Origin of the sequence: Catenuloplanes atrovinosus (assembly GCF_031458235.1) — a bacterium.
Classification (GTDB): Bacteria; Actinomycetota; Actinomycetes; order Mycobacteriales; family Micromonosporaceae; genus Catenuloplanes; species Catenuloplanes atrovinosus.
Window position 1 is genome coordinate 8205549 of sequence record NZ_JAVDYB010000001.1, and the last position, 55277, is coordinate 8260825.

Annotated in this window: 59 protein-coding genes and 2 pseudogenes (2 of these 61 cut by a window edge); 37 read left to right on the forward strand and 24 right to left on the reverse strand. The window is 73.0% G+C overall.

The genetic code is table 11. The annotated features are described in order from the left end of the window. Positions 1–130, reverse strand: partial view of a lytic transglycosylase domain-containing protein gene (locus J2S41_RS36655; protein WP_310375108.1) — the beginning only. 1040 nt of this gene lie to the left of the window's left edge; only the first 130 of its 1170 coding nucleotides appear in the window; it begins with the start codon at positions 128–130; its stop codon lies beyond the left edge, outside the window. Between the two features lie 1042 nt (positions 131–1172). Between J2S41_RS36655 and J2S41_RS36660 the strand changes: the two genes are divergently transcribed. The 3 genes from J2S41_RS36660 (at position 1173) to J2S41_RS36670 (ending at position 5448) form a co-directional block, all read left to right on the forward strand. After that, positions 1173–1385: an FmdB family zinc ribbon protein gene (locus J2S41_RS36660; RefSeq protein ID WP_310376798.1), complete on the forward strand. Its 213-nt coding sequence runs from the start codon at positions 1173–1175 to the stop codon at positions 1383–1385. A gap of 300 nt (positions 1386–1685) precedes the next feature. Next, the gene (locus J2S41_RS36665) at positions 1686–4436 is read left to right on the forward strand and encodes an ATP-binding protein (protein WP_310375110.1); all 2751 of its coding nucleotides are present in this window, start codon (positions 1686–1688) and stop codon (positions 4434–4436) included. A 448-nt stretch (positions 4437–4884) separates the two neighbouring features. Beyond that, the gene (locus J2S41_RS36670) at positions 4885–5448 is read left to right on the forward strand and encodes a phospholipase (RefSeq protein ID WP_310375111.1); all 564 of its coding nucleotides are present in this window, start codon (positions 4885–4887) and stop codon (positions 5446–5448) included. A gap of 42 nt (positions 5449–5490) precedes the next feature. Here J2S41_RS36670 and J2S41_RS36675 read toward each other — a convergent pair whose 3' ends face one another. After that, positions 5491–6507, reverse strand: a complete 1017-nt coding sequence (locus tag J2S41_RS36675) for a 2-oxoacid:ferredoxin oxidoreductase subunit beta (RefSeq protein WP_310375113.1) — start codon at positions 6505–6507, stop codon at positions 5491–5493. Further along, positions 6500–8344: a 2-oxoacid:acceptor oxidoreductase subunit alpha gene (locus J2S41_RS36680; protein ID WP_310375116.1), complete on the reverse strand. Its 1845-nt coding sequence runs from the start codon at positions 8342–8344 to the stop codon at positions 6500–6502. The genes J2S41_RS36675 and J2S41_RS36680 overlap by 8 nt, the downstream gene beginning before the upstream one ends. Positions 8345–8486: 142 nt before the next feature. Here J2S41_RS36680 and ndhC point away from each other — a divergent pair, with 142 nt between their 5' ends. The 5 genes and pseudogenes from ndhC (at position 8487) to J2S41_RS36705 (ending at position 11124) form a co-directional block, all read left to right on the forward strand. Continuing rightward, positions 8487–8864: an NADH-quinone oxidoreductase subunit A gene (gene ndhC, locus J2S41_RS36685; RefSeq protein ID WP_310375118.1), complete on the forward strand. Its 378-nt coding sequence runs from the start codon at positions 8487–8489 to the stop codon at positions 8862–8864. A gap of 54 nt (positions 8865–8918) precedes the next feature. After that, a pseudogene (locus J2S41_RS36690) lies at positions 8919–9275 on the forward strand (DivIVA domain-containing protein); the annotation flags it as partial. A 125-nt stretch (positions 9276–9400) separates the two neighbouring features. Further along, positions 9401–9898, forward strand: a complete 498-nt coding sequence (locus tag J2S41_RS36695) for an SRPBCC family protein (protein ID WP_310375119.1) — start codon at positions 9401–9403, stop codon at positions 9896–9898. Between the two features lie 33 nt (positions 9899–9931). Further along, positions 9932–10501 carry a DNA-3-methyladenine glycosylase I gene (locus tag J2S41_RS36700; RefSeq protein ID WP_310375120.1) on the forward strand — a complete coding sequence of 190 codons (570 nt, stop codon included), beginning with the start codon at positions 9932–9934 and terminating at the stop codon, positions 10499–10501. Between the two features lie 62 nt (positions 10502–10563). Further along, positions 10564–11124 carry a hypothetical protein gene (locus J2S41_RS36705; protein WP_310375122.1) on the forward strand — a complete coding sequence of 187 codons (561 nt, stop codon included), beginning with the start codon at positions 10564–10566 and terminating at the stop codon, positions 11122–11124. A gap of 726 nt (positions 11125–11850) precedes the next feature. On the opposite strand, the gene J2S41_RS36710 is transcribed toward J2S41_RS36705, so the two are convergent. Beyond that, the gene (locus tag J2S41_RS36710) at positions 11851–12642 is read right to left on the reverse strand and encodes an enoyl-CoA hydratase-related protein (RefSeq protein WP_310375123.1); all 792 of its coding nucleotides are present in this window, start codon (positions 12640–12642) and stop codon (positions 11851–11853) included. Positions 12643–12690: 48 nt separating this feature from the next. Further along, the gene (locus tag J2S41_RS36715) at positions 12691–13497 is read right to left on the reverse strand and encodes a PaaX family transcriptional regulator (RefSeq protein WP_310375125.1); all 807 of its coding nucleotides are present in this window, start codon (positions 13495–13497) and stop codon (positions 12691–12693) included. Positions 13498–13790: 293 nt separating this feature from the next. Between J2S41_RS36715 and J2S41_RS36720 the strand changes: the two genes are divergently transcribed. Both J2S41_RS36720 and J2S41_RS36725 read left to right on the forward strand, forming a co-directional pair. After that, a complete protein-coding gene (locus J2S41_RS36720) occupies positions 13791–13958 on the forward strand; it encodes a DUF3117 domain-containing protein (RefSeq protein WP_007455245.1) in 168 nt (55 codons plus the stop codon). A gap of 85 nt (positions 13959–14043) precedes the next feature. Further along, on the forward strand, positions 14044–15525 hold the full coding sequence (locus tag J2S41_RS36725; protein ID WP_310375206.1) for a leucyl aminopeptidase family protein: 1482 nt from the start codon (positions 14044–14046) through the stop codon (positions 15523–15525). Here J2S41_RS36725 and J2S41_RS36730 read toward each other — a convergent pair. Further along, positions 15522–16136 carry an O-methyltransferase gene (locus J2S41_RS36730; RefSeq protein ID WP_310375208.1) on the reverse strand — a complete coding sequence of 205 codons (615 nt, stop codon included), beginning with the start codon at positions 16134–16136 and terminating at the stop codon, positions 15522–15524. The two genes, J2S41_RS36725 and J2S41_RS36730, sit on opposite strands and share 4 nt — an antisense overlap. A 233-nt stretch (positions 16137–16369) precedes the next feature. Between J2S41_RS36730 and J2S41_RS36735 the strand changes: the two genes are divergently transcribed. From J2S41_RS36735 to J2S41_RS36745, 3 genes are all read left to right on the forward strand, one after another. Beyond that, positions 16370–17728 (forward strand): cellulase family glycosylhydrolase, encoded by a 1359-nt coding sequence (locus J2S41_RS36735; RefSeq protein ID WP_310375210.1) that lies wholly within the window; start codon positions 16370–16372, stop codon positions 17726–17728. Positions 17729–17904: 176 nt separating this feature from the next. Then, positions 17905–19161: a S1C family serine protease gene (locus tag J2S41_RS36740; RefSeq protein ID WP_310375212.1), complete on the forward strand. Its 1257-nt coding sequence runs from the start codon at positions 17905–17907 to the stop codon at positions 19159–19161. A gap of 75 nt (positions 19162–19236) precedes the next feature. Further along, positions 19237–19665 carry a twin-arginine translocase TatA/TatE family subunit gene (locus J2S41_RS36745; protein WP_310375214.1) on the forward strand — a complete coding sequence of 143 codons (429 nt, stop codon included), beginning with the start codon at positions 19237–19239 and terminating at the stop codon, positions 19663–19665. A 76-nt stretch (positions 19666–19741) separates the two neighbouring features. Here the strand turns inward: J2S41_RS36745 and J2S41_RS36750 are convergent, their stop codons facing one another. The 3 genes from J2S41_RS36750 to J2S41_RS36760 form a co-directional block, all read right to left on the reverse strand. Continuing rightward, positions 19742–20890, reverse strand: a complete 1149-nt coding sequence (locus J2S41_RS36750; protein WP_310375216.1) for a P-loop NTPase — start codon at positions 20888–20890, stop codon at positions 19742–19744. 234 nt (positions 20891–21124) lie between these two features. Then, complete coding sequence (locus J2S41_RS36755; RefSeq protein ID WP_310375218.1) at positions 21125–21757, reverse strand: DUF1003 domain-containing protein; 633 nt, start codon at positions 21755–21757, stop codon at positions 21125–21127. Beyond that, positions 21750–23024: a magnesium transporter MgtE N-terminal domain-containing protein gene (locus J2S41_RS36760; RefSeq protein WP_310375220.1), complete on the reverse strand. Its 1275-nt coding sequence runs from the start codon at positions 23022–23024 to the stop codon at positions 21750–21752. The genes J2S41_RS36755 and J2S41_RS36760 overlap by 8 nt, the downstream gene beginning before the upstream one ends. Before the next feature lie 80 nt (positions 23025–23104). On the opposite strand from J2S41_RS36760, the gene J2S41_RS36765 reads away from it, so the two are divergent. Continuing rightward, positions 23105–23983 (forward strand): PhzF family protein, encoded by an 879-nt coding sequence (locus tag J2S41_RS36765; RefSeq protein ID WP_310375222.1) that lies wholly within the window; start codon positions 23105–23107, stop codon positions 23981–23983. Positions 23984–24465: 482 nt separating this feature from the next. Here the strand turns inward: J2S41_RS36765 and J2S41_RS36770 are convergent, their stop codons facing one another. After that, entirely contained in the window at positions 24466–24972 is a 507-nt protein-coding gene (locus J2S41_RS36770; RefSeq protein ID WP_310375224.1) for a hypothetical protein, read from the reverse strand. 123 nt (positions 24973–25095) lie between these two features. Between J2S41_RS36770 and J2S41_RS36775 the strand changes: the two genes are divergently transcribed. Then, a complete protein-coding gene (locus J2S41_RS36775) occupies positions 25096–26049 on the forward strand; it encodes an IS481 family transposase (protein WP_310375226.1) in 954 nt (317 codons plus the stop codon). Here the strand turns inward: J2S41_RS36775 and J2S41_RS36780 are convergent. Beyond that, entirely contained in the window at positions 26046–26744 is a 699-nt protein-coding gene (locus J2S41_RS36780) for an HAD family hydrolase (RefSeq protein ID WP_310375228.1), read from the reverse strand. The genes J2S41_RS36775 and J2S41_RS36780 overlap by 4 nt on opposite strands. 141 nt (positions 26745–26885) lie before the next feature. On the opposite strand from J2S41_RS36780, the gene J2S41_RS36785 reads away from it, so the two are divergent. Genes J2S41_RS36785 through J2S41_RS36795 form a run of 3 tightly spaced genes read left to right on the forward strand, consistent with a single transcriptional unit; the run spans position 26886 to position 29374 of the window. Further along, positions 26886–27842 (forward strand): DMT family transporter, encoded by a 957-nt coding sequence (locus J2S41_RS36785; RefSeq protein ID WP_310375230.1) that lies wholly within the window; start codon positions 26886–26888, stop codon positions 27840–27842. Between the two features lie 22 nt (positions 27843–27864). Beyond that, positions 27865–28374 carry a hypothetical protein gene (locus J2S41_RS36790; RefSeq protein ID WP_310375232.1) on the forward strand — a complete coding sequence of 170 codons (510 nt, stop codon included), beginning with the start codon at positions 27865–27867 and terminating at the stop codon, positions 28372–28374. Between the two features lie 43 nt (positions 28375–28417). Further along, on the forward strand, positions 28418–29374 hold the full coding sequence (locus tag J2S41_RS36795) for an HpcH/HpaI aldolase/citrate lyase family protein (RefSeq protein WP_310375234.1): 957 nt from the start codon (positions 28418–28420) through the stop codon (positions 29372–29374). Here the strand turns inward: J2S41_RS36795 and J2S41_RS36800 are convergent, their stop codons facing one another. Together J2S41_RS36800 and J2S41_RS36805 are read right to left on the reverse strand one after the other, a co-directional pair. Further along, on the reverse strand, positions 29375–29692 hold the full coding sequence (locus J2S41_RS36800; protein ID WP_310375235.1) for a DUF4190 domain-containing protein: 318 nt from the start codon (positions 29690–29692) through the stop codon (positions 29375–29377). Between the two features lie 9 nt (positions 29693–29701). Continuing rightward, entirely contained in the window at positions 29702–30238 is a 537-nt protein-coding gene (locus J2S41_RS36805; RefSeq protein WP_310375237.1) for a DUF4190 domain-containing protein, read from the reverse strand. Positions 30239–30348: 110 nt separating this feature from the next. On the opposite strand from J2S41_RS36805, the gene J2S41_RS36810 reads away from it, so the two are divergent. Next, complete coding sequence (locus J2S41_RS36810; protein WP_307242840.1) at positions 30349–31164, forward strand: SDR family NAD(P)-dependent oxidoreductase; 816 nt, start codon at positions 30349–30351, stop codon at positions 31162–31164. A gap of 40 nt (positions 31165–31204) precedes the next feature. On the opposite strand, the gene J2S41_RS36815 is transcribed toward J2S41_RS36810, so the two are convergent. Next, on the reverse strand, positions 31205–32305 hold the full coding sequence (locus J2S41_RS36815) for an FAD-dependent monooxygenase (protein ID WP_310375241.1): 1101 nt from the start codon (positions 32303–32305) through the stop codon (positions 31205–31207). 108 nt (positions 32306–32413) lie between these two features. On the opposite strand from J2S41_RS36815, the gene J2S41_RS36820 reads away from it, so the two are divergent. Further along, entirely contained in the window at positions 32414–33412 is a 999-nt protein-coding gene (locus J2S41_RS36820; RefSeq protein ID WP_310375242.1) for a TetR/AcrR family transcriptional regulator C-terminal domain-containing protein, read from the forward strand. Here J2S41_RS36820 and J2S41_RS36825 read toward each other — a convergent pair. From J2S41_RS36825 to J2S41_RS36840, 4 genes are all read right to left on the reverse strand, one after another. Further along, positions 33314–34060, reverse strand: coding sequence for a hypothetical protein (locus J2S41_RS36825; protein WP_310375245.1), 747 nt, complete (start codon positions 34058–34060; stop codon positions 33314–33316). The two genes, J2S41_RS36820 and J2S41_RS36825, sit on opposite strands and share 99 nt — an antisense overlap. A 198-nt stretch (positions 34061–34258) precedes the next feature. Continuing rightward, positions 34259–34669 carry a CoA-binding protein gene (locus J2S41_RS36830; protein WP_310375247.1) on the reverse strand — a complete coding sequence of 137 codons (411 nt, stop codon included), beginning with the start codon at positions 34667–34669 and terminating at the stop codon, positions 34259–34261. 14 nt (positions 34670–34683) lie between these two features. Continuing rightward, the gene (locus J2S41_RS36835) at positions 34684–35766 is read right to left on the reverse strand and encodes an Rv2578c family radical SAM protein (protein WP_310375249.1); all 1083 of its coding nucleotides are present in this window, start codon (positions 35764–35766) and stop codon (positions 34684–34686) included. 48 nt (positions 35767–35814) lie between these two features. After that, positions 35815–36834 (reverse strand): LacI family DNA-binding transcriptional regulator, encoded by a 1020-nt coding sequence (locus J2S41_RS36840; RefSeq protein WP_310375250.1) that lies wholly within the window; start codon positions 36832–36834, stop codon positions 35815–35817. A 159-nt stretch (positions 36835–36993) separates the two neighbouring features. On the opposite strand from J2S41_RS36840, the gene J2S41_RS36845 reads away from it, so the two are divergent. Further along, a complete protein-coding gene (locus J2S41_RS36845) occupies positions 36994–38142 on the forward strand; it encodes a Gfo/Idh/MocA family protein (protein ID WP_310375251.1) in 1149 nt (382 codons plus the stop codon). After that, positions 38139–38948: a sugar phosphate isomerase/epimerase family protein gene (locus J2S41_RS36850; protein WP_310375253.1), complete on the forward strand. Its 810-nt coding sequence runs from the start codon at positions 38139–38141 to the stop codon at positions 38946–38948. The genes J2S41_RS36845 and J2S41_RS36850 overlap by 4 nt, the downstream gene beginning before the upstream one ends. A 72-nt stretch (positions 38949–39020) precedes the next feature. Here the strand turns inward: J2S41_RS36850 and trxA are convergent, their stop codons facing one another. Further along, positions 39021–39383, reverse strand: coding sequence for a thioredoxin (gene trxA / locus J2S41_RS36855; RefSeq protein WP_310375254.1), 363 nt, complete (start codon positions 39381–39383; stop codon positions 39021–39023). A 626-nt stretch (positions 39384–40009) separates the two neighbouring features. Here trxA and J2S41_RS36860 point away from each other — a divergent pair. The 10 genes and pseudogenes from J2S41_RS36860 to J2S41_RS36905 all read left to right on the forward strand — a co-directional run bounded on the left by J2S41_RS36860 (position 40010) and on the right by J2S41_RS36905 (position 47357). Then, a complete protein-coding gene (locus J2S41_RS36860) occupies positions 40010–40522 on the forward strand; it encodes a hypothetical protein (RefSeq protein ID WP_310375256.1) in 513 nt (170 codons plus the stop codon). A gap of 12 nt (positions 40523–40534) precedes the next feature. After that, positions 40535–41227: a TrmH family RNA methyltransferase gene (locus tag J2S41_RS36865; RefSeq protein WP_310375257.1), complete on the forward strand. Its 693-nt coding sequence runs from the start codon at positions 40535–40537 to the stop codon at positions 41225–41227. 16 nt (positions 41228–41243) lie between these two features. Continuing rightward, positions 41244–41897 (forward strand): DUF6758 family protein, encoded by a 654-nt coding sequence (locus tag J2S41_RS36870; RefSeq protein ID WP_374728308.1) that lies wholly within the window; start codon positions 41244–41246, stop codon positions 41895–41897. Positions 41898–42013: 116 nt separating this feature from the next. Then, the gene (locus tag J2S41_RS36875; RefSeq protein ID WP_198154052.1) at positions 42014–42175 is read left to right on the forward strand and encodes a hypothetical protein; all 162 of its coding nucleotides are present in this window, start codon (positions 42014–42016) and stop codon (positions 42173–42175) included. 73 nt (positions 42176–42248) lie between these two features. Continuing rightward, positions 42249–42863: pseudogene (locus tag J2S41_RS36880) on the forward strand (PH domain-containing protein); the annotation flags it as partial. Positions 42864–42956: 93 nt separating this feature from the next. Then, a complete protein-coding gene (locus J2S41_RS36885) occupies positions 42957–43661 on the forward strand; it encodes a SigE family RNA polymerase sigma factor (RefSeq protein WP_310375262.1) in 705 nt (234 codons plus the stop codon). Continuing rightward, positions 43658–44878: a hypothetical protein gene (locus J2S41_RS36890; RefSeq protein ID WP_310375264.1), complete on the forward strand. Its 1221-nt coding sequence runs from the start codon at positions 43658–43660 to the stop codon at positions 44876–44878. The genes J2S41_RS36885 and J2S41_RS36890 overlap by 4 nt, the downstream gene beginning before the upstream one ends. Before the next feature lie 22 nt (positions 44879–44900). Further along, the gene (locus tag J2S41_RS36895) at positions 44901–45755 is read left to right on the forward strand and encodes a PHP domain-containing protein (protein ID WP_310375266.1); all 855 of its coding nucleotides are present in this window, start codon (positions 44901–44903) and stop codon (positions 45753–45755) included. Between the two features lie 28 nt (positions 45756–45783). Further along, a complete protein-coding gene (locus tag J2S41_RS36900; protein WP_310375267.1) occupies positions 45784–46404 on the forward strand; it encodes a MarC family protein in 621 nt (206 codons plus the stop codon). A gap of 89 nt (positions 46405–46493) precedes the next feature. Next, the gene (locus J2S41_RS36905) at positions 46494–47357 is read left to right on the forward strand and encodes a RecB family exonuclease (RefSeq protein ID WP_310376799.1); all 864 of its coding nucleotides are present in this window, start codon (positions 46494–46496) and stop codon (positions 47355–47357) included. Between the two features lie 484 nt (positions 47358–47841). Here the strand turns inward: J2S41_RS36905 and J2S41_RS36910 are convergent, their stop codons facing one another. Continuing rightward, a complete protein-coding gene (locus J2S41_RS36910; RefSeq protein WP_310375268.1) occupies positions 47842–48720 on the reverse strand; it encodes an oxygenase MpaB family protein in 879 nt (292 codons plus the stop codon). A gap of 25 nt (positions 48721–48745) precedes the next feature. Then, positions 48746–49174: a Fur family transcriptional regulator gene (locus J2S41_RS36915; RefSeq protein WP_310375270.1), complete on the reverse strand. Its 429-nt coding sequence runs from the start codon at positions 49172–49174 to the stop codon at positions 48746–48748. A 159-nt stretch (positions 49175–49333) separates the two neighbouring features. Here J2S41_RS36915 and J2S41_RS36920 point away from each other — a divergent pair, with 159 nt between their 5' ends. Beyond that, on the forward strand, positions 49334–49801 hold the full coding sequence (locus J2S41_RS36920) for a DUF2231 domain-containing protein (protein WP_310375271.1): 468 nt from the start codon (positions 49334–49336) through the stop codon (positions 49799–49801). Here J2S41_RS36920 and J2S41_RS36925 read toward each other — a convergent pair. Next, positions 49798–50097: a translation initiation factor 2 gene (locus J2S41_RS36925; protein ID WP_310375273.1), complete on the reverse strand. Its 300-nt coding sequence runs from the start codon at positions 50095–50097 to the stop codon at positions 49798–49800. The genes J2S41_RS36920 and J2S41_RS36925 overlap by 4 nt on opposite strands. An 83-nt stretch (positions 50098–50180) precedes the next feature. Between J2S41_RS36925 and J2S41_RS36930 the strand changes: the two genes are divergently transcribed. Next, the gene (locus J2S41_RS36930; RefSeq protein ID WP_310375275.1) at positions 50181–50363 is read left to right on the forward strand and encodes a hypothetical protein; all 183 of its coding nucleotides are present in this window, start codon (positions 50181–50183) and stop codon (positions 50361–50363) included. A gap of 83 nt (positions 50364–50446) precedes the next feature. Here J2S41_RS36930 and J2S41_RS36935 read toward each other — a convergent pair whose 3' ends face one another. Continuing rightward, positions 50447–50791, reverse strand: a complete 345-nt coding sequence (locus J2S41_RS36935) for an FmdB family zinc ribbon protein (RefSeq protein ID WP_310375277.1) — start codon at positions 50789–50791, stop codon at positions 50447–50449. Between the two features lie 118 nt (positions 50792–50909). Continuing rightward, positions 50910–51536 carry a 5-formyltetrahydrofolate cyclo-ligase gene (locus J2S41_RS36940; protein ID WP_310375278.1) on the reverse strand — a complete coding sequence of 209 codons (627 nt, stop codon included), beginning with the start codon at positions 51534–51536 and terminating at the stop codon, positions 50910–50912. Positions 51537–51622: 86 nt separating this feature from the next. Here J2S41_RS36940 and J2S41_RS36945 point away from each other — a divergent pair, with 86 nt between their 5' ends. The 3 genes in view from J2S41_RS36945 to J2S41_RS36955 are tightly spaced (at most 51 nt apart) and all read left to right on the forward strand, a layout consistent with a single transcriptional unit that may run on beyond the window. Further along, complete coding sequence (locus tag J2S41_RS36945) at positions 51623–53818, forward strand: GGDEF domain-containing protein (RefSeq protein WP_310375279.1); 2196 nt, start codon at positions 51623–51625, stop codon at positions 53816–53818. Positions 53819–53869: 51 nt separating this feature from the next. Further along, positions 53870–54799 (forward strand): UTP--glucose-1-phosphate uridylyltransferase, encoded by a 930-nt coding sequence (locus J2S41_RS36950; protein ID WP_310375281.1) that lies wholly within the window; start codon positions 53870–53872, stop codon positions 54797–54799. Further along, positions 54796–55277, forward strand: partial view of a molybdopterin molybdotransferase MoeA gene (locus J2S41_RS36955; RefSeq protein WP_310375282.1) — the 5' portion only. It continues 841 nt past the right edge of the window; the window shows 482 of its 1323 coding nt (coding positions 1–482); its start codon is at positions 54796–54798; its stop codon lies off the right edge, out of view. The genes J2S41_RS36950 and J2S41_RS36955 overlap by 4 nt, the downstream gene beginning before the upstream one ends.

The following is a 55277-nucleotide window of genomic DNA, read 5'->3' on the forward strand; positions in this document are numbered from 1 at the left end:
TAGCGCCGAGGTCACCGGCCTTGCCCGGATCGCCGGTCTGCCCGGTCGCACCCGCCTTGCCGGGATCGCCGGCCTTGCCGAGGTCGCCGGCCTTGCCGAGGTCGCCGGGTTTGGCGGGGGCGCTGGTCACGCCCGGGGCGCGGGTCTGGCCGCGGTCGCTGGGCTTGCCGGCGTCGCTGGGCTTGCCGCCGGACTTGTCGCTGGCCGGGGCAGTGCTCGAGTCGTCGACAGGCTTGTCGGCGTCGGTGGTGCGACCGGGGGTGGCGCCCGCGGTGGTCGCGGCGGTGCCGATCGGCTTATCACCGGCCTGTGCCGGTTTGTCCTGCTTGGCCGATTTGCCCTGTACGGGGGTGGTTGGCGCCGCTGTCGGCGTTCCTGGGCCGGCGGTGGCCTGCGTGGCGGCAGGGACTCCGGGCGCCGCCGATGGCGCGGCGGCGGCCGTCCCCGACGTGGCGCCGGCAGCCGACGTGGTGGCTGCCGCCTTCTGGGTCGCGCCAGCTGCCGACGTGGCGCCTGCCGACGTGGCGGCGGCCGACGTTGCGGCGGCCGCGTTTGTGGCGGGTGTGGTGCTCGAGGACGGCTGGGCGGACGTGGCGCCTGCCGACGTGGCGGCGGCCGCACTCGTGGCGGGTGTGGTGCTCGAGGACGGCTGGGCGGGAACCTTCGTCGGGTTCGACGCCGTGTCCGGGGCCGACGCCGCGGGCTTCTCTGTCGTAGCGCTCCGTCGCTCAAGCCGCTTCGGAGAGTCGCCAGCGTCGGTGTCCTTCGCTCCCGTCGCCGTCGTTTCCGGGCGGGAGGGTGCACCGCTATCGGGTGAATCGGCCTCGATCACGGAGGAACCGAAGGGCCGGGTGGCGTCCGCGTCGCGCGAGACCCGTCCCGCGCTCTCGGTCGTACCGGCTGATGGTTTGCGGGTTTTTGTGGGGTTTTCGGCGGGCGGTTCCGGTTGCTCGATGGAATCGCTGGCCACGCCCCACGCGCGCGGGCCGGGAATAACGGACATTTCCGGATTAGTCGCCGAGGCGTCTGCTGCCGACGATGATGGTTCCTTGGTCGGACTGTCCATATTCGGCATCCCTGACTCCGGCCGGCCGTCCCCGTCCACCACGCGTCGACCTTACCCATCCCCGCGCGACTGCCGGAACCGGTGCGCGCCGCCGTACCCTCTCTTCATGCCACGCTACGACTTCCGCTGCCGCGCCTGCGGCGCGACCTTCGAGGTCAACCGCTCGATGACCGCGGCCGCCGACCCCGCTCCGTGTCCGGACGGGCACGACGACACCGTGAAATTGCTCTCCACCGTCGCGGTCACCGGCCGGGGCGGACCGGTGCCGGCACCGTCCGGCGGCGGCGGTTGCTGCGGCGGCGCCTGCGGTTGCGGATAAGCCCATAAAAGGCTCTTATCCCCGCGAATGTCGGGTGTTTAAACCGTTCATCCGGCCTTTCGGATGATCATCCGGATGGTCGTCAGCTCTGACCTGTCGTGCCACAACCGGCCCCGGTCGGCCTCGTTAGCCCAGCCGTAGTCGCCTGGACGACACCCGGTGCGGCGGAACCGGCGGCTCGTTGACCTCACCCACGGCTACTACCTTGGGGGAGCCGGGGCCATCCGTTTCGAGGATGTACCTGGTCGAGCAGGTACGGCAGCATGATTCGCGACTTCCAGGGGGGCGGAGGTTCCACGCGTGTCGGCAAAGGATCACCTGCCAAGCGGCCTGGTGACGTTCTTGTTCACCGACATCGAGGGTTCAACGCGGTTGGCCCAGATGCTCGGTGCGGGATACCGGCCGGTGCTCGAAGAGCATCGGCGACTGCTGCGCGACATCATCGCGGCACACCGTGGCACCGAGCTGTTCACGGAGGGTGACTCCTTCTTCGTCGCGTTCGCCGACGCCTCCGACGCGGTCGCCGCCTGCCTGGCCGCCCAGCGCGCGCTCGCCGGCCACCCGTGGCCCACGCCCGGCGCCGCGCCCAAGGTCCGGATGGGCCTGCACTCCGGGTACGCCACCCCGGTCGGCCGCGAGTACGCCAGCCCCGAGGTGCACCGCGCCGCCCGGGTCGCCGCCGCCGCGCACGGTGGCCAGGTGCTCTGCTCGGCCGCGACCGCCCGCCTGGCCGCCGCGATACCGCCCGACGCGTCCCTGCTCGACCTCGGCCTGCACCGGCTGCGCGGGTTCGACGGACGCGAGCGGCTGTTCCAGCTGGTCGCGCCCGGGCTGGAGACCGACTTCCCGCGCCCGCGCACCGAGGCGGCCGCGCACAACCTGCCGCACCAGGCGACCACGTTCGTCGGCCGCGGCGCCGAGTGCATCGAGCTGGCCACGCTGGTCGAGACGCACCGCCTGGTCACGGTGGTCGGCCCGGGCGGCGCGGGCAAGAGCCGGCTCGCCGTCGAGACCGCCGGCGGCCTGGTCGAGCGTTTCCCGGACGGCGTCTGGTACGTCGACGTCGCGCCGGTCACCGACTCCGGGCTGGTCGCGTTCGCGGTCGCGGCCGTGCTCGGCCTGCGCCCCGAGCCGGGCCGCCCGATCCTGGACACGCTGATCGAGTCCGCGGCTAACCGGCGCATGCTGCTGGTGCTGGACACCGGCGACGCGCAGCTCGCCGCCGCGGCCGAGGTGATCTCCTCGCTGCTCGCCGGCGGCACCGCCGCGACGGTGCTGGCCACCAGCCGGGAGCCGTTCCGGGTGGCCGGCGAGGTGGTCTGGCGCATCCCGCCGCTGTCCGTGCAGCCCGGCCCCGGCGGCGCGCCGTCCGACGCGGTCGCGCTGCTGTTGGACCGCACGTCCCTGGCCCGCGGCGGGCGCGCGCCCAGCCCCGCCGAGGTCACCCACCTCACCCGGGTGGCCGGGCGGCTCAACGGGCTGCCGCTCGCCATCGAGCTGGCCGCCGCGCGCCTGCGCCTGCTGTCCGCCAGCCAGCTCGCGGAACGACTCGACGACCTGCTCGGCGCGCTCGACGCCGGCTCCGGTGACACGGACGCCACGGTCGCGATCGGCCCGGCCGCACGCGCCGCGTCCGCCGCCTCGCGCAACCGGACCATGCAGGCCACGGTCACCTGGTCGTACCGGACGCTCGGCCCGCGCGCCGCCCGCCTGCTGCGCTGGCTGTCGGTCTTCGCCGGCCCGGTCGACCTGCCCACGGTCGAGTGGGTCCTCAAGGACGACCCGCTCGACCCGCTGGCGGTGCTGGTCGACAAGTCGATGGTGCAGGTCGAGCCGCACGCGTCCGGCACGCTCTACCGGATTCTCGACCCGATCAAGGCGTACGGCGCCCGCCGCCTCGCCGACGCCGGCGAGGAGCACTTCGCCCGCGACCAGCACGTCGAGTGGTGCACCCAGGCACTCCAGCGCGCCCACCTCGACCAGGGCGGCGCCCCGATCACGCTGTCGCTGTACGCGCTGGACCCGCTGGCCGACGAGGTCCGGGCCGCGCTGCGCTGGACGTCGACCGGCGGCAGCGCCCGATCCGGCCTGCACCTCGCGCAGGGCCTGGACCAGTGGTGGCGCGAGCGCGGACTCGCCCGTGAGGGCCGGCTGTGGCTGTTCCGGATGTACGGCAGGATGGCCGAGACCGGCGAGCCGATCCCGGACGCGGAGCTGGCCCTGGCGTACCACATGCACTCGCTGCACGCCGGCGCCGACGGTGAGTCCGCCGAGGAGCAGCGCTTCGCCCAGCGCGCCGAGCTGCACGCCCGCCGCTCCGGCGACCCCGGCCTGCTGGTCCGCGTGCTCTCCACCCGCGGCGGCCCGCTGATCTTCCAGGGTCAGTACGCCGAGGCCGAGCGCCAGGTCTGCGAGATCATCGAGTGGGCCACCGCGAACGGCGTGCCCGGCGACGCGCTCTACGCCATCTACAGCCTCGCCGAGCTCCTCTGGCGCCGCGGCGCGCTGGACGAGGCCGCCGAGCTGCTCGGCGCCGCCCGCAACGTCGAGGCCGGCCGTCCCCTGGAGCGCGGCCGGCGCGGCGTCGACATGCTGCTCGGCATGATCGCGCTCGGCCGCGGTGACCTGGTCGCCGCGCACGAGCACCTGGTCGTCGCGCTCCGCTCCCGGATGGGCCACGGTTTCCACCGCCGCGCCTGCGACACGATCAACGCGATGGCCGTCCGCTGCGCCATGGGCGGCGACCCGGTCACCGCCGCCCGCCTCTTCGGCGCCACCGCCGCGATGCGCTCCTCGCTGCGCAGCACCCCCGGCATCTTCGCCAACTACTGGACCGAGCACCAGCAGTTCGTCCGCGCCGTCATCGGCGACGACGCCTTCGACCGCGCCTACGCCGAGGGCAACGACCTCTCCCTCCCCGAGGCCGCGGCCGCCGCGCTCGCCATCGAGCACCCCGACCTCAGCTCCGACACCGGCCGATTCATCGACTCCGGCCGCCTCCTCGACCTCGACACCCGCACCATCGAACTCCCGCCCGGCCGCCGCCCCTGACCCCGGCCGCGGCGGAACCAGACCTGTCGCCGCGCCAACGGCGGCACGAAGTCCGCGCGCCGCCCGTCCTGTCCGGCGCTGACCCCACCACGCCGGCCGCAGACTCACGCCGCGCCGGACCGCACCGCACGCGCCTTTGCTCTGCTTACCTTGTCGAAAACTGCCCAAACCGCCCAAGCTGCCACCACGGTACGCCGCCCGCCGATAGGTAAGCAGAGCAAAGTCGTGCGGAGCGAGGGTGGGGAGCAGTGGGATGATCTCGGGAGATGGGGTGCGGGAGATCGAAGGTTGTTTTCGCGGTCTCCGCCAAATGTTCAAGCGCGCACTTCTATCGAAGACAGGCGATCCGCGCAGACTGAGGGCCCGTTCGGGTGACTCATGAGTAGCCCGGGCGGAGATGCCGGATCGCCCGCGACACCCCCGCGGGCCCACCGCTCAGGAGCCCTGGATGCCCCTATCGCTGTCGGCTGACATCAACCCCACCGTCAAGAGGGTCGGCACCGTCCTGGTGGCGCTGCTGGCCGTGCTGGCGATCGCGAGTCCCGCCGCGGCGGCCGTGACGCCCGAGCAGAAGGCCGCGACGCTGTCCAGCTTCACCCAGACCAGCGTCGCCAGCTACAACGCCTGGAACTCGGCGCGCCAGAATCAGGGCGCCTGGGCGGAGTACGGGTTCGACTGGTCGACCGACTACTGCTCGTCCAGCCCGGACAACCCGCTCGGCTTCGACTTCACGCTCTCCTGCTACCGGCACGACTTCGGCTACCGGAACTACAAGGCCGCCGGTACGTTCGCCGCGAACAAGAGCCGCCTCGATTCGGCGTTCTACGAGGACCTCAAGCGCAAGTGCGCCACCTACTCGTCCGCGACCCGTCCGGCCTGCTACAGCCTGGCCTGGGTCTACTACGAGGCCGTGGTGATCTTCGGCTCGGTCTCCGCGGTGAAGCAGTCCGACCTGGACGAGGCCGCGAGGCTGAAGGCGCAGGGGCTCAAGGCGGAGGCGAACGCCGCCTGAGCGGATGACCGGGACGGGGGCCTCCATGGCGGAGGCCCCCGTTCAGATCGTCCAGGTGTCGCCGGCGTGCAGCAGGCCGGTCAGCTGCTCCTCGGGGGTGCCGGCCGCGGCGGCCCGGGCGTCCGCGACCTGCCGTTGCAACACCTCGTCGTAGGTGGGGCGGGTGACCGCGCGGAACACGCCGATCGGGGTGTTGCGCAGGTCCAGGCCGGGCAGCCGGGACAGCGCGAACGCGTACGCCGGATCCGCCACGGTCTGGTCGTGCACCACGATGTCGGACGGGTCCACGGAGGCGGCCGGGCGCACCGAGAGGCCGAAGCCGCCGGGCGGGTGCACCACGCACGAGTCGCCGAACGTGATCGGCTGCCCGTGCTCCAGCCGGATCAGGTACTCGTCCCGCGTACCCGCGTCCTTGAGGGTTTCGAACGCGCCGTCGTTGAAGATGTTGCAGTTCTGGTAGATCTCCACGAACGCGGAGCCGCGGTGCGCGGCGGCGGCGCGGAGCACGGACTGCAGGTGCTTGCGGTCCGAGTCGATGGTGCGGGCCACGAACCCGGCCTCCGCGCCGAGCGCCAGCGACAGCGGGTTGAACGGCGCGTCCGCGGACCCGACCGGCGTCGACTTGGTGATCTTCCCCAGCTCGGAGGTCGGCGAGTACTGCCCCTTGGTCAGCCCGTAGATCCGGTTGTTGAACAGCAGGATCTTCACGTTGACGTTGCGGCGCAGCGCGTGGATCAGGTGGTTGCCGCCGATGGACAGTGCGTCGCCGTCGCCGGTCACCACCCAGATGGACAGGTCGGGACGGGTGGCGGCGAGCCCGGTGGCGATCGCGGGCGCGCGGCCGTGGATCGAGTGCATGCCGTACGTGTTCATGTAGTACGGGAAACGGGACGAGCACCCGATGCCGGAGATGAAGACGATCCGCTCGCGCGGAATGTTCAGCTCCGGCATGAAGCCCTGCACCGCGGCCAGGATCGCGTAGTCCCCGCACCCGGGGCACCAGCGCACCTCCTGGTCGGACTTGAAGTCCTTGGCGGTGAGTTTGAGCAGCTCAGCCATTCTTCACCACGTCCTCCAGCATGGTCTCCAGCTCGCCCGCGGTGAACGGCAGGCCGCTGACCTTGTTGAACGGCAGCGCGTCCACCAGGAACCGGCCCCGGATCACGTGCGCCAGCTGCCCCAGGTTCATCTCCGGGATGACCACCCGGTCGTACCCCTTGACCACGGTCTCCAGGTTGGCCGGCAGCGGGTGCAGGTGCCGCAGGTGCGCCTGCGCGATGGTCAGCCCGCGCTGCCGCAGTGCCCGGCACGCGGCGCCGATCGGCCCGTACGTCGAGCCCCAGCCCAGCACCAGCACGCGCGCCTCGCCGTCCGGGTCGTCGACGGTGACGTCCGGGACCGGGATCGTCTCGATGCGCTGCGCCCGGGTGCGCACCATCAGGTCGTGGTTCGCCGGGTCGTACGAGATGTCGCCGGTCTTGTCCGCCTTCTCCAGCCCGCCGATCCGGTGCTCCAGCCCGGGTGTGCCCGGGATCGCCCACGGCCGCGCCATCGTCCGCGGATCCCGCAGGTACGGCAGGAAGCGCCCGTCCGGCGCGTTGGCCGCGGACGCGAACTCCACGGTCAGGTCCGGCAGCGACTCCACCGACGGCAGCAGCCACGGCTCCGACCCGTTCGCCACGTAGTTGTCGGACAGCAGGATCACCGGCGTGCGGTAGGTGAGCGCGATCCGGACCGCCTCGATCGCGGCGTGGAAGCAGTCCGACGGCGACTGTGCCGCGACCACCGCGACCGGCGCCTCGCCGTGCCGGCCGAACAGCGCCATGTTCAGGTCGGCCTGCTCGGTCTTGGTCGGCATGCCGGTCGACGGGCCGGCCCGCTGCACGTCCACGATGACCAGCGGCAGCTCCAGCGCCACGGCCAGCGAGATCGTCTCGCCCTTGAGCGCCACGCCCGGCCCGCTGGTGGTGGTCACGCCGAGCGCCCCGCCGTAGGAGGCGCCGAGCGCGGCACCGATCGCCGCGATTTCGTCCTCCGCCTGCATGGTGGTGACGCCGAACCGCTTGTGCTTGGACAGCTCGTGCAGGATGTCCGAGGCCGGCGTGATCGGGTACGCACCGAGGAACACCGGCAGCCTCGCCCGCACGCCCGCGGCCACGAGGCCGAGCGCGAGCGCCGCGTTGCCGGTGATGTTGCGGTAGGTCCCGGTGGCCATCGGCGCGGGCGCGATCTCGTACCGCACCGCGAAGTCCTCGGTCGTCTCGCCGAAATTCCACCCGGCACGGAACGCGGCCTGGTTCGCCGCGACCAGCTCCGGCCGGGCCGCGAACTTGCGCTCCAGGAACCGCAGCGTGGACTCGTACGGCCGGGAGTACATCCAGCTCAGCAGCCCGAGCGCGAACATGTTCTTGGCCCGCTCGGCGTCCTTCTTCGACACTCCGGCATCGGCCAGCGCGGCCACGGTCATCGAGGTCAGCGCCACTGGGTGCACGGCGAACCGGGACAGCGAGCCGTCGTCGAGGGGGTTCTCCGCGTACCCCACCTTGGCCAGGCTCCGCTTGGTGAACTCGTCCGTGTTGACGATGATCTCGGCGCCCGCGGGCAGCTCCGCCAGGTTCGCCTTGAGCGCGGCCGGGTTCATCGCGACGAGCACGTCCGGCGCGTCGCCCGGCGTCAGGATGTCGTAGTCGGCGAAGTGCACCTGGAAGCTGGAGACGCCGGGCAGGGTGCCGGCCGGCGCGCGGATCTCGGCGGGGAAGTTGGGGAGCGTGGAGATGTCGTTGCCGAGCTGCGCCGTCTCCGACGTGAACCGGTCACCGGTGAGCTGCATGCCGTCACCGGAGTCGCCCGCGAAGCGGATGACCACCCGATCCAGCCGGCGCACCTGCTTGCTCATGCTGTCGCCCCTTCGATCTCCTCCGGATCTTGCGTGTGGGCCAGACCACACCATTGCGTAGCCTACGTCGATTTAGCGACTATCGGCTGTCGGGGCATCGACCCAGCGTGGCGGCGGTTGGACAGCGGTTAAGCTCGGCCGCGTGGAGGGATACCTCGGCTCGTACGCCACGCTCGGCCTGCTGCTGCTCGCCGGCGTGCTCTTCTTCGCCGCCGCGTTCGGGGCGAACAGGCTGCTCAGACCCGCCGCGCCGACCGACCCGTTCGGCAAGCGCGAGCCGTACGAGTGCGGTCTCGACCCGGTCGGCGGCGACTGGGCGCAGGCGCAGATCCGGTACTACGTCTACGCGTACCTCTACGTGCTGTTCGCGGTGGAGAGCGTCTTCCTGTTCCCGTGGGCGGTGGTCTTCGACCGGCCCGGCTTCGGCCTCGCCACAGTGGTGGAAATGGCCGTTTTCGTGGCGGTATTGGCGCTCGGCATCCTCTACGCCTGGCGCAAGAACGTGCTCCGCTGGACCTGACCGAACGGGGTGGCGGTCTCGCCATGATCCGTCCGTCATGTCACGATCCCCGCTATGGGTCTGTTCATCACTCTCGTCATGGCGCTGGTGGTCGCGGCGATCGTCTTCGGCGTCACGGTCCTGGTCAGCGGCAGCGACCCCGCGCTCGTCCCGGCGGAACCCGACGGCCGCGCCGTACCGCTGCCGGGTAACCGCCCACTGCTCGAGGCCGACATCGCCGACGTCCGCTTCGACACCGCGCTGCGGGGTTACCGGATGGCCCAGGTGGACCAGGCGCTGCGCCGCGCCGCCTACGACATCGGGTACAAGGAGGAGCTGATCGGCGTGCTCGAGGCCGAGGTCACCGCGCTGCGCGACGGCCGGCTCGAGGACGCGGACGCGCTGCGCAAGGCCCGCGAGGAGGCGCTCGCGCCGTCCGCGCCCGCCACCCCGGCCCCGCTTCCCGAAAACAACGACATTTCCGGCGGTACGTCGCCCGACGCCGAGGATGTCGCAAAGACCGACGAGGCGAGCGCGGCCGACTCTACGGTGAAGGCATGACCCAGCCCGACCCGGCCGAGAACCTCCGGGAGGCCGCCACCCCCGGCGCCGGCGAGGTGACCGCCACGGTGATCGTCAACGCGCCCGCCGCCACCGTGTTCGCCGCGTTCACCGCCTGGACCAAGCAGTCCGAGTGGATCCCGTTCACCACGGTCCGCGTGGTCGAGGGCGACGGCGGCGAGGGCAGCCTGGTCGAGGCCGTCACCGCGATCGGCCCGGCCGTGCTCCGCGACGAGATGCGCGTGGTCCGCGTCGACGCCCCCTACGAGGTGCGCGTCGTGCACTGCGGGAAGTTCCTGCGCGGCCCCGGCGTGCTGCGCTGCACCCCGATGGAGAACGACCGGACCCAGGTCGTCTGGCACGAGTGGTTCCACCTCCCCGCCGGTGCCGCCGGCAAGATCGCCTGGCCGTTCCTCTGGCCCGGCTCCAAGGTCAGCCTCACCCAGGCGCTGAAGAAGTTCGGCGCGATGGTGGAGAGCGGCCGCCTGCCGTGATCGACTGTCGTACCCCGCGCCTATGGTGACCACATGTCAGACCTGGTCGTGGGCGAGGACGGTCTCGCCCGCTGCGCGTGGGGCGCCGGCACGCCCGATTACACGATCTACCACGACACCGAGTGGGGCCGCCCGGTCCGCGACGACGACGGCCTCTACGAGCGGCTCACGCTGGAGGCGTTCCAGTCCGGCCTGTCCTGGCTGACCATCCTGCGCAAACGCCCCGCGTTCCGGGCCGCGTTCGCCGGCTTCTCGATCGCGCGCGTGGCGGAGTTCGGCCCGGACGACGAGGCGCGCCTGATGGCCGACGCCGGCATCGTCCGCAACCGGATGAAGGTCGAGGCCGCCCTGGCGAACGCGCGGGCCGCACTCGACCTGCCGGAGGGCCTGGCCGCGCTGCTGTGGTCGTTCGCCCCGCCGCCCCGCCCGCGCCCCGCCACCTTCTCCGACGTGCCCGCGATCACTGCCGAGTCCACCGCGATGGCCAAGGCGCTGAAGAAGCGCGGTTTCCGCTTCGTCGGCCCCACCACGGCGTACGCGTTGATGCAGGCCACCGGCATGGTCAACGACCATCTCCAGGGTTGCCACGTGCGGATCGTGTGACGCGCGCCCGGCCGGTCCGGGGTCTCGGCTCCGGCCGCGCGCGGCCGTGGTGAGATGAGCACATGGTGCAGCAGTGGGCGATTGTGCTTCCGGACGAGCGGCTCAAGCAGGAGCGGCTCTACCACCACGACTTCGTGGCGCTCGCCGACGTGCTCGCCGGCCGCCCCGCGTCGCCGCACCCGCAGCTCGGCGACGAGGTCGTGCTGGTCACCGACGAGCCGCATCCGCGCGCGGTCGCGGCCGGCCACATCGGCGGCCTCACCAAGGACGACGAGCACGATCGGCAGGTCGTCTACTCCCGCCGCGCCTTCGACAACCCGCAGCCGGCCGGCACCCTGACCCTCGACGGCCCGGTCACCCGGATCACCCCGGCCGAGTACGCGGCCGTCGTCGACCGCTTCGGCCCGCCGCTGGAGCGCCAGACCTGGCTGGTCAGCGTGGACCTGCCGATCGAGGCCAGCACGCGCGCCGAGGCCGTCCGCCTCTTCTGGTCGTACGTACGCGACCTCGGTCCCGCCGAACTCCCCGCCTTCGTCTCCCCGTCCGGCGACGAGCTCGCCATGCAGGCCTTCGTCCTCGGCGAGGAGACCAACCTCGACCCCGAGGAAGAAGACGAGGACTGACCCTCCTCGTTCACCTCCCACCACCCCACGCCTCCGACGGCACCCGCGCTCCCGGCCCACCACCGGGAGCGCCACTTTCCCACGCCGCCCGCGCCCCTCGAGAGCTTCCCGGCCGCCCGGCTTCCCGGCCGCCCGGCTTCCCGGCCGCCCGGCTTCCCGGCCGCCCGGCTTCCCGGCCGCCCGGCTTCCCGGCGTCGGCCGGGGCCTCTTTCCGGCTGGCTTTGCTCTGCTTACCTGGGGTCAACTTTGTGCCCGCCGCGTCTCGACGCGAGGCATGAATGGGCAGGCATCACCTAGGTAAGCAGAGCAAAGCCGCTGGAAGAGAGGGCCGCGGAGCGGGGGCGGGCGGCGTCCCGCGTCAGGCGCAGGGCTGGGCGTGGCGGGACTCGAAGGCACGCGGTGACCGCACACCGGGTAGGTCGATCACATCGCGCCTCGCGGAGCGGCCACTCCGCTCAGGTCGCCTGCCGCCCCCGGGCGTGACCGCGAGGCAGCCCCGCCTCTCGGCAGCGGCCGGTGGACCGAGGCGCCCCGCCCTCGGGTGCGGCCGGTCGCTCGACGCCGGACGGTGTGCCTCGCCCTCGGGTGCGGCCGGTCGCTCGGCGCCGGACGATGTGCCGCAGTCGCGGGCCCCGTGGTGAGTACCGCGGCAGCGAGCGCTGGTGCGGAGGCGATCCGGCGGCCGCCGGGCGCGCGGGTCCGGTGGCCGCCGGGATGGGCGAGGGGTCAGCGGCCCTCGAAGACCGGCTTCTCCTTCTTGACGAAGGAGGTGGTGGCGTTGCGGTGGTCGGTGGTGGCGCCGGTGATCGCCTGGGCCTGGGCCTCGGCGGCGAGTGCGTCGGAGAGGGTGCCGGCGGTGCCGACGGAGAGTTCGCGCTTGATGGCGCCGTAGGCGACGGTCGGGCCGGCGGCGAGGCGGGCGGCGAGTTCCTGGGCGGTCGGCAGGACCTCGTCGTCGGTGCCGGTCAGGCGGGTGAGCAGGCCGAGGGTGAGTGCCTCGGTGGCGCGGACCGGCTCGGCCAGCAGCATCAGCTCGACGGCCTTGGCGTGGCCGACGATGCGCGGCAGGGACCAGGAGATGCCGGTGTCGCCGGCCAGGCCGACGTTCGCGAACGCCATCAGGAACGTGGTGGCGGGGCCGCCGATGCGGAAGTCGGCCAGCATGGCCAGGGAGGCGCCGGCGCCGGCCGCGGTGCCGCGGACGGCGGCGACGACGGGCTTGGGCAGGTTCGCCAGGCGCTGTGCGATCGGGTTGTAGTGGGCGCGGACCGTGGCGAGCGGGTCGACGTCGCCGGCCTCCAGGATGGCCACGTGCTCGCGCAGGTCCTGGCCGACGCAGAACGCGCGGCCGGCGCCGGTGAGCACGACGGCGCGGACGGTCCGGTCGGCCTCGATCTCGGCGAGCGTGTCCCGTAGCGCCTCCTTCAGGGCCACGTCCAGTGAGTTCATCGACTCGGGACGGTTGAGCACGAGCGTGAGGACGCCCTCGGAGCGCTCGATCAGCAACGGTTCGGTCACGATGCCGGGGCCTTTCTGTGGTGGATGAACCAAGCGTGCGGGCCGGCGTCAAGCGGTGTTGCGCCCGGACTGCGCGAGACAATGGTCGACGTACCGGTCGGCGGCGGGGCGCAACCGGGACGCGTGTCGGTCGAAGAACGTGGCCGCGGCGGCACCGGGCCACTTGTCCGGCAGCAGCGCGGGCGGCAGTTGCGGGTCGCGGAAGAGGAACTGCCGCCACGAGTGGACGAGCCGGAAGCGCGCGGCGTACGCGTCGAGGTCGCGGCTGCGGGCGGTCACCGCGGACACCACCGGGGTCAGGTCGGCGACGAACCGCTCGTACGCCCGGCCGATCTCGCCGAGGTCCCAGGCGCGGCGGACCAGCGAGGACGCGCCGGCCGTGCCGCCGGTGTGCGTGGAGCTGAAACGTTCAAAGCTGACGCCGGCCTCGGTGATCAGGCGATCCACGTCCTCGCCGGGCCGGGGTGCCACCCAGGTCTGCTCGTCCAGCGCGCCGTACCCCAGGTAGGACAGCGTGTCGGCGAGCCGCTGCCGGTCCCGGCGGTGCGCGGGCAGCCGTAGGATGATCAAGTCGAAGTGCCCGTCCCAGCCGGGGCGGGCGGTGCGGTAGATCCGGGTGGCCGCGTCGTCCAGGCGGCGCACGGCCTTCGGGGTGAGCAGGTAGCCGGGACCGGACGCCAGCCGCAGCGGGTGCAGCCAGCCCTGCCGGACCATGCGGGACACGGCGGTACGCACGGCGGGCGCCGCGATCTCGAGGGGGGCGAGCAGTCTGACCAGGGCGGCGATGGGCGCGCGTCCGCCCCGGGTGCGAAGGTGATCCCCATAGAGGTCGAAGAGGGCAGACCGTGCCTGCATGACCGCACATTGTGACAGCCGAAAAACGTATAAGCTAGAGACTGTCATAACTCTGCAGCCTCGGTTTGGGTCTTGAGGCGTTCATCAGGGAAAATCGTTGGTCGGCAGTGCGGGCTGAGCCGGTCAGATGGGTAACCAGGCTTGTTTCGGCCCGCAGCCGGGGTCGCGCGGGGCGGGCAGCGCTTCGTTCGACACCCCGGGCCGTCGCCGGCGCGGGCTGTGCGTGCCGGCGGTGATGGGAAGTGGCTGTGGGGCAACCCATTGACCCTGGTGTAGGTCTGAGGGGAGACAACATGGCGGCGATGAAGCCGCGGACGGGCGACGGTCCGCTGGAGGTCACCAAGGAAGGCCGGGGGATCGTCATGCGGGTTCCACTGGAGGGTGGTGGGCGGCTCGTCGTCGAGATGACTCCTGACGAGGCGAATGCGCTCGGCGACGCGCTGAAGGCCGCCGCCGGCTGATTGTTTTCCTTGAGACCCGCCGGTACGGGCATCCCGTACCGGCGGGTCTTTGTGCCACGACCGACCGCTAGAGGGTGAGCAGAGCATGCCGAACGTCCGCCTGGTCTCCGAGCCGGATCTGACTTCAGTGGTGGTGCTGCCGGTGCGCCCGGTGGCCGAGCCCGCCGAGGAGGGACCGGCGGCCGAGCTGGTGGCGGCCGGCCACGCGCTGCCGGCCGACGTGACCGCGGAGGTGACCGCGTTCCTGGCCGAGTCGGAGGCGACCGGCCGGGCGGGGAGCACGGTCACGCTGCCGCGCCCCACCCGTACCCCCGCGAAATTGATCTTTGTTGGGGTCGGCGACGCGGACGAGGCGGGCTGGCGTGCGGCGGGCGCGGCCGTGTCCCGCGCGGTGGACACGGCGGCGACCGTGCTGCTGCCGTCCGGAGTGTCCGGTGCCGCGGTCCGCGGCCTGGCGGAGGGCCTGCACCTGGGCGCCTACCGGTTCACCGTCCCGGCGGAGTTCGACGAGGCCGGCCCGGAGCCGGCCGAGATCGCGCTGGCGGCCGGCGGGGACTTCGCGGCGGAGCTGACCACCGCGTCCGTGGTGGCGGCCGCGACCGCCCTGGCCCGCGACTGGACCAACACGCCGTCGTCGATCAAGAGCCCGGACTGGCTGGCCGCCGAGATGGCGGCCGCGGGCGACCGGCCCGGCCTGGACGGCGTGGGCGGGCGCGCGGAGGTCGTGGTCCGGGACGCGGCATGGCTGCGCGAGCAGGGCTTCGGCGGCGTGCTCGCGGTCGGCGGCGGCTCCGCGAACGAGCCCCGGCTGGTCGAGGCCACGTGGAGCCCCGAGGGCGCGACCCGGCACGTGGTGCTGGTCGGCAAGGGCATCACGTTCGACACCGGCGGCATCTCGATCAAGCCGGTCGCGGCGATGAAGCTGATGCGCAAGGACATGGGCGGCGCCGCGGCAGTGGTCGCGGCCGTGCACGCGGCGGCGGCGCTGCGGCTGCCGGTGCGGGTGACCGCGCTGGCGCCGCTCGCGGAGAACATGGTGAGCGGCTCCGCGTTCCGCCCCGGCGACGTGGTGCGCCACTTCGGCGGCATGACCAGCGAGACCACGAACAGCGACGCGGAGGGCCGGCTGGTGCTGGCCGACGCGATGGCGTACGCGGTGCAGCGGCTCGCGCCCGACCTGCTGATCGACCTCGCCACGCTGACCGGCGCGAACGCGGTGGCGCTCGGCAAGACCATGGCCGCGCTGTACAGCCCGAACGACGCGCTGGCCAAGGAGCTGGCGGACGCGGCCGAGGACGCGGGCGAGCACGCCTGGCGCATGCCGCTGGCCGACGAGTACGCGGACACGCTGCGCAGCGACATCGCGGACGTCTACAGCGCGCCGCCGGCGGTCAGCTCGATCTCCGCCGCGCTGTTCCTCCGCGAGTTCACCGGCGACCTGCGCAACGAGTGGGCGCACTTCGACATGTCGGCGCCGTCCTGGTCGGACGGCGTGGACGGGGTGCTGGCCAAGGGCGCGACCGGCTGGGGCGTACGCACGCTGGTCCGCTGGCTGCGGACTCTCTAGGACGCCCGCTTGACCGCGGAGAGCAGGCCCGCGCCGACCGGAAGGAGCGCGGGCACCCACTCCTCCGACTCCCGGATCGCCTTGACCAGCTCGCGGATCGTGATGGTGACCAGGTCGCGCGCGGCCGGGTCGCCGATCCGCCCGCCGGCCAGCGCGTTGTTGATCGCCAGCACGCCGCCCGGCCGGAGCAGGCGCAGCGCGGCCACCGTGCAGGCCGCGTACTCGGCCACGTCCGCGTCCACGAACACCAGGTCGTAGACGCCGTCGGCGAGCCGGGGGAGCACGTCCAGCGCCCGGCCCGTGATGATCCGGGTGCGGCCGGACGGGAAGCCGCTCTCCACGAAGATCCGCCGGGCGATCCGCTGGTACTCGCTCTCCACGTCGATCGTGGTCAGCACGCCGTCGCGCCGCATGCCGCGCAGCAGCCAGAGTCCGCTGACGCCGATGCCGGTGCCGATCTCCACCACCGCCTTGGCGTTGCCCGCGGCCGCGAGCAGGCGCAACGCCGCCCCGGCCCCCGGCGTCACGGTGCCCAGGCCGACCTCGTGCGCCAGGCCGCGCGCGGTCTGCAGGATCATGTCCTCCGCGACGTACCCCTCGCTGAACTGCATGGCCTGCCCACCGGGGGTGTCAGCCGATCTGGCGACCGTGGCGATGACGCACCTCCTAAGGCCCGCGTGGATATGAGCGTAAGGCGGGCGCTCACCCGGTCGGTGACGAGGCCCTGCATCGACGGTTGCCAGGCCCGAGACATTTATCTACGCTGATGTCCGTCACCCAGGGAGCCGGGTGCCAGTCGCTTGGGCAGCGACCCTTAACCGTTTCAGCTCCCTTGAGGTGGGTCATGAGGAAGAGACTGGGCGTCGCCGCGGCGACGCTGCTCGCGCTTGTCGTCTCCATGGTGGTCTTCACGCTCCCCGCGCATGCGGCCGCCGGTTTCCAGGTCAGCGGCGGGCGGCTGCTCGACGCCAACGGCAACGATTTCGTCATGCGCGGCATCAACCACGCGCACACCTGGTACCCCACGCAGACCGGCTCGTTCGCGGACATCAAGGCGACCGGCGCCAACACGGTCCGGGTGGTGCTCGCCAGCGGACAGCGCTGGACCAGGAACGAGGCGTCCGACGTCGCCAACGTGATCAGCCTGTGCAAGGCGAACCGGCTGATCTGCGTGCTGGAGGTGCACGACACCACCGGGTACGGCGAGCAGGCCGGCGCCGCCACCCTGGCCCAGGCGGTCGACTACTGGATCAGCGTGCAGAGCGCGCTGACCGGCCAGGAGCGCTACGTCATTTTGAACATCGGCAACGAGCCGTACGGCAACCAGAACTACCAGTCCTGGGCCGCCGACACCTCCACCGCGATCCAGCGGCTGCGCACCGCCGGCTTCGACCACACGATCATGGTGGACGCGCCGAACTGGGGCCAGGACTGGACGTTCACCATGCGCGACAACGCGTCCACGGTGTTCAACGCGGACCCGGACCGGAACACGATGTTCTCCGTCCACATGTACGGCGTGTTCGACACGGCCGCGGAGGTCACCGACTACCTGGGCCGGTTCATCAGCGCGGGCCTGCCGATCGTGGTCGGTGAGTTCGGCGACATGCACTCGGACGGCAACCCGGACGAGGACGCCATCATGGCGACCGCGCAGGCCCGGCGGATCGGCTACCTCGGCTGGTCGTGGAGCGGCAACGGCGGCGGCGTGGAGTACCTGGACATCGTGACGAACTTCAACCCGGCCAGCCTGAGCCCATGGGGCCAGCGGCTGATCAACGGCGCGAACGGGATCCGGGCCACGTCCGTCGAGGCGTCGGTCTACGGCGGCGGTGGCTCCAGCCCGACGCCCACCCGGACCACCGGCCCCACGCCGACCGGCAGCCCGTCGCCGACCGGCGGGTCGTCCGGCTGCACCGCCACCTACGCCGTCTCCGGCCAGTGGAGCGGCGGGTTCCAGGGCGACGTGCGGGTCACCGCCACCGGCGCGATAACCGGCTGGAGGGTCACCTGGACGTACGGCGCCGGTCAGACCGTGACGAACGCCTGGAACGCCACGATCACCTCCAGCGGCGCCGCGGTCACCGCGACGAACGTCTCGCACAACGGGAGGCTGGCGGCCGGCGGCTCCACCAGCTTCGGCTTCCTCGGGTCGTGGACCGGCGGCAACCCGGTGCCCGCGGTGACCTGCACCGCCTCGTAACGCCTGCTCACCAGCCCGGTCGCCGGGCTGTGCCACGCTGGGGGGCCGCCGGATCGGCGGCTCCCCGGTCCGGGTGCGGCGAGCGTGCGGAACGAGCTATGAGTGACCCGGCGGGATCCGTGTAATCCTGGACGGGTAGCGCCGGGTGGTTCCGGCGAGATTCGGAGGCACCGAACGTGACCGACGGCGGGAATCCGCCCCAGCCGGGCGTGAGCGGCACCTCGGCCCCGCCCGGTTCCGCGTGGTGGTCCGACGCCATGTCCGACCCCTGGCGTAACCCGTACACGCAGGCGGCGGTCGTGCTGCCCGCGGAGCCGGCCGGCGACGGCGAGCCCGAGCCGGTCACCGACCCGGACGCGCCGCGTGCCCACGTCTGGCGTCCCGTCGTGCTGCTCTGCCTGGTCAGCGCGCTGCTGGCCGGCGTGCTCGGCGGCGCCACCGGCTACGCGATGGCGCTGCGCGGCGGCGTCGCGGGCGGCGGCATCCCGGTCGGCGCCGGCGCGCTCGATCCGCCCGCCGCGGCGGCGCGCCCGCCGGAGTCGCTGGCCGGCGTGGTGGAGCGGGTCAGCCCGAGCGTGGTCACCATCCGGGTCAGCGGCCCGGAGGGCGGCGTCGGCTCCGGCTTCGTCGTCAGCCAGGACGGTTACGTGATCACCAACCACCACGTGGTGGAGGGCGCGCGCGGCGCGCTGGCCGTGGTCTTCGAGGACGGCTCCGCGGTGCCGGCCTCGCTGGTCGGCCAGGACCCGGAGTCCGACCTCGCGGTGCTGAAGGTGGAGAAGGAGGGCCTGGTCGCGGTCGACCTCGGTGACTCCGACGCGGTGGCGGTCGGTGACCCGCTGCTGGCGTTCGGCTCCCCGCTGGCGCTGGCCGGCACCGTGACGTACGGCATCGTCAGCGCGGTCGACCGCACCATCCAGTCCGATCAGAGCGGCCAGGTGCGCTACTACGCGGCGATCCAGACCGACGCGGCCGTCAACCAGGGCAACTCGGGTGGCCCGCTGGTCGACGCGGCCGGCCGGGTGGTCGGCGTCAACGCGGTGATCAAGTCGGTGTCCGGCGAGCCGGCGTCCGCGGGCAACATCGGCATCGCCTTCGCCATCCCGATCAACCAGGCGAAACGCGTCAGCCAGGAGATCATCGCGACCGGCAAGGCGCGGCGCACCGTGATCGGCGCGGAGGTCGGCAACGCGTCCAGCGGGCTGACCGGCGGGGTGCGGCTGGACACCGTGCAGCAGAACGGGCCGGCCTCGGCCGCCGGCCTGCGCGCCGGCGACGTGGTCACCCGGCTCGACCACCATCCGCTGAACGACGCGATCGACCTGGTCGCGCTGGTCCGCAAGTACGCGCCCGGCTCGGTGGTGACGGTGGAGTTCCGCCGCGGATCGAGCACACAGACCGCGTCGGTCACGCTGGCCGCGGATGCGCAGTGATGATCCCCCGCTGGCCCCTGCCGCCGGGCCCGGGGCGTGCGTACAGTTGCCGGGGATGGTCGTAGGAGGGGCATTGTGTTCGAGAACCTCAACTGGTGGGAAATCGGCGGGCTGATCCTGCTCGCCCTGCTGATCTTCGGCGATCGCCTGCCGCAGGTCATCCAGGACGGTCTGCGCATGATCCGCAACCTGCGGAACATGGCCCGCGACGCCACCAGTGACCTCGGTCGTGAGCTGGGCACCGACATCCAGCTCGAAGACCTGCACCCGAAGGCCTTCATTCGCAAGCATCTGCTGAGCGAGGAGGACGAGGCGGCCCTGCGCAACCCGATTCAGGGCCTGGTCGACTCCGTGAAGAAGGACGTCACCGGCATCAACGACGAGCTGAAGGACGTCGCCACCTCGATCGACCCGCGCCGTGGCGACCCCGCGCCGGCTACCACCCCGGCCCCGGCCGCCACCCCGGCGAACAAGCCGGCCGCGTTCGACTTCGACGCGACCTGACGGGCGGAAGACCAAGGGCACCGGAGGGTACGTACCCCCGGTGCCCTTCGCGTGTGAAAACGGGCGCGCGTGCGGCTCAGCGGCCGCTCGGCGTCAGGCCCAGCGGCTTGCCGATCAGCGACTCCCGCCGCACCGCCAGCTTCTCCGCCACCGCCTGAAGCGCCGCCGCGGCCGGTGCGTCCGGCGCGGAGACCACGATCGGCGCGCCGCTGTCCCCGGCCTCGCGCACGCGCGTGTCCAGCGGGATCTGGCCGAGCAGCGGGACCTGGGCGCCGATCGTCCGGGTCAGCGACTCGGCCACGGCCGCGCCGCCGCCGGAGCCGAAGATCTCCATCCGCTCGCCGGTCGGCAGCTCCAGCCAGGACATGTTCTCCACCACGCCGACCAGCCGCTGGTGGGTCTGCAGCGCGATCGCGCCGGCCCGCTCCGCCACCTCCGCGGCCGCGGCCTGCGGCGTGGTGACCACCAGGATCTCCGCGTTCGGCAGCAGCTGGGCGAGCGAGATCGCCACGTCGCCGGTGCCCGGCGGCAGGTCCAGCAGCAGCACGTCCAGATCGCCCCAGTAGACGTCGGCCAGGAACTGCTCCAGCGCGCGGTGCAGCATCGGCCCGCGCCAGACCACGGCCGCGTTGCCGGCCGTGAACATGCCGATCGAGATCACCTTCACGCCGTGCGCCTGCGGCGGCATGATCATGTCCTCGACGCGGGTGGGACGGCCGTCCGCGCCCAGCATGCGCGGCACCGAGTGCCCGTAGATGTCCGCGTCGATCACGCCGACGTTCAGACCGCGGGCGGCGAGCGCGGCCGCCAGGTTGACCGTGACGCTGGACTTGCCGACGCCACCCTTGCCGCTGGCCACCGCGTAGACGCGGGTGCGCGAGCCGGGCTGCGCGAACGGGATGACCGCCTGCTGCTGACCGCCGGCGCCGCGCAGCTTCTGCTGGAGTTCCTGGCGCTGCTCGTTGCTCATCACGCCGAAGTCGATGGAGACGGACGTCACACCCGGGACCGCGCCGACCGCGGTGGTGATGTCGCTGGTCAGCTTGTCCCGCAGCGGGCACCCGGAGACGGTGAGCAGGATGCCCACCCGGACCCGGCCGGAGCCGTCGATCTCCAGTGCGCCGACCATGCCGAGGTCGGTGATCGGGCGGCGGATCTCCGGGTCGTCGACCGTGGCCAGCGCGGCCCGGACGGCGTCTTCGACGGTGGTGACTGGGACAGACATGTCGCCAATGCTACGTCCAGGTTCCGGGTGGCCGTCCGGCCGCCGGTCCCGCCCCGCGGAGACGATGGTTACAGCGCGAACCGGCCATTCTAGGCGTACCGCGCCATAAATGATGGTTTTTCCCAATCATCCGGTTCTGGACTGGACGGCGGTACGGCCGGGGTGTCACGATCTCAGGGTGCGGCCGCGCGCCCAGCCCCTTGGGGCGCGCGGCTCAACCCTGCCGTGAGCTGCTCAGAGCTGGTCCACGTGCTCGGGGTCGTATGAGTCGGCGTCGATCGGCTCGTCCAGCTTGGCCGGCTTGCGCTGCTTGGCCGCCCGCTTCTCCGCCTTGTCCGCCTTCTCGGCGGCCTTCTCCGCCGCCTTCTCCGCGCGCCGCTGCCGCCGGTTCGCCTGCTCGTCCAGCTCATCCGCCAGCCGCGCCAACTCGGACCGGACGAAGTCGCGGGTGGACACGTCGCCCAGCGCCACCCGCAGCGAGGCGATCTCCCGCGCCAGGTACTCCGTGTCCGCCTTCTGCATCACGGCCCGGCGCCGGTCCTCCTCGGCCGCGATCCGGTCCCGGTCAGCCTGCCGGTTCTGCGCCAGCAGGATCAGCGGCGCCGCGTACGACGCCTGCAACGACAGAATCAGCGTCAGGAACGTGAACGTGTACGGGTCGAAGCGCAGCGACGCCGGCGCCAGCACGTTCCAGCCGATCCAGATGAGGATCACCACGGTCATGTAGACCAGGAACTTCGCGGTACCCATGTACCGCGCGATGCTCTCCGACCACTGCCCGAACGCCTCCGGGTCGAACTTCGGCAGCCGGATCCGCCCCGGCTCCTGCGGCTGATCGAGCCGCTCTCGCCGCCGGCTGTCAGCCACCGTCGCCTCCCGTCACCCCGCGGGCCGGACCGGGCTCCCGCTCCCGCCAGTCCTCCGGCAGCGAGTGGTCCAGCACGTCGTCGACCGTCACCGCACCCACCAGCCGCTGCTGATCGTCCACCACCGGCATCGCCACCAGGTCGTACGTGGCCATCCGCCGGGTCACCTCGGGCAGCGCGCTCTCCGGGCTGAGCGGCGCGATGTCGTTGTCCACCACACCGCCGAGGATCCGCGACGGCGGCTCGCGCAGCAGCCGCTGGAAGAACACCACGCCGAGGTACTTCCCGGTCGGCGTCGCCATCGGGCCGCGCGTGACGAACACCTGCGCCGCCACCGCGGGCGACAGCTCCGGCTCCCGGATGCGGGCCAGCGCCTCCGCGACCGTGGCGTCCGGCGGCATGATCACCGGCTCGGACGTCATCACCGCGCCGGCCGTGCCCTCGCCGTACGCCATCAGCTGCCGGACCGGGTCGGCCTCGTTCGGCTCCATCAGGTCGAGCAGTTCCTCCTGCTCCGGCGGCGGCAGCTCGGCCAGCAGGTCGGCCGCGTCGTCCGGGTCCATCTCCTCCAGGATGTGCGCGGCCCGCTCCCGGTCCAGCGCGGACACGATCTCGACCTGGTCGTGCTCGGGCAGCTCACCCAGCACGTCCGCCAGCCGCTCGTCGTCCAGCGCGGCCGCGACCTCGTTGCGCCGGGTGTCCGGCAGATCCTGCAACGCGTTCGCCAGGTCGGCCGGGCGCATCTTCTCCAGCATCGCCAGCATGGTGGCGGTGGCGTGCGCGCCGCTGTGCGGGACCAGGCCGCGCACGTCGTCCCAGTCGAACTGCTCCAGGTGGATGCGGCGGGCCAGCCGGATCGTCTGGTCCCGCACCGCCACCCGGCTCAGCGTCCACTCGCCCAGCCGGCTCGCGTCCATCGCCACGTCGACCACGACCGCGTGCCGCCCCTCCGGCGCCACCGACACCGGCCGGCCCAGCAGTTCCCGCAGCACCAGCAGCTCGCTGGCCCGCTTCTCGAACCGGCGCAGGTTCAGCGTGCCGGTGCCGAGCAGCACGGAGTCGGTGTCGATGTCGGTGATCCGGCTGATCGGCAGGAAGATCTGGCGGCGCACCGGCACCTCCGCGACCAGGCCCACCACCTGCGGCGGCCGGCTGGAGGTGCGCAGCCGGGCGACCACGTCGCGCACCCGGCCGACCGTGTCCCCGTTCGGATCGAAGACGGGGAGGCCACCGAGCCTGGCCAGGAACACCCGCGTCGCCGTCGTCACGTGCACAGCCTAGTTGCCGCGCCGCGCTCCGGCTCGCCGGTGATCGAAACGGCGGCCCCGCACCGCCTACCGTGCTGGGTATGACCACAGTGCCGTACGAGATCGTCGACGTCTTCACCGACCGCCCCTTCGCCGGGAACCCGCTCGCCGTGGTCTTCGGCGCCGAGCTGCTCGGCACGGACCAGTTGCAGGCGCTCGCCCGCGAGTTCAACCTCTCCGAGACCGTGTTCGTGCTGCCGCCCACCCCGGCGGCCCCGGACGCGACGTACCGAGCCCGGATCTTCACGCCCGTGGCCGAGCTGCCGTTCGCCGGCCACCCCAGCGTCGGCGCCGCCGTCACCGTGGCCCGGCGCGGCCTGGCCTCGCCGGGCACGCTCCGCCAGGAGTGCGGTGCCGGCGTGCTCTCCATCGACGTCACCTCGCACGGCGAGGGCCGTCTCACCGGCGGTACGCCCACGCTCGGCGACGAGCGCGACCCCGCGCCGCTGCTCGAGGTGGCCGGCCTGACCCCCGCCGACCTGGCCGGGCCACCCCCGCGCCCGGCCGGCTGCGGCCTGGAACACCTCTACCTCTCCGTCCGTCCCGACGCGGTCTCCCGCGCCCGGCTGGACGCGTCCGCCGCCGCCCGCCACGACGTACCGAAGCTGACGATCCTGTCCTGGGACGACTCCACCGGCATCGCGCACCTGCGCATGTTCGGCTCCGGCGTCGGCGTCCCCGAGGACCCGGCGACCGGCTCCGCCGCCCTCGGCCTCGGCGTCTACCTGGTCGGCGCCGGCCTCCTCCCCGGCGACGGCGAGTCCCGCTACACCATCCACCAGGGCGCCGAGATCCACCGTCCCTCCACCCTGGAGTGCACGGTCACCGCCTCCGCCGGCACCGCCGTCTCCGCCACCGTCGCCGGCCACGTCGTCCAGGTCGCCAAGGGCGAGATCGCCGTCCCACCCTTCCTCGGCTGACCCCTCCCCGCCGCCGCTTTGCTCTGCTTACCCGCCCACGACCAGGCAGGTAAGCGGAGCGGTCCGGTCTCGTCCCGCCCGGCTTCGCTCTGCTCACCTGCCGCACCGCGGGTGAGCAGAGCGGCGTCTCGCCCCGGCTTTGCTCTGCTTACCCGCGCGCTGGCGCCCGATCCGGGCGGATTCGTTCCGCGGGCATTTCGCGGCTTTCGTCTAGGTAAGCAGAGCGGGAGTGTGTCGCTCTGCTCTGCTTACCTGCGGCCGGCTGCCGGAATCGCGGCAGTTCGCCGGTCCGGCGTTCTGCGGCTTTCGTTCAGGTAAGCAGAGCGAACGGAGATCACTTGCGCTGCTTACCCACCGGCCGCCGCCCGATCCGGCCGGCTTCGCCCGGCGAGCGTTTCGCGGCTTTTGGTCATGTAAGCAGAGCAAAGGCACGCGAAGAGAGATGCACGGGGACCGCGAGGACGCCCCGTTCAGCAGGGGAGTCAGTGCGGAGCGCGGCGCCCGCGGACCCGGTGGAGGCGGAACGGCTTGCGGGCCGGCCGGGCCGCCGTCGACTCGCGGGGCGGTGCGGCCTGGGAGCCCGACGGCAGCTCGGCGCCCGCGAGGGCCGAGGGCGACGCCGTAACCAGGCGGTTCACCACGCACGACTCCGCCCACCGGGCGACCAGCGCGGCCGTGGACCCCGGCGCGTTCAGCCGCTTGCCGGCGAGTTGGGTGGCCACCGGCTCCCACTCCTCGTCCGCGGGCGAGAGCCGCGACACCGCCGCGTCCCAGGTGACCACCGCACCGCCGTGGTCGCCGCGCAGCGTGACCTGTGCGGCGGCGGCGTCGGCCAGGCCGGGGGCGGCCTGCTCGCCCGGGCCGCTGACCACGTGCAGCGCGCCGTCGACGGCCAGGCACCAGACCGCGGTGGCGGGCCGGCCGTCGACCGAGATCCAGGCCACGGACGCCTTCTTCAGGACCTCGTCCACCAGCGGGTGAGCAGCCATGAGGAACACTCTAGGTGTGCTGTCCCGGGACGTTGGTGACGGGTACGGGATCTTGAACGGGTGAGGACCTTCCGGATAGGTGTGGAGCTACCAGACAGCCGCACCTACTCCAGGAAGGTCCTCATGACGCACGCTAATGCATCCCTGACACCGACCGGGCGGCTGCGCCTGGCCCGCTGCGTCGTCGATGACGGATGGCCGTTACGGGCCGCTGCGGCGCGGTTCCAGGTCTCGCCGACCACCGCACAGCGGTGGGCCCGCCGCTACCGCGAACACGGACCAGCCGGGATGACCGACCGTTCCAGCCGACCGCACCACAGCCCCGCACGCACCCCCGCCCCGATCGAGGCACACGTCCTCGCGATGCGCCGCGCGCACCGCATCGGCCCTGCCCGCCTGGCCACCCGCGCCGGTATCGCACCGTCGACCGCACACCGCATCCTCATCCGGCACGGCGAACCAGTCCTGGCCTGCCTGGACCGAGCCACCGGCGAACCCGTACGCCGCTACGAACGCGACCAGCCCGGCGAACTCGTCCACATCGACGTCAAGAAACTCGCCCGTATCCCCGACGGCGGCGGACACAAAACCCTCGGCCGACCCACCGGCCGCACCAACCGCAACGGCGCAGGCTACGCCTACATCCACACCGCCCTCGACGACCACAGCCGCCTGGCCTACTCCGAAATCCTCCCCAACGAAACCGCCGCCACCTGCGCCGGATTCCTACGCCGCGCCACCGCATGGTTCACCGCACACGGCGTGCGCGTCCACCGCGTCCTGACCGACAACGCCTGGGCCTACACCAAAAACACCTGGCACACCACCTGCGCAGACCTCGGCATCCAACCCCGCCACACCCGGCCCTGGCGACCCCAAACCAACGGCAAAGTCGAACGCTTCCACCGCACCCTCACCGACGAATGGGCCTACCACCAGCCCTACACCACCGACACCGCCCGCTGCGACGCCTACCCCGACTGGCTCGACTGGTACAACTACCACCGACCCCACACCGCCCTCGGCGGCCACCCACCCGCCCACCGCGTCACCAACCTCCCGGAACAGCACATCTAGGCCGGCTCCAGCACCCGGTCGACCAGCGCGATCGTGTCCTCCAGGCCGGTGATGTCCGGGCCGGTCCAGGTGGTGTCGGGGTTGAACGTCAGGTGGCCGGCCAGGTCGGGGGCGCGGAGCCGGACCGCGGTCATGCCGACGGCCTCGGCGCCGCTGAGTTCGCGGCTGCCGCCGTCGCCGACGTAGAGGCACTCCTCGGGGCGGGCGCCGACCAGGGCGGCGGCGCACAGGAACATGCCGGGGTCGGGTTTGCAGACGCCCAGTTCGACGGAGAGCACGCGGGCGTCCAGCAACCGGTTGACCGGGAGCCGGGGCAGGACGTCGGGGAGTTCGTGCGTGCAGTCGCTGACCACGGCGGTGCGCAGGCCGCGGCGGCGCAGCGCGCGGAGCGTGGGCACGGCCTCCGGGCGCAGTGTGGTGTCCGCGTGGATCGCCTCGCGGCGGGCGTCGACGGCGGCGCGCAGCGCGGGGTCGCCGGGGTGCGCCCCGGCCTCGGCCGCGACCCAGCGGAGCGTGTCCTCCGCGCTGCCGAACATGCCGCGGGCGCGCGCGTGATAGGAGCGGTCGAGCACGTCGACCATCGTGGCCGGGTCGCAGCCGAGCATCCGCGCTATCCCGGCGTGGGCCGGGCCGCGGCGTACCGCACGGGTCAGGGTCCCGAAGAAGTCGAACAGCACCGCACGGTACGCGGGCATAATTGATCAATCCTCCCCAAACCGGATTAAACAGCGATCGTTCGGTGTCACAGCGTAGCCGGTCTATGACATTCCGTCCGTGGAAGATTCACCATAGGTAGTCGCGTGGGTGCAAGAAGCGACGTGTAAGGATGAACCACCGTGAGTGAAGTCGATCATCAGGGCTCGCGTGGCGCGCACCCCGGCGCGGGGACCGTTTCCGCACTTGCGGTGGCGGTCGTCGCGATCACCACGTCGTCCCCGCTGATCGCGTTCGCGGCCGCGCCGGGGCTGGCCATCGCGTTCTGGCGCAACGCGCTCGCTGTGGGGGTTCTCACGCCGGTGGCGGTCGTCCGGCGCCGCGCCGAGTTCCGCGCGCTCGCGGGTCCGTACCGTCGGCAGCTGCTGTTCTGCGTGCTGGCCGGCGTCGCGCTCGCGGCGCACTTCGCCACCTGGGTGCCGAGCGTCAAGCTCACCTCCGTCGCGGCCGCGACCGCGCTGGTCTGCACGCAGCCGGTCTGGCAGGGCCTGATCGCGCTGGCCCAGGGCCGCCGCCTGCCGTGGCTGACCTGGGCCGGGATCGGCGTGGCGGTGGCCGGTGCGGCGGCCGCGACCGGCGCGGACCTCGGCGTCTCCACCGAGGCGGTGCTCGGCGACCTGCTGGCGATCGCGGGTGGCGTGTTCGCGGCCGGCTACACCGCGCTCGGCGAGCGGGCCCGCAGCACGCTCAGCACCACCACGTACACCACGGTCTGCTACGGCGTCTGCGCGCTGGTGCTGCTGGCCGTCTGCTTGCTCGGCGGCGTACCGCTCGGCGGTTATCCGGCCGCTACCTGGCTGGCGATCCTCGGCCTGGCCGCGGGCGCGCAGCTGCTCGGGCACTCCATGTTCAACTTCGCGCTGCGTCGTGTCTCCGCCACCACGGTCAGCATCCTGATCCTGCTGGAGGTGCCGGGCGCCGCGCTGATCGCCTGGGCGTGGCTCGGCCAGGCGCCGCCCGCGGCCACGCTGCCGGGCGTGCTGCTGGTGGTCGTGGGCGTGGCGGTGGTCGTGCTGGGCGGCGCGCGGGCCGGGCGGCGTACCGTTGCGCTGTCCACATCGACCGACGCCGAGGTGTGACCCCGGCGGGCAGGAGGCGTGCATGGCGGAGTGGCGGACCGACGGCTGCGGCGGGCGCCGCGAGCCGGAACGGGTCGAGTCGGTGACCGGCGCGCTGCTGGTCACGCCCGCGGACCTGGCGACCGTGCTGGCCCGGGTGGAGTCGGCGGGCCGCGCCCAGTTCCCGGACAGCTTCGCCGGGCTGGAGGTGAACCAGGCCGAGGTGCTCGGCATCGTCTACCGGGTGCCCTCGCCCGACTTCGACGCGTTCCTGCGGGCCGAGGGCGCGGCGGTCTGCCTGGAGGTGCGCGACGCCGCGTACGACCTGCGCACGCTGTTGACGCTCCAGGAGCGCATCGTCGCCGATCTCGGGCACTGGCGTACCGCCGGGATCGAGATCGGCGTGGTCGGCTGCCGCCACGACGGCACCGGCGTCGAGGTCAGCACCCGGCAGGTGGCACAGGCCCAGGACCAACTGCCCCGGCGGTACGGACCCGAGGTGCCGATCTTCGTCCGCGACGAGGCCCCGCCACGCCCGCTGATCGGGTCGTGACATGGCGTAATTTGTGGGGACGCCGCCGCACGAAGGAGTGCCCATGACCGTCGCCGGACGCCCCCGCCGCTCCTGCCTCGCGGTGCCCGGGTCGAGCACGAAGATGCTCGGCAAGGCTCAGGGGCTCCCGGCCGACCAGGTCTTCCTCGACCTGGAGGACGCGGTCGCGCCGCTGGCCAAGGCGGACGCCCGGAAGAACGTGGTGGCCGCGCTGAACGAGGGCGACTGGGCCGGCAAGACCCGCGTGGTCCGGGTGAACGACCTGACCACCCCGTGGACGTACCGGGACGTGGTGGACGTGGTCGAGGGCGCCGGGCCGAACCTCGACTGCGTGATGCTGCCCAAGGTGCAGAGCGCGAGCCACGTGGAGTGGCTGGACCTGACGCTCACCCAGATCGAGCGCGCGATCGGCCTGGAGCCGGGCCGGATCGGCATCGAGGCCCAGATCGAGAACGCGGCCGGTCTGGTGAACGTGGACGCGATCGCGGCCGCGTCCGCCCGGGTGGAGACGATCATCTTCGGCCCGGCCGACTTCATGGCCAGCATCAACATGCGGTCGCTGACGGTCGGCGGCCTCATCCCGGGCTACCCCGGCGACCCGTACCACTACGTGCTGATGCGGCTGCTGATGGCCGCGCGCATGCACGACCGGCAGGCGATCGACGGCCCGTTCCTGCAGATCCGGGACGTGGACGGGTTCCGCGAGGCGGCCGGCCGCTCGGCCGCGCTCGGCTTCGACGGCAAGTGGGTGCTGCATCCGGGCCAGATCGAGGCGGCGAACGAGGTGTACTCGCCCTCCCAGGAGGACTACGACCAGGCGGAGCTGATCCTGGACGCGTACGCGCACGCCACGTCCGAGGCGGGCGGCCGGGTCGGCGCCGTGATGCTCGGCGACGAGATGATCGACGAGGCGTCCCGGAAGATGGCGCTCGTGGTGTCCGCGAAGGGCCGGGCCGCGGGGATGACCCGGACCTCCGCGTTCACGCCGCCGGAGCGTTGATCACGGCGTGCTGCCGGTGCTGCTGAGGATGGCCGCGCCGAAGATGGCGAAGTACGCCACCATGAACAGCACGCCGATCACGACCAGCGCCAGCGCCACCCAGCCGAGCACGATGCCGGTCAGCGCCATGCCGTCGCCCTCCTCACCGCTGGCGCGGATCTCCCGGCGCGCGCGGGTGCCGCAGTAGATCGCGGCGATGCCGACGAGCTGGCAGGTGAACAGCGACGCGATGCCGAGGATCATCGAGACCAGCGCCATCGAGTTCGTCGGCCGCCGCGGCGGCAGCTGCGGCGGGTATGCGTAACCCGGATCCGTCACAGCGGTCTCCTAGTAGTAGGGCCCACCGACGCCGGTGTCGGTCGTCGACGAGTTGTTCACCGCGAAGACGATCACGATGACGATGAACGCGATGATCGCCACGCCGAGCGCGGTCGCGATCCAGCCGGTGATGATGCCGGCCAGCGCCAGGCCGTCGCCGTCGTCGCCGTTCGTCCGGATCTGGCGCCGGGCGACGTGCCCGAGGATCGCGCCGACCGCGGCCAGGAGGCCGCCGGCGCCGTAGCAGGCCAGGCCGAACGCGCCGATGATCGAGACGACCAGCGAGGCGATCGCCGTGCCGTTCGTCTTCCGGGGCGCCCCCCACGCCCCGTACTCGTAGCCGGGCGTCGGGTATCCGGTCGCGTACGGGTACGCCGCGTCCTTGCCCACCGGGTAGGCCATGGGCGGCGGGTAGGCCCCGGCCGGATCGGGGATGGGTGGGTAGCCGGGCCCGGCGGGTCCGGAGACCGGCGGCTGGCCGGCCGGGGGGTGGGCCGGGTACGCCGGATCGCTCCAGCCCTCCGGCTGCTGCGGCGGATATGTCATTCGCGATCTCCGTTGTGGCGCGGGTACGCCATGAGGGTAGACCGCCCGCGCTCGCGCCGCTGCGCCCCCGGTCGTTGCCCCGTTCGCGGTGAGCGGGCAGGATTTCGGACATGACACCCGACTCCGATCCAGTGCCCGCCGACCTTCCTTCGCTCGAGTCGACCACGCTGCGACTGGACGGCCGCGTCGCGCTCGTCACCGGCGCGGGCAGCCCGGACGGCATCGGCTACGCCACCGCCCGCCGGCTGCGGGACCTGGGCGCCAAGGTCGCGATCGTCTCCACCACCCGCCGCATCCACGAGCGCGCCGACGAGCTGTCGGTCACCGGCTTCGTCGCGGACCTGACCGACGAGTCCGAGGTCGGCGCGCTCGCCGACGCGGTCGCGGACACCCTCGGCGACGTGGACGTGCTGGTCAACAACGCGGGCCTGACCAGCCGGGCCTCGCCGGAGGTGCTGCGCCCGGTGGCCCAGCTCACGTACGAGGAGTGGCGCACCGAGATCGACCGCAATCTGAGCACCGCGTTCCTGTGCAGCCGCGCGTTCGTCGGCGGCATGGCCGAGCGCGGCTGGGGCCGGATCGTGAATCTGGCCGCGACCACCGGCCCGGTCAACGCGCTGCCCACCGAGGCGGCGTACGCGGCCGCCAAGGCGGGCGTGGTGGGCCTCACCCGTGCGCTGGCGATGGAGGTCGTGGCGGACGGCGTGAACGTCAACGCGGTCGCGCCCGGCACCATCTACACGGCCGCGTCCACGGTCGCGGAGCTGAAGCAGGGCCTGGACACGCCGATGCGCCGCCCGGGCACGCCGGAGGAGGTGGCGGCCGCGATCACGTTCCTCTGCTCGCCCGCGGCCTCCTACATCACCGGCCAGATGCTGGTGGTGGACGGCGGCAACAGCGTGCGCGAGTCGCAGTACAACCGCTGATCCCTCCGGGGGCGTGCCGCCGGTACGCCCCCGGAGGCTCCTACAGCGCGATGGCGACCTTGGCCGTCTCGATCGCCGCCTCCGACTCCGGGCTGCCCGGCTCGTTCGCCACCAGCGCCTGATTGAGCGCCACGAACGGGCGCATCCGCGCCTCGTACGCGGCCGGCGCCTCGGCCACGCCCGACCGGCCCAGTTCCTCGCCGAGCACCCAGGCGCCGACCAGCGCCAGGCTGGTGCCCTGCCCGGACAGCGGCGACGGGCAGAACGCGGCGTCGCCGAGCAGCGTCACCCGGCCGCGCGACCAGGTGTCCATCCGTACCTGCGCCATCGCGTCGCAGTAGAAGTCCGGCGCCGTTCGCGCGCCCTCGATCAGCCGCGGGAACTCCCAGCCCAGCCCCGCGAACCGCGCCGCCAGCTCGGCCCGCTGCGCCGCCCGGTCCCGGTGGAAGCCCTCGATCGGCCCGGACTCGAAGCCCAGGTTGACCCGGATCTCCGTGTTGTCCCGCGCCGGGTAGATGCCGCCGCCGACGCCCGGTGCCTGGACCCAGACCTGCCAGTCCTCCAGCTTCAGGATGTTCTCCATGGTGTAGACCGCCACGTAGACGCCCAGGTGGTGCAGGAACCGCTCGTCCGGGCCGAAGACCAGCCGGCGGGTGGCCGAGCGCAGCCCGTCCGCGCCCACCACCAGGTCGACCGTGCGCGGTGCGGCGTGCGCGAACTCCACCCGTACGCCGGCGTCCGTCTCGCGCAGCGCGGTGACCGTGTCGCCGAAGACGTGCCGCACGCCGGCCGCGACACCGTGCCGATGCAGCAGCCCGGCCAGATCCTCGCGCAGCACCTCGATGTCCGGGCCGCCCAGCCGCCCGCTGCTGGCCGCGTACTCCTCGGAGCGCATCAGCTCGGTGCCCTCCGCGTCCAGCACGGACATGCCGCGCATCCGGGTACGCAGCTCGCGCAGCTCGCCGAGCAGCCCCATCCGGTCCGCGACGTCGAGCGCGGCGCCGCGGACGTCGAGCGCCTGGCCGCCGGGGCGCGGCGCGGGCGCCCGCTCGACGACCGTGACGTCGAAGCCGTGGGCGCGCAGGCGGAGCGCCAGCGCGGGTCCGGCGACGCCACCGCCGGAGATCAGAACGGAGGTCATGAGTGTCCCCTCGGGATCGACGAATACTCTGTACGCATCTGACTGTACGACGTACATACAGTCTCTGAACAGTGCGAATGTGCGCTAGAGCAGCTATCCTGTGCACTAGTGCAGAGAGGGGTTGCCGTGGCCGAGGAGCCGCCGTTCCAGCGCATCGTCACCGAACTCGGCCGCCGCATCCGGGACGGCGAACTGGCTCCCGGTGACCGCGTCCCGTCCACCCGCCGGATCGCGCGCGAGTGGGGGGTCGCGATGGCCACGGCCACCAAGGCGCTCACCACGCTGCGCCACCTCGGCCTGGTCCGCACCGAGCCGCGCTCCGGCACGATCGTCGCGGACCGCGCGGACCGCGCGGACCGCGCGGACGGCCCGGCGGTCCGGGGCACGCCGCGCGACCTCACCCGCGAGCGCGTGGTCCGCACCGCGATCGAGCTGGCCGACGCGGAGGGGCTGGACGCGCTCTCGATGCGCGCGATCGCGGCCCGGCTCGGCGCGGCCACCATGTCGACGTACCGGCACGTCGCCGACAAGGACGAGCTGACAGCGCTGATGGCGGACGCGGCCTACGGCGAGATCGGCTACCCGGAGGACGAGGAGCCGCTCGCCTGGCGGCCGCGGATCGAGCGGGCCGCCCGCGCGCTCTGGACGCTCTACCGCCGCCACCCCTGGCTGCCGCACGTCGACTCGCTGTTCCGCCCGCTGCCGCTGCCCAACCTGCTGGCCCACGACGAGCAGATCCTGCGGGCGCTGGACGGCCGGGGGCTGACGGCGGAGGAGATGCTCCACCACTCGATCCTGATCTACACCCAGGTGCAGAGCCTCGCCATGCAGTTGGAGCGGGAGGCGCAGGCGCAGTCCACCAGCGGCATCTCCGGCGAGGAGTGGGTCGCGCGCACCTCACCGGCGATGGCCGCGCTGATGGCCGAGGAGCGCCACCCGGTGTGGTCCAGGATGATGGCCGTGGTCACCGCGGACGGGTTCGACCTGGACCTGGACGCGCTGTTCGAGCTAGGCCTCCGGACCACGCTCGACGGTCTCGAGGCGCGGATGGCGGCCCAGCCGGGGGTCGGGCGGGACGACGACCTCGCCGCGCGGGTCGACCGGTGAGTTCAGCTCGGCCCGGCGCTCGGGCGCGCGCAGGTAGGTGACCACGGCCAGGCGCAACTCCGGCGGGTCGATCATCGAGCCGGGCGGCGTGAGGTCGAGCAGCCGCCCGCCGGTCCGCAGCTCCACGTCGCCGTCGTCGTCATCACCGGCCGCGGTCAGCCGCACCGACTCGATCTCCGCCCACGGGATCAGCCGCCCTCGGGTCAGCACGCCCGCCTCGACGATGGCGACCCGGCGCAGCATCGGCAGGTTCAGGTACAGCCGGTACAGCGCCCACAGCGCCACGGCGCACGCCAGCGCGCCGAACAGCAGGCCGAAGCCGTGCGGCGGCCGGGCGCACCAGCCGGCGACGCCGGCGGCCCAGACCGGGAGCGCGGCGTTCATCACCAGGAACCACGCGGTCTCCGGCCGGGACAGCGGCGCGACCAGCCCGGCCGCGGTCCCGCCGCCCGGCAGCCGGATCGAGGGCAGCCAGCGCATCGGCCGGTCCCGGTCGCGCCGCCGCAGCAGCCATCCGGTGCCGAGAGCCAGCAGCGCGCCGGGCATGACCGCGCCGGACAGGTCGGTGCCGTTCCGGACGGCCCAGCCGGTCAGCGCCGCCGCGCCGAGGACGGGAAGCACCACCGCGACACGCAGCACCCTGGACACGCGCGCAGTCTAGAGCCTGTATCGACGTGGGAGTCGGAGCGAGGCGAGGTCCAGGTGTCGTCCGGGTGTGCGGCGCGGAAGTCCGCATACCGGTGTCGTATGTGGGCTTTCGCGACGTGCGGCCAGGCGGCGCCGGGGCCACGCCGCAGCCCGGCATCCCACGGCGATACAGGCTCTGGGACCGGCGCGCCAGCGCGCTCAGCCGCTCACCCGGGACAGCCGGCCCAGCGCGCGCTCCACGGCCAGGCAGCGATCCTCCACGTAGGGAATGCCGGCCGCTTCGGCGATCCGCCGCGCCTGTGCGTTGACGATGCCCTGTTGCAGCCAGATCGACCGCGCGCCGAGCTCGACCGCGGCCTTGACCACGTCCAGCGCGTCCGCGGACGGCCGGAACACGTTCACCATGTCCAGCGGCTCCGGCACGTCGGCCAGGCTCGGGTACGCCCGCACGCCGAAGATCTCGGAGACGAACGGGTTGACCGGGACGATCCGCCAGCCGTGCCGCATCATCTGCATCGGCACGCTGTGCGCCGGCTTGTCCGGGTCGCGGGACGCGCCGACCACCACGATCGTGGATGTGCCGGCCAGGATCTCTCTCGGATCGCTCACCGCACCGACTCTACTCAGAGCAGGGTGAGCTGCTCCGGCTCCGGCGGGGCGGGCGGGACCGGGACCGCGCGGGCCTCGCCCGGCGCGGCCCCGCCCAGCCCGTGCCGCCGCGCCGCCGTACGTACCAGCGTCGCCACCTCCCGCTGGTACGCCTTGGGCGCGTACGACCCGGTCCGGTACAGCTCGCGGTAGCGCGGCACCAGGTGCGGATGGTTGCGCCCGATCCACCGCGCGTACCACTCCCGGGCGCCGGGCCGCAGGTGCAGCGGCAGCGGCGTCACGCTCACCGCGCCGCTGTCCGCGATCGCGGCCACGGTCTCCTCGATCGACGCGGCCGTGTCGGTCAGCCCGGGCAGGATCGGCGCCATCAGCACGCTGACCGCGAAGCCGGCGTCGGTCAGCGCCTTCACCGCGTCCAGCCGGCGGCGCGGGCTGGGCGTGCCGGGCTCGGCCGACCGCCACACGCCCTCGTCGACGAACCCGACGGACATGGAGACGCCGACCCGGGTGACGGACGCGGCCTGGCGCAGCAGCGGCAGGTCGCGCAGGATCAGCGTGCCCTTGGTGAGGATGGAGAACGGGTTCGCGAAGTCGCGGAGCGCCGTGATGATCTCCGGCATCAGCCGGTAGCGGCCCTCGGCGCGCTGGTAGCAGTCCACGTTGGTGCCCATCGCGATGTGCCCGCCCCGCCACGACCGCGCGGCCAGCTCACGGCGCACCAACTCGCCCGCGTTGACCTTGACCACCACCCGGGTGTCGAAGTCGTGCCCGGCGTCCAGGTCGAGGTACGTGTGCGTGTTCCGGGCGAAGCAGTACGTACACGCGTGGCCGCATCCCCGGTACGGATTGATCGTCCACTCGAACGGGACGCGGGACGCGCCGGGCACCCGGTTGATGATTGACTTCGCCCGGATCTCGTAGAACGTCATGCCGGCGAACCCGGGCGTGTCGAACGTCCTGACGACGGCGCTGGGCAGCGCCAGCGGCAGGGGTGGAGCCGCCGGCGCCGCCCTCGGGGAGGACTCCGGAGGAGTCGAGTCCTCCGGTCCCCGCGGGGAGCCGTCGTCGGGGGGAGCCGACAGGTTCGCCCAGCGCATGACCACTAGTCGAACATACGTTCGATCATTCTGTCCAGCGCGACACGCCTACGGGCGAACCGGCCCCGCGCTGTCCCGGCGGATCAGCTCCGCGCCGACCTCCTCGATCCGGTTGCCGGGCTCGCCCGCGCCGTCCAGCGCCAGCGTCATCGCCCGCGCGCCCATCTCGGCCAGTGGCAGCCGTACCGTGGTCAGCGCGGGCGTCACGTCGCGCGCGACCGGCATGTCGTCGAACCCGGCCACGCTGACCCGGCCCGGCACGTCGATGCCGCGGGCGCGCAGCAGCGCCAGCGCGCCGATCGCCATCGAGTCGTTCAGCGCCGCGATCGCGGTCAGGCCGGGCTCCGCGTCCAGCAGCGCGGCCGCGGCCTCGGCGCCACTGTCCCGGTCGAAGTCCGCGTACGCGATCCGCGCGGCCGGCAACTCGTGCCCCCGCTCGCGCGCGGCGCGCCGCAGGCCGGAGAGCCGGTCCGTGGTGGTGGTCAGCAGCTTCGGCCCGGCGATCACGCCGATCCGCCGGTGGCCCAGCGCGTAGAGCTCGGAGCCGAGCAGGTAGCCGCCCATCTCGTTGTCCGGCACCACGGCGTCGCCGGCGTGCTGGTGGCGGCCGATCACCGCGACTCGGCCGCCGCCCTTCTCGTACACCTGGAGCTTGCCGACCAGCGCCCGGGTGAAGTCCTCGTCGTGGTAGCCGGAGCCGGCCAGCACCAGCGCGGCCACCTGGTGCGCGCGCAGCAGCTCGACGTACTCCAGCTCGCGGGCCGGGTCGCGGTAGCTGTTGCAGATGATCACCAGGCGGCCGTGCTCGGTGGCGACGCGCTGCAGCCCCCGGGTGATCTCCGCGAAGTACGGGTCGGAGACGTCGTGCACGATCACGCCGATCGCGCTCCGGTTCGCCCGGGCCAGCGACTGGGCGTGCGCGTTCGGCACGTACTGCAGCTCCTCGACCGCGGCCAGCACCCGCTCGCGCAGCGCGTCGGTGACCGGCTTGGGGCTGCCGTTGATGATCCTGGAGGCGGTCGCGGGCGACACCCCGGCCCGCTTCGCGACCTCGGCCAACGTCGCCATGGGCGGCACGTCCCTTCCGGCGTCCTCATCGCTTGCTGCGAGAGAAGAATATCGACTTCGCAACGTCCGAAGGTTACGGGAAAGCCCTTGCCGGGCCGCTGGTGGCGCCAGTAGATTGCCCAGGAAAGCGCTTACCCGGGGAGCCTGGAGGACCGCACCATGGCGCGAAGGACGATCGGCATCGTGCTCAACGGCGTGACCGGCCGGATGGGCTATCGGCAGCACCTGGTCCGTTCGCTGCTGGCGCTCCGGGAGCAGGGCGGACTGCCGCTGGCGAACGGTGACCGGCTCTACCCGGAGCCGGTCCTGGTCGGCCGCAACGAGGCGAAGCTGCGTGAGATCGCGGAGCGGCACGGGCTCACCGACTACACCACGGACCTGGCCGCCGCGCTGGCCCGGCCGGACGTGGAGATCTACTTCGACGCGCAGGTCACGGCGCAGCGGGAGAAGGCGCTCCGGCTGGCGATCGAGGCCGGCAAGCACATCTACACGGAGAAGCCGACCGCCGAGGACCTGGCCGGCGCCGTCGACCTGGCCCGGCTGGCGGACGCGGCCGGGATCAAGCACGGCGTGGTCCAGGACAAGCTCTTCCTGCCCGGCCTGCGCAAGCTGGACCGGCTGGTCAAGGGCGGGTTCTTCGGCCGCGTCCTGTCCATCCGCGGCGAGTTCGGCTACTGGGTCTTCGAGGGCGACTGGCAGGCCGCGCAGCGTCCCTCGTGGAACTACCGGTCGCAGGACGGCGGCGGCATCGTGGTCGACATGTTCCCGCACTGGCACTACGTGCTGGAGCAGATCTTCGGCGAGGTCAAGGCCGTGACCGCGCACGTCGCCACGCACGTGCCGACCCGCTGGGACGAGTCCGGCGCCGCCTACGACGCGACCGCGGACGACGCCGCGTACGGCATCTTCGAGCTGGCGGGCGGCGTGGTCGCGCAGATCAACTCGTCCTGGGCGGTCCGGGTCTACCGCGACGAACTGGTCGAGTTCCAGGTGGACGGCACCGAGGGCAGCGCGGTCGCCGGCCTGCGCGAATGCCGGATCCAGCACCGGGCCACCACGCCCAAGCCGGTGTGGAACCCGGACCTGCCGGCCACCGAGGACTTCCGCGCGCAGTGGCAGGCCGTGCCGGACAACGAGGAGTTCGACAACGGCTTCAAGGCGCAGTGGGAGCTGTTCCTGCGGCACGTGGCCGAGGACACGCCGTACACCTGGGACCTGTGGGCCGGTGCGCGTGGCGTGCAGCTGGCCGAGCTGGGTCTGCGATCGGCGCGCGAGGGCCGCCGCGTCGAGATCCCGGCCCTGTCGTGAGCCGCGCCCGATTCTCGCTGAACGCGGCCACCACCAAACGCTGGCCGGTGGACGAGCTGTTGGCCGGTGCCGCCGCCGCGGGCATCGGCGGCGTGGGGCTGTGGCGGGAGGAGACGCGGGCCTACGGCGTGGAGAAGGCGGCCGCGCTCGCCCGCGACCTGGGCGTGCCGATCACCACGCTGTGCCGCGGCGGGTTCTTCCAGGAGCCCGGGTGGTACGACGAGAACCGGCGCGCGATCGACGAGGCGCACACGCTCGGCACGCCGGTGCTGGTGCTGGTCTGCGGCGGCCTGCCGGACGGTTCGCGGGACGTGGACGGCGCCCGGCGGCACGTCGGCGACGCGATCGGTGAGCTGGTCCCGCACGCGCGCGCGGCCGGGGTGCGACTGGCGATCGAGCCGCTGCACCCGATGTTCGCCTCCGACCGGTGCGTGGTCTCCACGCTCGGCCAGGCGCTGGACCTGGCCCGGCCGTACCCGGCGGAGTCGGTCGGCGTGTGCGTCGACACGTACCACGTCTGGTGGGACCCGGAGGTCTGGGAGCAGATCGCCCGGGCCGGCGCGGAGCACCGGATCGCCACGTTCCAGGCCGCGGACTGGATCACGCCACTGCCCGAGGGGGTGCTGCTCGGCCGCGCGCTGCCCGGCGACGGCGTGATCGAGCTGCGCCGGTTCCGCGAGGCGGTCGACGCGGCCGGGTACACCGGCCCGGTCGAGGTGGAGGTCTTCCACGCTGACGTCTGGGCCCGCCCGGGAGCGCAGGTGCTGGCCGAGGCGCTGGACGGCTACCTCGCCCACGTCGCCTGACCGGCCCCGGAAAGCCATCGAGGGTACGGCGGGGAGAACCTCCCGGCCGTACCCTCGAATGTCTGTGGATCGTCAGCTCTGCTGCGCGGCGAGCTGGGACTTGACCTCGTCCATGTCCAGCGCCCGGACCTGCTCGATCACCGAGTCCAGCGCGGACGAGGGGAGCGCGCCCGGCTGCGAGAAGACGATCACGCCGTCGCGGATGGCCATGATGGTCGGGATCGAGCGGATGCCGAACTTCATGGCGATCTCCTGCTCGGCCTCGGTGTCGACCTTGCCGAACGTGATGTCCGGGTTCTTCTCGGAGGCCGCCTCGTAGGTGGGGGCGAACCTCACGCACGGGCCGCACCAGCTGGCCCAGAAGTCGACGAGCACGATGCCGTCCTTGCTCGTCACGTCGTCGAAGTTCGCGTCGGTCAGCGCAACGGTCGCCATGTGATGTCTCCGATCTGGCCGTGTGAGGCCTTTCCGTCTCCGGTCATCGAAACCAATCCCCGCCGTGGCGCATTCCCGGCGGGCCGCCGGGCGGGGAGTGGCGCCCGCCTCACCTGGGTAGTTACCCGTTCCGAGCGCCGGCTAGGCGGGTCCGGGCGTGCAGATTTCCTGCGTGCAATTCCCACCCGACTTCGCTCCGCAACGGCGTCGGTTGAGCGCACGGATCTTCCACCGATTACGGTGAGTATTGGGAGCGTTCCCGGGTAACCGCTCTCGCACAGGCTGTCCGACCTGCGGGAGCCGCTTGAGGTAGGGATATCCCTTGCCGTTACACTGTGTCACGCCTCACGTGACAACACGATAGGTTACGTCTCGAATAGATAACTGTCGCCAAAACAACTAGCTTGAACTCTTCCATTGAATACGGACGGTGAGGCAAAATCTTCTCCAACAGAGCGTGGGCGGCGGGTGCCGGGGAGGGCCCCGCCGCTCATTGCGTCCGGAGAAAGTCGACGCGTGACGTCACCGCTCCATCTCCGGAACACTCCCGGCGAACCGCCGTACTCCCCGTTTGACCGAGGGCGGCACCCGTGTGGCCATATGCTGGCGCGTGGGAGGTCGTCGCCATGCCGAGCCCGTCCGCATCCGAACGCCGCCGGTTCGCCGCCCGGGCCCCGGCGTCGCCGATACCGGCGCCGCAGTGGGCCCTCCTGGTCCGCCTGCCCGGCCGCGTGGTGATCGCGGCCACCTCCGCGCAGCACGACTCGCCCGGCCGTACCGTCGCCGAGGGACTCGCCGGGCTCGCCGCGATCGCCGCCGGCCGCGCCTCGGACAGCGACCTGGTCCGGGCCGTGGTGGCCGCGGTGTACGCGGAGACCGAGGACGGCGCGCCGGACGCGCAGGAGTTCACCGACCCCGGGGCCGGGCTCGCCGCGGTGCTGGCCGCCAGCCGGGAGGCGGCCCGGGTGCTGGCCGAGCACGCGGACCCGGCCGACTCCGCCGCGTACCGGCAGTGGATCCAGGCGATCGCCGCGAAGGTCTGCGCCGCGTCCCGCTCCGGCCACCTCGCCGGCCCGCGCGTCTCCGCGGACGAGCGGCGTTTCCTGACCGACCTGGGGGCCGCGCTCGGGCTGGTCTAGGGTCTGGACCCCGTGGAGTCCTCTTCGTCCGATCCGGCCGCCGAGCCGCAACTGGAGGTGGGCGTCGGGCCGTGGCCCGGCCCGTGGCCGGACGATCCGCGCTACGACCCGGAGCTGCTGGCCGGCGGCGACCGGCGCAACGTGGTGGACCGCTACCGGTACTGGCGGCGCGAGGCGGTCGTCGCCGACCTCGACCGGCGCCGGCACGGGTTCCACGTCGCGATCGAGAACTGGCAGCACGACCTGAACATCGGCACGGTGGTGCGCAACGCCAACGCGTTCCTGGCCGCGGAGGTCCACATCGTCGGCCGCCGCCGCTGGAACCGGCGCGGCGCCATGGTCACCGACCGCTACCAACACGTACGGCACCATCCCACGATCGAGGATTTCACGGCGTGGGCCCGCGCGGCGGAGCTGCCCGTGATCGGCATCGACAACCTGCCCGGCGCGCGCCCGATGGAGTCCGAGGTGCTGCCGCGCCGCTGCGTGCTGCTGTTCGGCCAGGAGGGCCCCGGGCTGTCCGATGTCGCCCGTGACGCCTGTGACCAGGTGTTCTCCATCGCGCAGTACGGCTCGACCCGGTCGATCAACGCGGGCGTGGCGAGCGGCATCGCGATGCACGCCTGGATCCGCGCCCATGCCGTCCCGGTCGGGGACGAAAAACCCGATTCGCTTGACGCCGGGGGCGGCGGGCACGCACCGTAGTGCTGTGGGCGTGACGGTGAGTTGTCCCCGGTGCGGGGGCTCGGTCAGGCCGCCGGACCTGATGCACCCGGACTGGCGGTGTGACCCGTGCGGCCCGGTCACCCCGCTGCACGTGGCCGAGCACATCGGCCCCGAGATAGTGGAGAGTGTGACCGCGCACACCGCGAACGGCCGCTCGCACGTGCCGCTCTGGTGCCCGTGGCCGCTGCTGCCCGGCTGGACCGTGACCGGCGTCGGCTGGGCCGGCGACGAGCGGACCGGCGTGCGGGCCACCACGCTGGCGTGCAGCGGACCGGCCCCGCTCGGCGACGGCCCGGCGGACATCGTGCTGGTCGCGGAGGAACCCGGCGTCGGCCTGGGCACCCGGCTGGCCGGCCTGCCCGGGCTGGACTGCGGTGAGCTGCTGCGTTCCGCCATGGAGGGCGCGGCCGGCGCGCACGCGAAGATCAAGGTCGGCGGGCACCCCACTCCACTGTGGGTCGTCAAGTCACCGGCCGACCGCAGCGCGTACGCCGGAGAAGCGCGTGGGATGTGGCTGTATGCGGTAGCCTGGCCCGCGAGCGCGGGTTACCTCTTCGCCGAGCATGTCGTTCTTCACGATCTGTCGGAGTGGGTGCCACCCGAGCTTGTGTACGGTGCTCCATCTCCGTACCTTCATGGACGGGCGTGAGCGCCTGAGTGAATGGTCCGGCGTTGGGTCATTCGTTCACAGCCAGAAGCGCAACTGATACTCTGAGTGGGCGGCGCACAACGGTATCTGACCGCCGCGGAGGGGGATGGCCCGCAATGTCGCCAAAGAAGATCCTCACCTGGCTCGGAATCGCCTTTCTGATCTTCTTCGTTGCGTTCCGGCCAAACTCGGCAGCCGACGTGTTCCAGTCTCTGGGCAGCACGATCGGCGACATCGCACAGGGCTTCAGCGAGTTCTTCACCAGCCTGGTCGCCTGAGCCGGTCATGACGACGGCATCGAGGCCTCCCGGCCCCGACGATGGGTACATCGCACCCGAGTTCGAGGCCGAAGAGTTCGAGGGGCTGCGCGTCGACTCCTCCGGCATGCCGCTGGGGCCACGCCGGGTCCTCCCTCTGGAGGACGAGCCCACCACCCTGGTCGCCCGCTATCTCTTCCCGACCGAGCGCTACCGGGGCGAGTGGAAGCGGCACTGGGTTCACCTGTGGACACCGCTGCTGATCGGTGCCGCGGCCACGTTCCTGCTCGGCTACCTCTCCGGCTTCCTGGCCAGACAGGAGCAGGCGAGCGGGTTCACCACGGTCGCGGTGATCGTCTGGCTCGGCGTCATGGGCTGGGTGGCGTGGAAGGTGGCGGACTGGTACTTCGACCGCTTCATCCTGACCAACAAGCGCGTGATGGTCGTGAACGGCATCATCACGCGCAAGGTGGCGATGATGCCGCTGGCCCGGGTCACGGACATGAAGTACGAGCAGTCACCGGTCGGCCGGATGCTGAACTACGGCACGTTCGTGCTGGAGTCGGCCGGTCAGGACCAGGCGCTCCGCGAGGTCAAGCACCTGCCGAACCCGAACGAGCTCTACCTGCGCGTGGTCGAGGAGATGTACGAGCCGCAGGCCGTCGAGGCCCGGCTCGGCAAGAACGCGGACCCCGGCGACGACGCCTGATCCCGCCCGGATATCAGCCGTTCGCCCATAGATATCGCTCCCCGCGTCGTGTGAGTCTGTCTGGGACGGCTTGCCACGCGGGGGAGGGTGACGATGGAGGGCGACTCGGAGGCGGCGCCGGTCAGCGCCGACCGGGACCTGCGCGTGGTCGCCGACAGCGTCGACGACGAGTTCCGCGACTTCGTCTCCGCCCGCTCCGGCGCGCTGCTGCGCACGGCGTACCTGCTGGCCGGCGACTGGGCGACGGCGGAGGACCTGCTGCAGACCGCGCTGACCAAGACGTACCTGGCCTGGCGCCGGCTCGGGCGGATCGAGGCGGTCGAGCCGTACGCGCGACGCGTGCTGGTCAACACCGCCACCAGCTGGTGGCGCCGCCGCTGGCACGGTGAGCGCCCCACCGAGGTGCTGCCGGAGCGCGCGGCACCGGACGAGATCGAGGCCCAGCTGGAGCGGGACGCGCTCTGGCGGCACGTGCGGGCGCTGCCCACCCGGCAGCGGGCCGTGCTGGTGCTGCGCTTCTACGAGGACCTGTCCGAGGCGCAGACCGCCGCGATGCTGAACATCTCGCCCGGCACGGTCAAGAGCCAGACCTTCCGCGCGCTGAACGTGTTGCGCCGGCGCCTGGTCGCGGAGGGCATCGACCCGGACTCGGGCGTGCCGGTGCCGGAGCCCGCCGCCGAGGCCGCGCCGCGCCCGGAGCCGGTGATCACCACCCGGCCGCTGCCGGCCCGCCCGGCCGCGCCCACGCCCACCGCGCTGTCCGAGGTCCGCCGGCAGCTCGCGCGGGAGAGGCGGTGAGCCCGGTGCTCGAGGACCGGCTCCGTGACCTCTTCGCGGCGACCACGCAGAGCGTGCCGTCCGCGGACGACCCCGCGGCCCGCGCCATGGCCCGGGGCCGGGCGATCCGCCGCCGGCGGCTGACGGTCGCCGCCGCGGCCGCGGCCCTGCTGGCCGGCGCGTCCGTCTACGGGCTCGGCACGCTCGGGCCGCGCGGCGGAGCGCCCACGGTCATGCTGCCGAACGGCGCGCCGGTGGAGGCGTCCAGCGCCGCGCCGCCGGCCGTGGCCGAGGCCGACCGCGGGCCGGACGGGTCCGCCACCGCGGAGCAACGCGACATCGGCGGCGAGCCCACCGGGCTGGAGCTGGACGTGCGCGTCGGTGACCAGCTGTGGACCACCGGCGGGTCGGTGGTGACGCTGGCCGGCGTGGGGAACGTCACCCGGGCGTACCGGGTGCCGATCGGCTGGGTCTACGGCGGCGAGCACGGCGTCCGGCTGCTGGTGCTGGAGGACGGCAGCACCAAGGCACTCAGCGCGCGCGGCGACGGCTGGGCGCTCGACCCGGCCGGCGAGCGGATCGCGTTCGTCGCGGACGGCCGGCTGCACGTCGGCGCCGTGACCGTGGACGGCCTGGCGGTGACCGGCGGCGCACCGATCGCGGGGGAGGTGTACCCGGCCGGCTTCGTCGGCGACAGCGTGCTGATCCGGGCCGGCGACGGGGCGTACGCGCTGCTCGATCCGGCCGCGCCGGTCGAGCCGGCGGTCAACCCGCGGGTGCTGACCGTGCTCGGCCCGCGCGCCGACGGCGCCGTCACCGCGCTGGTCCGCGAGGAGGGCGGCGACCGGGTCTGCCTGGCCCGGCTGGAGGCGGCCGCGCCGGAGCTGAGGATCGGCACGACCGGCGGGTGCGCGCTCGGGCTGACCGTGGACGGCGACTCGGGCGTGCGGCTGTCCGCCGACGGCAGCCACCTCTACCAGGCCGGCGACGACGGATTCCGGCTGATCGACGTGGACGCCGCGATCGGCGGCGCCGGCGGCACCGTGGACTGCGCGGCTGGGACCGGCACCGCGCCGGTCTGGATCTCCGCGGACGCGCTGCTGGCCGGCGCGGACGGCACGGCGGTCACCTGCCGGGTCGACGGCGTGCGCGGCACGGTGGCGCTGCCCGCCGGTGTCGGGGCGAACTGGCAGTACGTGCCGCGGCTCGGCGGGCTTCCGGGCTCGCGTACCCGGTAGATGTCTGATGCAGACTTTGTAGGTGACCGCACCCCGTATCGACCTGCACACCCACTCCACCGCCAGTGACGGCACGCTGCGCCCGGCCGAGCTGATCCGGGCCGGGGCCGCCGCCGGGCTGACCGTGATGGCGATCACCGACCACGACACCACGGCCGGCTGGGCGGAGGCGGCCGGCGTGCGCCCGGACGGGCTGACGCTGATCCGGGGCGCGGAGATCTCCTGCCGCTGGCACGGCGCGGAGCCGGGGATCGGGCTGCACCTGCTGGCGTACCTGATCGACCCCGCGGACGCGGCGCTCACCGGCGAACTGGCCCGGGTGCGGGCCGACCGGGAGCGGCGCGGCGAGGCGATCGTCGATCTGCTGCGCGCCGACGGCATCGACGTGAGCTGGGCGGAGGTGATGGAGTACGCGGCCGGCGGCTCGGTCGGACGCCCGCACATCGCGGCCGCGCTGATCCGGGCCGGGCTGGTCGACACCACGTCGGAGGCGTTCGGGCCGCGCTGGCTCGGCCGCCGCTACCGGCTGCCCAAGGCCGACATCGACGTCTTCACCGCGGTACGGCTGGTGCGTGGCGCCGGCGGCGTACCGGTGCTGGCCCACCCGCGCGCCACCCGGCGCGGCCGGATCGTGCCGGACTCGCTGATCGAGGAGCTGGCCGGAACCGGGCTGTTCGGCCTGGAGGCGGACCACGAGGACCACTCGCCCGAGGAGCGCGAACACGTGCGGCGGCTCGCGGACCGGCTCGGCCTGGTGGTGACCGGCTCGTCCGATTTCCACGGTACGCACAAGACCGTGGCGCTGGGCGCGTTCACCACCGCGCCCGAGGTGCTCGACAAGATCGTGGCGGCCGGCACCGGAGTCCCCCCGCTCTGACCAATGTTGATCACGGTAGCGTGATCATGTGGACTTCAAGCTGCTCGGCGAGGTCTTCGTCACGCTGCTGGTCATCGTGGACCCGCCGGGAATGGTGCCGATCTTCCTGGCCCTGACCGGCACGCTGCCGAAGCGCGACCGGCGCCGGGCCGGGCGACAGGCGGTCGCGCTGGCCTTCGGCGTCATCGTGGTGTTCGCGCTGCTCGGCCAGACGCTCCTCGACTACCTGCACGTCGACCTGCCCGCGCTGCAGGGCGCCGGTGGGCTGCTGCTGATCCTGATCGCGCTGGAACTGCTCACCGGCAAGACCGACGACACCAGCGATCGGCAGGCCACCTCGAACGTGGCGCTGGTCCCGCTGGGCGTACCGCTGCTGGCCGGCCCCGGCGCGATCGTCGCCACCATGCTGTTCGTGCGGAACGCGGAGAACTCGGCGGACTACGTGGCGATCGGCGCCGGGATCGTCGCCGTGATGGGCGTGGTGCTGCTGGTCCTGCGCTTCTCCGACGTGATCGTGCGGGTCCTCCGGCCGGGTGGCATCGAGGTGGTGACCCGGATCGCCGGCCTGCTGCTGGCCGCGATCGCGGTACAGCTCATCGCGGACTCGGTGGCCGCGTTCGTGGCGGAGTACGCCGACCACGCGCGGTAGCCGTCGTACCCTCCTGGCAGGATCGAGGGGTGCGCAGGTCTTCCTCCACCGGCCGGTCCGCGGTGCCCGAGCAGCTCGGGTTCCCCGGCATGCCGCAGCGGCTCTTCGTCTGCACGCCCAGCAAGCTCGGCACGTACACGGACTGCCCGCGGCGCTACCGGTACGCGTACGTCGACCGCCCCACGCCGCCGAAGGGCCCGCCGTGGGCGCACAACTCGCTCGGGGCCAGCGTGCACACCGCGCTGAAGAACTGGTTCGACCTGCCCGCCGACCGCCGCCGTCCCGGCGTGCTCCCGACCCTGCTCAAGGCCACGTGGGTACGGGAGGGATACCGCGACGTCGAGCAGGAGCGCGCCGCCTGGCGGGCCGCGCTCGCGTGGCTGGACGGCTACCTCGCCGGCCTCGACCCGGCCTTCGAGCCGGTCGGCGTCGAGCGCGTGGTCGCCGCCCGCACCGCCGTGCTCGCGCTGAGCGGCCGCGCCGACCGGATCGACGCCCGGGTCGGCCCCGACGGCCGCCGCGAGCTGGTCATCGTCGACTACAAGACCGGCCGCGGCGGCGCCGACCCGGACGACGCACGCGGCTCACAGGCGCTGGCGCTCTACGCGTTCGCCGCGGAGAAGGTCTTCCACGCCCCCTGCCACCGGGTCGAGCTGCACCACCTGCCGACCGGCGTGGTGGCCGCGCACGAGCACACCGACGAGTCCCTGGCCCGCCAGGTCCGCCGCGCCGAGGAGACCGCCGCCGACATCATGGCCGCGGAGGCCGCCGTCACCGAGGGCGCCGACCCCGACACGGCCTTCCCCACCACCCCCGGCCGGCTCTGCTCCTGGTGCGACTTCCGCGCGATCTGCCCGGCCGGCTCCTCCGCCGAGCCGAAGCCCCCCTGGTCGGCCGTCGAGTCGACACTCCGCCCCGACCCGTCCTCCCGCCCCACCCCGGCCCCGGACTGACCGCCGCTGGCTCCCCGGCACGCCGCCGATCGCGACTGATCACCGACTGATCACCGTCTGCTCTCCGGGCGCGTCTCTGATCGAGGTTGACCGCGGCCGGCCCCGGCGCGTCCCTGATCGGGACAGGCCGCCGGCCGCCGCTTCTGGCGCGCCGCTGATCGGGACTGACCGTCGGCCGCTTCGCGCCTGCGTGGCCTGGCCGGCCAGCGGACGAAGGGGCGTCCTGATCACCATTCCGTCCGATACTTCCCGGCGCGGACGGCCGGCGAGCCGCGTTCGCCCGCCGATTCCGTGTGGTGCCGCGTGGTCGCCGCGTCCGTGGTCGACGGCATCGGTCCGGCCGGCTTTGCTCTGCTTACCTGAACGAACCCGACCAAAGTGCTCGCCGGGACGTCACTCGCGAGTGGCGGTTTGTGGGTGATTCGTCCAGGTAAGCAGAGCAAATGCTGCCGGGAGGGCGGCGCCGGGTCGAGGCGGCGGGGGATCAGGCGGGGGTGGGGATGCCGAGGCGGGCGGCGCGGGCGAGGGCGGCCTTGTGGTGGGGGCTGGTGTAGAGGCGGCGGGGGAGTTGGGTGAGGGCGAGGTTCAGGGCGCGGGTGCTGAGGGCGGCGGTCAGGTCGGTGGTGGGCAGGCCGGGGAGTCCGTAGAGGCGGCGGGCCCAGGGTGGGAGCAGGGAGACGGCGAGGCCCGCTATGCCGGTGTAGAGCAGGCGCGGCGGGCCGAGGTTGACCAGCAGTCGCAGGGGGAGGCCGCCGAGCAGGGAGGTGCCGGGGGTGGGGATCGGGGGCGCGCTGAGGAACGCGAACGTGGAGGCGGCGTCGGGGGTGATGCGCAGCTCGGGGCGGATCTCGGCGTAGTAGTCGGCGACCTCGGCGACGGTGCCGGGGACGGTCGCGGGGTCCAGGCCGATCAGGGCGGCGGCGCGGCGCTGTTCGGCGTAGTAGCCGTCGGCCTCGGCGGGGGTGAGAGGGAGTCCGGCGCGGAGGGCGGTGGTCAGGAACGACTCCACCTCGGCGACGTGCACCCAGCGCAGCAGTTCGGGGTCGTCGAGGCGGAACTCCTCGCCGGTCAGCGGGTCGGTGGCGCGCATCGCGGCGTGCCGGCGGCGGACGCGCCGGGCCGCGGCCTCGGCCTGCGCGGTGGTGCCGTAGAGCACGGTCACCACGTACTCCGAGGTGCGGCCGAGGCGGCCCATCGGATCGGCGCGGTACGACGAGTTCTGCGCGACGCCCGCGATCGCGCGCGGGTGCAGCGCCTGGAGATAGAGCGAGCGGAGGCCGGCGACCAGCATGATCGGGCTGGCGTGGACGCGCCAGCTCACCGAGCCGGGACCGAACAGACCGAGGTCGTCGTCGGGATCCATCCACCAAGACTACGGCGGGGAACGCTCACCGATCGGCGGAGCGGCGGGACTGGCAGCCGGGGCAGAGGCCCCAGAACGTGACCTCGGCCTCGTCCACCTCGAAGCCGGCGGTGTGGTACGGCTCCAGGCAGGGCGCGTCGCCGACCACGCAGTCGACGTCCGCCACCTCGCCGCAGCCGCGGCAGACCACGTGGTGGTGGTTGTCGCCGGTGCGGGCCTCGTAGCGCGCGGGGCTGCCGGCCGGCTCCAGGCGGCGGGCCAGGCCGGCCCGGGAGAGCGCGCCGAGCACGTCGTAGATGGCCTGGGTGGAGACCGAGTCCAGGCGCAGCCGCACCTGCCGGGCGATCTCCTCGACCTCCAGGTGGCCGCCGCGGGCGAGCACGTCGAGCACGGCGAGCCGCGGGCGGGTGACCCGCAGGCCGCGCATTCGCAGCTGCTCGTCGGCGGTAGGCATCCAACCATGACAACACGTCGCTGCCTGCCGCTCAAGACGCTCGCTCACAGGTGGTGCTCACGGACACATCAGCGGATTACCAGAGAAGATCGGGAACCGGACCGATCAGGCGGTGACTTTGTTGACGTAGCAACCGGACGTACGGCCTGAGGAGTCATCGTGTTCGAGACCATCAACGGCATGCCCGCGCATGTGCTCATGGTGCATGCGGCGGTCGTCTTCGTGCCCCTGCTCGCGCTCGGCGCGATCGTCTTCGCGGTATGGCCGGCGGTGCGCGGCCGGATCGACTGGGCGGTCGCGCTGCTGGCCGTGGTCGCGCCGCTGTCCGCGCTGTTCTCGATGCTCTCCGGCAACGCGTTCTACCGCATGCGGGAGGCGGACGGCACGCCGGAGCAGTTCCTCGACCAGATCGGCGTGCACGCCTCGTACGGCCAGCGGACGTTCGTCTTCTCGCTCGGCCTCGCCGTGGTCACCGGCGCGCTGCTGTTGCTGACCCGCCGGGCCACCGGCCCGAAGGCGCTCTCCATCGGGCTGAGCGTGGTGGCGGTGGTGCTGGCCGTGGTCACCGGCTACTTCGTGGTGATGACCGGCGACTCCGGCGCGGCGATGAGCTGGAAGATCTCCTAGAACAGCACCCGCCCGCAGACCGCGCACAGCGCGATCACCATCACGACCAGCGCGCCGATCCCGACGCCGTAGCTCAGGCCACGCGCGCGGGACTCGGCCTCGTCGATCGCGGCCGCGTCCTGGCGGGGCAGCCGGCGCGGCGGCGGGGACGGCCGCAGCATCGGCGGACGCCAGCCGGGCGGCGGGGGCTGCTGCGGCGGCGGCCCGGTGTACCCGGTCTCGGCCGCGGACGGCGGCGGGCCGGAGACGTCCCGCCAGGGGCTGTGGTCGTCGGGGGCACCGCTGGGGGTCGTCACGTCATCCGACGCTACCAACGCGCCATCCGGACGACCCACCTGCGGGGGACACCGGACATCCGCGGGTGGGTACGCTGGTGCGCGTGAACCCGGAGCTTGAGCCGCGCGCCGGCATCGACGACGAGCGCACCGTCGACCTGGTCGACGACGACCTGCCCGTGCTCCCGGACCAGACGTCCGACGACACGGACCGTGGCTGGGGAGAGTACGGCAGCGGTGGCAGCAACGACGACCGCCTGCTCGAGGACCGGCCGCCACACTGGTGACAAAGTTATCCACAGGCCGGGGAGACCTGCCTGTGGATAACGTGTGGATCTGTGGATAACCCGCGCGTTCTGTGGACGGCGGGTTACGAGGCGCTGGCGGCCGGGCTGCTGGACGTGGTCGTCGAGGAGCTGGTCGACGCCGCCGCGGGCTTGGCCGCGCCCTCCGACTTCGACTCCGTCTTCGTCTCGGACGACGAGGACGACGCCGCCGCGCCCGACTTGCCGGACTCGGACGAGGACGAGGCGCTGCCGCCACGTGAGTCGGTGCGGTAGAAGCCCGAGCCCTTGAACACGATGCCCACCGAGTTGAACAGCTTGCGCAGGCGCCCCTGGCAGGCCGGGCACTCGGTCAGCGGGGCGTCGCTGAACGACTGCACCGCCTCGAGCTGGTGGCCGCACTCGGTGCAGGCGTACTGGTAGGTGGGCACGTTCCCCTCCGGAGGATCATCGGCTCAGTGACGTCCGAGGCAACGCCGGGTTGGCACTCGGGAATTCCGAGTGCCAATGATCCGTCATCGGGGCGCCCTCCGTCCAGCGAGGCGGCGCTCACCCGAGCCGGACCAGCCCCCCGGACGGGGTGATCACCGCCTGGACGCGCCGATCGTGCGGTTCGCTGGGCAGCTCGTCGACCAGCTCGCCGTCGTGCAGCAGCGCCACGACCAGCGCGGACGCGCACCTGGTGAGCGCGCGGTCGTAGGAGCCGCCGCCGCGGCCGAGCCGCACGCCGCGCCGGTCCACCGCGAGCGCGGGCACCACGACCAGCGTGGCCTCCGCGATCGCGGCCGGCCCGCGCCGCCGCCCGCTGGGCTCACGCAGGCCGCGGGCGCCGACGGTGAGCGACGCCGGCCCCCCGTACTCCGCCCAGTCCAGGTCGAGATCGCGCAGCAGGATGGGCAGCAGCAGCGTCCCGTGCGGGCGCAGCATCCGGGAGAGCGAGTCCGGCAGGTCCGCGCCGCCGGGCTCCGCGCCGACCGGCACGTACGCGGTGGCCAGGGCCGGCCGTTCCGCCTCTATCAGGTCGCTCAGCGCGCGGCGCACCCGCCCGGCCGCGGCCCGGCGATCGTCCTCCGGCAGCGCCCGCCGGGCGGCCAGCACCCGGTCCCGTACCGTCGTCTTGAGCGCCCGGTGATCGTTCTCCCGCGCGAGGTCGTCTTGATCCGAAAAATCCGGCACGCAACACTCCAGCCACAACCCCGGCATTCGGGGCGTCCTGTGCCAGCATCGCAGCTAACGGGCCCGGCGTCATGGGGGGAGAGGCGGTGACCCTGCGCGGACGGTTGACCTCCGCCTTCCTCTCGGTGGTGCTCGGCCCGGTGCTGCTCGGTGCCGTCTTCGTCGGCGGCGCCGTCGACGCGCTCGGCCGCGACCGCGCGCAGGAGCGGCTCGACCTGGCCGCCGAGGCGGTCCGCGGTGCGGTCGGCGGGCTCTGCGGACGGCTCTCCGCCAGCGCGGACGCGCTCGCCGTGCTGCCCGACCCGGCCCAGCGCGCCGGCCTGGCCGCGCGGGTCGTCTCCCGCGGGCTGGCCAGCGCGGTCCAGGTGGTGGACGGGACCGGCGCCCCGCAGTTGACCACCGCGAACCTGCCCGCGTCGCCGTGGGCCGACTGCGCCGCGCCGGGCAGCGCCGAGGCGCCGCCGCGCGCGATCGCGGCCCGGGTGGAGATCCGCGACGCGTTCGGCCTGCGGGTGGCCGTGGTCTACGTGGTGCAGGCGGTCGACGAGGGCCTGGTCCGCCGGCTGTCCGCCGCGACCGGCGGCGGCGTCACGCTGATCGAGGACCCGGACGGTACGGCCGCGCGCGGCGCCGCGGAGCCCGCGGACCGGGCCGGACTCGCCTGGCTGACCGGCGGTGGCAGCGCCGCCGACGGCGACGGCCGGTACGTCCGCCGCCTCGGCCCCGCCCCCGGCCAGCCGCTCCCGCTGGCCGTCTCGGTGCCCGGCCCGGACCGCCGTGACCTCTTCGCCGTGCTTCTCGGCATCGTGGTGCTGGCCGGCGCGCTCGCCGTGCTGGTCGCGGCCGCGCTGGCCCGCTCCACCACCCGCCCGCTGGCCGAACTGGTCCGCGCCGCCGACCGGGTGGCCGGCGGCGACCTGGACGCGCGCGTGCCGGTGCGCGGGCACGACGAGGTGGCCCGGCTCGGCGGCGCGTTCAACCGGATGACCCGGGAGACGCAGGCGTACGTGCAGGCGCTCACCGCCGGCCGCGACCAGTTGCGCCGGCACCTGCGCACGCTCGGCGAGACGCTCTCCGGCACGCACGACCTGGACCGGATTCTGCGCGTGCTGCTGCGTACCGCGATGGTCGCCACCGGCGCGCGGGCCGGCCTGGTGCTGCTGCACGACCCGGAGACCGGCCACCTGGTCGGCCGCTGCGCGGACGGGCTGGGCGACCGGACGCCGCACGCGGAGCCGGCCGCACTGCGGATCGCGGTCGGGCGTGGCCTGCTCGGCTCCGTGGCCGCCACCGCGGAGCCGCGCCGGGGCCGGGTGCACCCGGACGGCGCGCCGCTCTGCCCGGAGGAGCCGCGCTGCCGGACGTACGTGGCGGTGCCGTTCCGGCCGCCGTACGACGACGCGGCCGGGGAGGCCGGGCCGGCCGCGAGCGGCGTGCTGGCGCTCTACGACCGGCTCGGCGCGGACGACTTCGACGACGTGGACCTGGGCACGCTGCGCACGTTCGCCGGGCAGGCCGCGGTCGCGGTGGAGAACGTACGGGTGCACGAGGAGGCGCAGCGGCTCTCGCTCACCGACCCGGTCACCGGACTGTGGAACTACCGCTACCTGCAGGAGTCGATCCGGCGCGAGGTGGAGCGGGCCAGCCGGTTCGGGCGCACGCTGGCCGTGCTGGTGCTGGACCTGGACCACTTCAAGGCGGTCAACGACACGTACGGGCACGCGGTCGGCGACGCGGTGCTGGTGGAGTTCGCCCGGCGGGTACGGTCCGGCCTGCGCGAGGTCGACCTGGCGTTCCGGCAGGGCGGCGAGGAGTTCGTGGTGCTGCTGCCGGAGACCGACTCCGACGGCGCGGCCACGGTCGCGGAGCGGCTCGGCGCCGCGGTGCGGGACAGCCCGGTGGCGGTCTCCGAGCGGCTGCGGGTGCCGGTGACGGTCTCGATCGGGATCGCGGTCTACCCGCGGCACGGCGGGCACGCCCAGCGCGTGCTGGACGCGGCGGACGAGGCGGTCTACGCGGCGAAGGCGGCCGGCCGGGACACCTACCGGATCAGCGCGCCGCCGCCGGCCGCGCGGGCGCCACGGGCCGGCGTGTCGTCGGCCACCATCCCGGCCGTACCGCTGCTGGCTCTTGATTTTGATCGGGAATCCGAGCTTGATGTCCGTCTTAATCCTGTTTCGGTGGCGGGTGAGGCCGATGGGGCAGATGATGAGGGGGCAGCCGCGACTCCGTCCGGCGTGCCGTCGGGACCGCAGACGCCGCGGCAGAGCCGTGGCCGATAGTCTCGCGGCATGTCGGACCCCACCCTCAGCGAAGGTGCCGTGACCCGAGCCATGACCACGACAGACACCCCGCAGGCCGCCTCCGGCCGCCGAGCCGTCAAGGCGGTCATTCCCGCCGCCGGACTCGCGACCCGGTTCCTGCCCGCGACCAAGGCCGTCCCCAAAGAACTCCTGCCCGTGGTCGACCGGCCGGTGCTGCAGTTCATCGTGGAGGAGGCCGCCGCCGCCGGCATCACCGACGTGCTGCTGGTGACCGGGCGCGGCAAGACCTCCATGGTGGACCACTTCGACCGCCGCCCGGACATCGAGGAGCGGCTGCGCACCAAGGGCGACGACAAGCGGCTGCACGAGGTCCGGCGCACCAGCGACCTGGCGGACATCTACACGGTGCGCCAGGGCGAGCCGCTCGGCCTCGGCCACGCGGTCGGCACCGCCGCCTCGCACGTCGGCGAGGAGCCGTTCGCGGTGCTGCTCGGCGACGAGTTCGTCGAGGAGGACAAGCCGCTGCTGCCGGCCATGCTGGACCTCCAGGCCCGTACCGGCGGGATCGTCCTGGCCTTCATCGAGGTGCCGGACGACGAGGTCTCCCGGTACGGCATCGCCTCCGTCGCGCCGGCCGAGGGCTACGAGGAGCACGGCGACGTGGTCCGGGTGACCGGCCTGGTGGAGAAGCCGAAGAAGGAGGAGGCGCCGAGCAACTACGCGGTCGTCGGCCGTTACGTGCTGCCCGGCCGGATCTTCGACGTCATCAAGGAGACCAAGCCCGGCAGCGGCGGCGAGATCCAGCTGACCGACGCGATGGCCACGCTGCTGGCCGAGGGCACGCCGGTGCACGGCATCGTCTACCGCGGCACCCGGTACGACACCGGCATGCCGCTCGGCTACCTGCAGACCGTGGTCCAGCTCGCGGCCAAGCGGGAGGACATCGGCCCGGCGTTCCGCGCCTGGCTCGGCGACTACGTCGGAGGACAAACCGGATGACTGCGACGGCCGACGCCGAGGCGGCCGCTAACGAGCTGACGCCACTCGCCGACTACCTGGGCAGCGTGCTGCGCAGGTTACGGCCGTTGCCTCCGCTCGACCTCGACCTCACCCAGGCGTACGGGAACGTGCTCGCCGAGCACGTGACCAGCCCGCATCCGGTGCCCGCGTTCGACCAGGCGGCCATCGACGGGTACGCGGCGCGCTGGGAGGACATCGCGGCGGCCGGCCGCAGCGGTTCGCACCCCGCCTTCGGCATGCACGAGGGCAGGGTGCCGGACCCGCGGCCGGTCCGTCTCAACGTCGTCGGCGACCTCGGCGCCGCCAGCTGGCGCCCGGTCCGGCTCACGCCCGGCGCGTGCTTCTCGGTCGCGGCCGGCTCGCCGCTGCCGATGGGCGCGGACGTGGTGGTGCCGGTGCCCTGGACCGACCAGGGCATGGCCGCCGTCGAGATCTACCAGGCCCCCAAGCGGGGGTA

Coding starts and splice junctions, on each gene's coding strand:
- J2S41_RS36660 (WP_310376798.1), top strand. CDS start 1,173: ATGCCACGCTACGACTTCCGCTGCCGCGCCTGCGGCGCGACCTTCGAG.
- J2S41_RS36670 (WP_310375111.1), top strand. CDS start 4,885: ATGCCCCTATCGCTGTCGGCTGACATCAACCCCACCGTCAAGAGGGTC.
- J2S41_RS36675 (WP_310375113.1), bottom strand. CDS start 6,507: ATGGCTGAGCTGCTCAAACTCACCGCCAAGGACTTCAAGTCCGACCAG.
- J2S41_RS36680 (WP_310375116.1), bottom strand. CDS start 8,344: ATGAGCAAGCAGGTGCGCCGGCTGGATCGGGTGGTCATCCGCTTCGCG.
- J2S41_RS36695 (WP_310375119.1), top strand. CDS start 9,401: ATGACCCAGCCCGACCCGGCCGAGAACCTCCGGGAGGCCGCCACCCCC.
- J2S41_RS36700 (WP_310375120.1), top strand. CDS start 9,932: ATGTCAGACCTGGTCGTGGGCGAGGACGGTCTCGCCCGCTGCGCGTGG.
- J2S41_RS36705 (WP_310375122.1), top strand. CDS start 10,564: ATGGTGCAGCAGTGGGCGATTGTGCTTCCGGACGAGCGGCTCAAGCAG.
- J2S41_RS36715 (WP_310375125.1), bottom strand. CDS start 13,497: ATGCAGGCACGGTCTGCCCTCTTCGACCTCTATGGGGATCACCTTCGC.
- J2S41_RS36720 (WP_007455245.1), top strand. CDS start 13,791: ATGGCGGCGATGAAGCCGCGGACGGGCGACGGTCCGCTGGAGGTCACC.
- J2S41_RS36725 (WP_310375206.1), top strand. CDS start 14,044: ATGCCGAACGTCCGCCTGGTCTCCGAGCCGGATCTGACTTCAGTGGTG.
- J2S41_RS36730 (WP_310375208.1), bottom strand. CDS start 16,136: ATGCAGTTCAGCGAGGGGTACGTCGCGGAGGACATGATCCTGCAGACC.
- J2S41_RS36735 (WP_310375210.1), top strand. CDS start 16,370: ATGAGGAAGAGACTGGGCGTCGCCGCGGCGACGCTGCTCGCGCTTGTC.
- J2S41_RS36750 (WP_310375216.1), bottom strand. CDS start 20,890: ATGTCTGTCCCAGTCACCACCGTCGAAGACGCCGTCCGGGCCGCGCTG.
- J2S41_RS36765 (WP_310375222.1), top strand. CDS start 23,105: ATGACCACAGTGCCGTACGAGATCGTCGACGTCTTCACCGACCGCCCC.
- J2S41_RS36770 (WP_310375224.1), bottom strand. CDS start 24,972: ATGGCTGCTCACCCGCTGGTGGACGAGGTCCTGAAGAAGGCGTCCGTG.
- J2S41_RS36775 (WP_310375226.1), top strand. CDS start 25,096: ATGACGCACGCTAATGCATCCCTGACACCGACCGGGCGGCTGCGCCTG.
- J2S41_RS36780 (WP_310375228.1), bottom strand. CDS start 26,744: ATGCCCGCGTACCGTGCGGTGCTGTTCGACTTCTTCGGGACCCTGACC.
- J2S41_RS36790 (WP_310375232.1), top strand. CDS start 27,865: ATGGCGGAGTGGCGGACCGACGGCTGCGGCGGGCGCCGCGAGCCGGAA.
- J2S41_RS36795 (WP_310375234.1), top strand. CDS start 28,418: ATGACCGTCGCCGGACGCCCCCGCCGCTCCTGCCTCGCGGTGCCCGGG.
- J2S41_RS36805 (WP_310375237.1), bottom strand. CDS start 30,238: ATGACATATCCGCCGCAGCAGCCGGAGGGCTGGAGCGATCCGGCGTAC.
- J2S41_RS36810 (WP_307242840.1), top strand. CDS start 30,349: ATGACACCCGACTCCGATCCAGTGCCCGCCGACCTTCCTTCGCTCGAG.
- J2S41_RS36815 (WP_310375241.1), bottom strand. CDS start 32,305: ATGACCTCCGTTCTGATCTCCGGCGGTGGCGTCGCCGGACCCGCGCTG.
- J2S41_RS36835 (WP_310375249.1), bottom strand. CDS start 35,766: ATGCGCTGGGCGAACCTGTCGGCTCCCCCCGACGACGGCTCCCCGCGG.
- J2S41_RS36840 (WP_310375250.1), bottom strand. CDS start 36,834: ATGGCGACGTTGGCCGAGGTCGCGAAGCGGGCCGGGGTGTCGCCCGCG.
- J2S41_RS36845 (WP_310375251.1), top strand. CDS start 36,994: ATGGCGCGAAGGACGATCGGCATCGTGCTCAACGGCGTGACCGGCCGG.
- trxA (WP_310375254.1), bottom strand. CDS start 39,383: ATGGCGACCGTTGCGCTGACCGACGCGAACTTCGACGACGTGACGAGC.
- J2S41_RS36860 (WP_310375256.1), top strand. CDS start 40,010: ATGCCGAGCCCGTCCGCATCCGAACGCCGCCGGTTCGCCGCCCGGGCC.
- J2S41_RS36875 (WP_198154052.1), top strand. CDS start 42,014: ATGTCGCCAAAGAAGATCCTCACCTGGCTCGGAATCGCCTTTCTGATC.
- J2S41_RS36885 (WP_310375262.1), top strand. CDS start 42,957: ATGGAGGGCGACTCGGAGGCGGCGCCGGTCAGCGCCGACCGGGACCTG.
- J2S41_RS36905 (WP_310376799.1), top strand. CDS start 46,494: ATGCCGCAGCGGCTCTTCGTCTGCACGCCCAGCAAGCTCGGCACGTAC.
- J2S41_RS36910 (WP_310375268.1), bottom strand. CDS start 48,720: ATGGATCCCGACGACGACCTCGGTCTGTTCGGTCCCGGCTCGGTGAGC.
- J2S41_RS36915 (WP_310375270.1), bottom strand. CDS start 49,174: ATGCCTACCGCCGACGAGCAGCTGCGAATGCGCGGCCTGCGGGTCACC.
- J2S41_RS36950 (WP_310375281.1), top strand. CDS start 53,870: ATGACCACGACAGACACCCCGCAGGCCGCCTCCGGCCGCCGAGCCGTC.